The sequence below is a fragment of the Vibrio sp. A11 genome (assembly GCF_013048705.1).
Lineage (GTDB): Bacteria > Pseudomonadota > Gammaproteobacteria > Enterobacterales > Vibrionaceae > Vibrio > Vibrio metschnikovii.
On record NZ_VHSI01000009.1, the window covers coordinates 57,672 to 115,342 of the forward strand.

A 57,671-nucleotide genomic window follows, 5' to 3' on the forward strand; every position below is an offset into this window, starting at 1 on the left:
TCGATAATCGCCACTAGCTTATTGGTGGTTTTACCCGGTGCTGAAAGCACAATGGCCACGTCTTCTTGTTGAGCATTGTTAACGATAATATCGGCCGCTCTCAATAGACGTTCAGCATCCGCTAATGATGAACCTCCAAATTTTAATACTCGCATCCCTTTCTCCAAACTCGTCAAAATAATAGGTATAAAAAAAGGCCTGTATCGGTGGGGATACAGGCCTTTTTCTTGTGAAATTTTACGCTCAGCAGCCCGCCCCAACATGCGTAGTGTCGGTGGTAATAATGGTGGTGGTCATTACTAGGCTGAACAATGTCATCACGATGATAAATCACTTTCTGTGGGCGTTTATCTACGTTTACCTTATTTCTTGTTGCAGAGTCAATAAAAAGTTTAACATTCTATGCATTTTAAATAATCATTCGCTCAATAAAGATAAACAAAACCGAGCTTTATCACCCATCCATTAATCATAGAGATAAATTCAAGATAATTTCTCTCTGCAAAGCGGGGAATTTTATGCTTAAATAGTGTTCAACGTGAAACAAAGCTCGGTAACAAGGAGGATACCATGCGCATACTGATCGCTCTATCTGGCTTATGGCTAGCATTAAGCGCCCACGCGGTAACGCTCCCCTCCTTACCTTCTGAGCCCTCCCGCTCTGCGCACACCGTTTTTCTCTACAGTGACCCCAATAGCCAAACTTTCGATAGTTGGGTAATTGATAGTGGCTACGCTTACAATGTCTTTCGTAACGTTGATCTTTATGTCGGTGCGAGGATTAACTCATCAAGCGCCTCAATCAATGGCGCTAGTAATGGCTTTTTAAGCGGTGTGAGTTACAAAGTTAACGAGCGAATCTCGGTTAAGAGTACCCTTTATTCATCGACAAAATACGATGACCAAAAACGTCGCTATGACGCCTTTTCAGCAGAGCTATCAAGTCGCCTACGTCTATCGGAAAACTTAGATTTACACGCCACCCTTGACTATCAAGAATGGCAACAGGGTATTGAGTTCGGTATCGGCTTTCGGTTTTAAGCCAACGTTAGCGATTGCTCAGAGAGTAAAATACCATTCCAATCGGCATACAGATAATCCCCAGGTTGAACCATTTGGTTGTGCAAAGTTAGAGTCACATTGACCTCTCCTGCACCACGCTTGTCAGTTTTAAAGGGCGAGGTACCTAACGCTTTAATCCCTAAATCCATTTGTGACATCGCCACGACATCGCGGATGGCACCATTAATGATCACACCTTCCCAGCCGTTTTCAATTGCCATGATCGCAACTTGATCGCCCATTAAGGCTTTTTGGCAAGAACCATTACCATCAACAACCAAAACTTTACCTTTACCTGGTTGACTGAGAATCTCTTTGACTTTTGAGTTATCATGATAGCAACGTACAGTGACTATCTCTCCCCAAAATGCACTACGCATGCCAAAATTTTGTAGTGGTAGATTAAGTAGCGTAACTTGTGATGGGTACTTATCACACAGATCCGGTGTTATATCGTTCATTGTTCCTCCATGATTCTAATCGCCCAACGACAAGAAGTGGTAACATCGCGAGTAAGTGTATGTGTCTTAATCAGCGCCAATAATAATCAACTTGCTGATCGAGTACTCACACCCACCGCTACCGTTTCAAATCGCAAGGAATAAGTAAATCTGTTACATGACTCGGTTTAAGGTGATGTGATTTTGCTTGATAATGACCCTAAATCGAATCGTTGATGATCAAGGCAAGATTGCAAAATAAGTTGTCCATCTTGTACGTAATAAAGCGCATTTTGCGCAAACTGGCCAGCTAAAACCACCGCGTCAGCGAGAGGCATCACGACCGCAAAACTCTCTTCATACCAACTAAAATCATCATTACCAACGATAACATCGGTCAAATCATAGCCGATTAAAGTTTGCTGTAAACGTCGATTATTTCGCCGATTCTCATCTTCTGACAAGCGAACACTTCGTGGGTTCCATGCGGTAATAATCGCAAAATTCCCTTCAATACTCCTTGTTGGGAACAGCAGCGTGACTTGAGTGTAAGCGTACCATAGGTTTTCATTGATCATCTCTTTTTACATCTCGTTATTACTATTCATATCTGTTACATTGCAACTCTTGATATAAATCAACAAAGTGATTGGAATTAACATTTGGGCGTTGTTAGCATGCTGTTAACATTATAGAATCCGCTCAAAGGCTGATAGAAGTGAAAGGTGATGGATCTTTATAGCAAATATACCAAGGACGGCGGCAGTTGAGGTGATTTTTCAAGATACTTTGATTTATTATCAACATAAAGTTTCTTGTATGTTATGTTTTTGCCTAGAATAAGTTCTATTAGTACAATTTTTTCACAAGTTTAGGTACCGCCAAATGCAAACCCCGCAGATTCTTATCGTTGAAGACGAGCAAGTCACTCGCAACACATTAAAAAGTATTTTTGAGGCAGAGGGATACGCTGTTTTTGAAGCCAGTAACGGAGAAGAGATGCACCAAATACTGTCGGATAATCCCATTAACTTAGTCATCATGGACATTAACCTACCGGGTAAAAATGGTTTGCTACTCGCCCGTGAACTACGCGAACAGGCAGATGTGGCTCTGATGTTTTTAACGGGTCGTGATAATGAAGTTGATAAAATTTTAGGACTTGAAATAGGTGCCGACGATTACATCACCAAACCTTTTAATCCTCGTGAATTAACCATTCGTGCGCGTAACTTATTGAGCCGTTCAATGAATGCTAACGTTGCTCACGAAGAAAAACGTTCGGTTGAAAAATATCAATTTAATGGCTGGGTATTAGATATTAATAGCCGTTCTTTGATCAGCCCACATGGTGAAGGTTACAAGCTGCCACGCTCAGAATTCCGTGCTCTGCTTCATTTCTGTGAGAATCCGGGGAAAATTCAAACTCGTGCCGATCTATTGAAGAAAATGACCGGTCGTGAACTTAAGCCTCATGATCGCACCGTTGACGTTACCATCCGTCGTATTCGTAAGCATTTTGAATCGATCTCCGGTACACCAGAAATCATCGCGACCATTCATGGTGAAGGCTATCGCTTCTGTGGGGATATCACTGAGTAAGCGGACATGTTATTAAAAAAAGCCTCGACAGATGATCGAGGCTTTTTTATGGTTATCATGCCGAAATCACGGGGCCTGCAGGTGCTCCCGAATTTTTTAGAGCAGCCGCGAAGCGAGACATGAATCAATCGCTATATGCATAGATGACGAGATGTTCGAAGCGAAAGAGCCGCTAGTTTTAAAGTCCACTCTAAAGTCAACAGACCCTAGGTATTCGTTAATAGACTTTATCAATCGATACTTGATGCTCGACTAACCACGTCTTACCTAAACTGTCTTGTACCCCCAGCGCCACACTCACTGGACGGTTAATATCCACCGATAGCGTGCTGTTAAATACCACTTCCCAATTATTTTCGCTTGGTGTACGAAGTTCTAACTCAGAGCCAGCAAGCGACCAGATCTCATCTCCTTGTCTGAACACTAATTGAAACAGGGTTAAATCCGCTGGCAATTGACCTGAAGTTTCTAACACTAGAGTACCGTTTAAATTGTCGGTAAAATCGAGCTCAGTAGCCTCCTCAGTTAATGCTATTTTAGGCATCCTATCGGTCCATAAGTTGCTTTTTAGCTGAATAGCGGTCTGAGAAAATAGTGCCGCATTACTTGCCTGCCAATTGACTTGCGGCGACGTTGCACACGCTGACAATAAAAATGTGAGTATCATTAAGCCATATTTTTTCATATTATCTCCTTTGCTCTAACCACTGTTTTAACACCTGAATATCATTACGGTATTCATTTTTTATTTCATCGACCCAATCGGTAATATTTTCCCACCATGCTGGCGCATCGGGAGACTGAGCTTTTTGTGCAACGTTTTGAATTCGTTTTAAGCCGATGGAGCCTGCTGCACCTTTAATTTTATGAGCCTCAGAGACAATGCCAGCTTGATCTTTCGCCACCATATTAGAATCCAAGACCTCTAAATAACTCGGCATCATTTTTTCAAGCATCTCAACGCTTTCTAACATAGGTTGAGGCCCGACAATATCGAGATAAGAGTTTAACATGTCGAGATCGAGCAAACGGCCACATAACTCTTGATAACAAGGCTCTGCAAGATCAACATCAGGGATATTCGTAGCCTCGGTCTGAAATGGCTGCTGAGCAATGACTTTACTGATCACCGCTTGCACCACTTGCACCGAAAGCGGCTTACTTATCGCATCATCTAATCCTTGGGTTTGATACTGCTGCTTATCCTTCAAGACATTGGCGGTCAGCGCAACGAGCGGCGGTAATGAAGAATAAGTCTCTCGATAAAACTGCGCCACATCAAACCCAGTCATATCCGGCAGTTGAATATCTAAGAAAACCAAATCAAACTGATCGGGCGTAAATCGTTGTTTAGCTTCTTCACCGGTCATGGCGACCGTAACCTGATGGCCTAAGCTCTCTAACAGTGAGCGAGCAACCGTGACATTAAGCTCAATATCTTCCACCATAAAGATACGTAAACTTTTTTGTGGAGTTAGGCTTAATTGCGGCTTATCAGGAGGACTCACTAAAGGCACTCGGATAGTCACCGTAAAGGTACTGCCGAAGCCCTCTTCGCTGCTTACCTCGATATCACCAGCCATTAAATTAATTAATTGGCGCGAAACCGCAAGACCAATGCCCGTTCCTACGGCATGGAGGTTATCTTTGCCAGATTTAACCTGATAATACATGGCAAAAATCTTATCCAATTCATGTTCAGGGATGCCAATGCCTGTATCTTCTATTTCCATGGTGATGTCAGCAGAACCTGGATTAATATCCGCACTGACACTCATCACTACGCCACCTTCTTTGGTGAACTTCATGGCGTTACTCATTAAATTCCACAGCACTTGGCGCAAGCGTGTTGCATCGACTTCAATCCAGGTCGGCAGCTCGGTTAAGCGCTCCAAATCAAAACGCAGTCCTTTTTGCTCTGCCATTAAAGCAGAAAGGCTCTCTAGCTCGGCGACAAATTCGACAAAGTTTAAAGGTGCGGGTAACAGCTCTAACTTACGCCTGTCAAATTTATCCATATCAATAATATCGTTAAAGATATGACCCAATGTAATCGCACTGACTTGAATGGTTTGCATATGCTTACGCTGTTCATCAGTTAGCTGGGTATCAAGTAACATTCGACTTAAACCGACAATACCATTGAGTGGCGTGCGTAATTCATGACTGATGGTCGAAATAAAGGTGGTTTTATCGCGGCTGGCTTTTTCTAGTGATTCTTGATGACGCTTACGTTCAGTAATGTCTCGTCCAAAACCCACTAAACCTAGATGACGGCCCTCTTTACTATAAAAAGGCACTTTGCGCAGTTCAAAGAAGTGTTTACGCCCATCGGGATATTCAAGCCATTGCTCATAGGTAATAGCTTGATTATTCTTAAATACTTGCTGATCGGTTTCAACTATCGATTGAGCAATCTCCTTACGATACACATCCCAAGGTGTCAGACCGACTAATTGACTTTCCCGTTTCCCGGTTAGCTCTTCCATTGCTCGGTTACAGCCGGAAAATTCACCTTTCGCATTACGGTAATAAATTAAGTCCGGTGAGGCATCGATGAACGAGCGTAATAGCGCGGTACGTTCGGCCAATTCCAACTGCGTTTTCTCTCGTTGATACACTTCGTTTTCCAAATCAACCATCGCCTCTTCACGGGCTTCTTCGGCTTTAATTCGCTCTTCTATCTCCTGATTGAGTTTGACAATATTTTGCTGTAACTGTTGGTTAAGTTCTTGATCTCGCGAGCGCATATCTTTGAGCTTGGAGACTAACTTAGAGAGACGTTGTCGAGACTCTTCCAACTGATCGACCACGACTGATAAGAAATATACCGCCCACGGGGTGATCAATAGTCCAAAAAATACCGAACGTACAATATCAATGTCATCGACAAAACCTTTCAAAACCAGCGTAATTCCGACTTGGACTACCACCGCTAAGGCAACCAACGCTAAAGCCAGTAAAATTGAAAAACGTAAAATACCCAATTTAACAAGTAGATCGACATAGTATTGAGCTAAGTTTTTTATCGGTTTCATTGCAGGTTCCGCATAGATAATGGCCGTGACGCTAAGTGAGTTTCAAAACCGCGGCTCAGCGCTAATCCAACAGCGCTTTCAGATAAAAAGCCTGTGATTAAAAAGACTTAAAGGATAAAGATACCAGCTTCTCAAATCAGGATCTGCAACTATTCTAAGAGTTTGCCTAGCGTAACGCAGTAAATTACGTTTAAAAGTGAGCGGCTTATTTTTTGTTGGTCGGATTAATGTATTGGAAAGGACGCCCAATTAATGAACCTTGCGCGCCATCTTTTGCTAATCGCCGGCCAAGCTCAGTCATCGCCAGCCAACGATTCTCACACCAGAGAGGAGCCAACAACGTAGGACGGCGAGCGGCAGAAGAGACGCGATGATAAACCACTTCAGGTGGCGTTAAGCGAATGAGGTGGCTGGCAATCGTGACGTACTCTTCTAATGTTGGCGCAACTAACTTCCCTGCCCGCCACGCTTTGGCCATCGTACTCCCATCAACAATATGCAAACCATGTAACTTGATACCATCTGTTCCCACTTCAACGACTTGCTGTAATGTCGCCACATTATCGCTTGCCGTTTCTTTAGGTAGCCCAACGATTAAATGAGTACAGATTTTAATACCAAGCGCTCTTGCTCTTTGAGCGATCGATTGATAACAATCAAAATCATGACCGCGATTAATGCGCTTTAAAGTACTATTATTTGCGGTCTGCAAACCCAACTCTAACCAAACTTCAAACCCTTGCTGCACATAATCATGCAACAGTTCCAATACCGCATCCGGGACGCAATCAGGGCGAGTGCCCACACACAAACCGACAATATTGGCACTTTGCAACGCTTGTTGATACATGGCTTTTAACACCTGAACTTCGGCATAAGTGCTGGTATAGGCTTGGAAATAAGCTAAGTATTTATTGGCACGCTGAACTTCACCCGCTCTTTCTTTTAGCTGATCAGCAATACTTTGCTTTTGGGTATGTTCATCAACAAAAGAGGCAACATTACAAAATGTGCATCCGCCTCGACCAATGGTGCCATCTCGATTAGGACAACTAAAGCCACCATGCAACGTCAGTTTATGGACTTTCTCACCATAGCGGCGTTGAAGATCTTGCCCTAATGTGTTTACTAATTGATGCAGTTGCATAACGAATACCCAAGCTGTGAATACAAATAACTCTCACTTCGATCTATGTAATTAAATTACATCGAAAGGAATAAATAGTAAGCGTATGAGATAGATACCGCGTGGTGCAAAATCAATAAACATTCATTAAATCTGCATTTAGCTAACTTTGTTTGAAAAATGTTGCGCTGATTATGCAGAGACTGAGAAAAAGGCGCAAAAAAGACCGAGTTTTTCATTGCATTTACGGCTAACAAAATTGTAGGATAGTTACAGTTTCATGATGATTTTTGTTTGTTTTATTACAAATAAGCTCAAGAAACGTCGGCGATATTCCATTCCTACCTATATAAACCACTATAAAATGTGGTTAAACAGAGGAATATCACTAAGGATTGTTTTTCTCACACTATATATTTCCTGTGAGAGACGGAAGGGATGCGAGTCGGTCAGCATAGATCGATTTAAATGGATAACAATAAGGATAGATGCAGTGCTGGGGCTTGCCTTGGCTTGCTTGTGTCCAACTGAACTGGAAGGATGTATCTATGGTTAATAGAGAACAAAGTTCGCAAGGTCTGTATACGCCAGAACTCGAGCATGACGCTTGCGGCATCGGTTTTGTTGCTCACCTCAAAAACCGTAAATCACACCATGTCGTGACTCAAGCCCTAGATATGCTAGCGCGCATGGAACATCGTGGCGGACAAGGTTGTGACCCCTGTAGCGGTGACGGAGCGGGTATTTTACTGCAGAAACCTCACGAATTCCTATTAGAGGAAGCGGTAAAACTGGGGATTAAACTACCGTCATTTGACCAATACGGCGTCGGTGTCGTCTTGTTTCCAAGGGATGAGCACAAACGCGCTCAATGCCGTGATATTTTAGAGCGTAATGCTAAGCGCCTTGATCTTGATGTCCTCGGTTATCGCAAACTGCCAACCGACAACAGCATGCTCGGTGCCGATCCACTCAGTACTGAACCTTATTTTGAACATGTTTTCATCTCAGCCGGTCCAGGAAGTACGCCACAAGAACTGGAACGCAAACTCTACGTTCTGCGTAACTATACCGTTCGCGTTTGTCTCGAAAGCGTTTCTAATATTGGCGATGATTTTTATATCAACTCGCTCTCCTATAAAACGCTGGTTTATAAAGGCCAGCTAACCACTGAGCAAGTTCCGCAATATTTTCTCGATTTACAAAACCCAACCATGGTTACCGCCTTGGCTCTGGTGCATTCACGTTTTTCCACCAATACCTTCCCAAGATGGCGTTTAGCGCAGCCGTTTCGTTACATTGCCCATAACGGCGAAATCAATACCGTACGCGGTAACTTGAACTGGATGAAAGCCCGCGAAGCTATCTTACAATCCAATCTCTTTACCCAAGCAGAAATTGATATGCTGCTGCCGGTTTGTCAGGAAGGCGCGTCAGACTCCGCCAACTTTGATATGGTGTTAGAGTTATTGGTGCTATCAGGCCGCACTTTGCCGCACGCATTGATGATGATGATCCCCGAAGCGTGGCAAGAAAATAAAACCATGGATCCCAAGCGTCGTGCCTTTTATCAATATCATGCCAATATCATGGAACCATGGGATGGCCCAGCCTCAGTGTGCTTTACCGATGGCGTACAAGTAGGCGCAACCTTAGATAGAAACGGCTTGCGTCCCTCTCGTTATACCGTCACTAAAGACGATTTTTTGATCATGGCCTCTGAATCTGGTGTGGTAGAAATCGATCCCGCTAATGTCGAATATCGTGGTCGCTTACAACCCGGACGCATTTTTGTCGCCGACCTTGAACAAGGGCGAATCATCTCTGATGAAGAAGTCAAAGATGGCATCGCTAACGCTCAACCTTATGAAAAATGGGTAGAAGATAACTTACTGAGCCTAAAAAAGCTTCCTGAAGCCGATAACGTTCACAGCCAACCGTCACCGGAGCGTCTGCTCCATCGTCAGCAAGCGTTTGGAGTCAGCAGTGAAGAAGTCAACGACATTATCTTTACCTTGGCTGAAACGGGTTACGAGCCTCTTGGCTCAATGGGAGCCGATTGGCCGGTGGCGGTGCTGTCGCATCAGTCTCAGCACTTATCGAACTACTTTAAACAGTTGTTTGCGCAGGTAACCAACCCGCCGATCGATCCGATCCGCGAGCGGATGGTCATGTCACTCAATACCTATATTGGTCGTGATCAAAACCTACTCGCTGAATCTCCCGTTCACTGTCGAAAAGTCGAGCTAGAATCACCGGTGATTTCTAATGCTGAATTAGAAAAACTGCGCGCGATTGATAATGAGCACCTACAAGCCAAAACACTGGATATTGTTTTTCAAGCCAGTGAAGAGCCCGGCAAACTTGAACGAGCACTCAAACGCATCTGCCAATACGCAGAGGATGCGGTGATCGATGGCTATTCCATCATTCTCCTTACTGACCGCGCGGTAAATTCTAACCATGCCGCGATTCCAGCGATGCTGGCTGTCGGCGCTGTCCATCATCATCTGATCCGTAAAGGACTACGCTCTAAGTGCGGTATTGTGGTTGAAACTGGGGATGCGCGCGAAACTCACCATTTTGCTACCTTAGTCGGCTATGGTGCCAATGCGGTGAACCCGTATTTAGTGGTCGAAACCATTGTCGATTTGCAGCGTCGCAATAAGCTGGATACTGACGTTGAGGTGAATAAATACTTCGAAAACTATCGTAAAGGGATCAATGCTGGCCTATTGAAAATTTTCTCAAAAATGGGCATCTCAACTTTACAGTCCTACCATGGAGCACAAATCTTTGAAGCCTTAGGGATCAGTAAATCGGTGGTAGACAAATACTTTACTGGTACTGTTACTCGTATTCAGGGCCTAACGTTAGACGATATCGCCAAAGAAGTGGTGGTTCGTCACCGTATTGGCTATCCGATTCGTGAAATCCCGTTACAAATGCTCGATGTCGGCGGTGTCTATCAGTGGAAACAGCGTGGTGAAAAACACCTGTTTAACCCAGAAACCATCCATTTACTGCAACACTCTACCCGTAATAAAGATTATCAACAGTTCAAGCAGTATGCGGCTGCTGTCGATAGCCAAGGGGATAAAGCGGTGACCCTGCGTAGTCAGCTAGATTTTATTAAAAATCCAGCGGGTTCAGTTGCGATTGAAGACGTCGAGCCGGTGTCGAGTATTGTGAAACGCTTTGCCACTGGCGCAATGTCGTTCGGTTCGATTTCTCATGAGGCGCACTCAACATTAGCAGTCGCCATGAACCGCCTGGGCGCACGTTCCAATTCTGGTGAAGGGGGTGAAGATCCCGCGCGTTTCGTTCGTAAAGAGAATGGCGATTGGGAACGCTCAGCCATCAAGCAAGTCGCCTCTGGACGCTTTGGGGTTACCTCTTACTATTTGACCAACTGCGACGAAATTCAGATCAAAATGGCACAAGGAGCCAAGCCAGGTGAAGGCGGTCAGCTACCAGGAGATAAAGTCGATGATTGGATTGGCGCAACTCGTCACTCAACGCCAGGGGTCGGCTTAATTTCGCCGCCACCGCATCACGACATCTACTCCATTGAAGATTTGGCGCAGCTGATTTTTGACTTGAAAAACGCCAACCGTAAAGGGCGAGTCAACGTTAAACTGGTCTCTGAAGCCGGCGTGGGCACTATCGCTTCTGGTGTTGCTAAAGCGAAAGCGGATGTAGTGCTGATTGCAGGCCATGACGGCGGCACCGGCGCGTCGCCTATTTCATCGATTCGCCATACCGGCCTACCTTGGGAACTTGGTCTGGCTGAAACTCATCAGACACTACTTAAAAACGGTTTACGTAACCGCATCGTCGTACAAGCGGATGGGCAGATGAAAACCCCACGCGATATCGCTATCGCCACCTTACTTGGTGCAGAAGAATGGGGCGTTGCTACCGCCGCCTTAGTCGTGGAAGGTTGTATCATGATGCGTAAGTGTCATAAAAACACCTGCCCAGTCGGTATCGCAACTCAAAACAAAACATTACGTGAACGCTTTGATGGCCGCGTGGAAGATGTGGTGACCTTCTTCCAATATATGGCACAAGGCCTACGGGAAATCATGGCTGAGCTTGGTTTTCGCACCATTGATGAGATGGTAGGGCAAGCGCAAAAACTCAAATTACGTGATGATGTGGGCCACTGGAAGTATAAGAACCTCGACCTTTCTCCCCTACTCTATCTTGAGCCAGCCCGTGAAGGTGATGGTATTTATTGCCAAAGCGCACAAAACCATAATTTGGAGCATGTCCTCGACCGTCAATTAATCCAGTTAGCGAAACCTGCGCTTGAACAAGGCTTAGCGGTGAATGCCGAACTGCCGATCATCAATACCGATCGCAGTACTGGCACCATGTTGTCGAACGAAATTTGTAAAGTCTATCAAGATCAAGGGTTACCTCAGCCTATGACGGTTAAATTTAACGGTAGTGCTGGGCAATCTTTTGGGGCTTTCTTGACCAAAGGCGTCCATTTTGAAGTTGAGGGCGATGCCAACGACTACTGGGGTAAAGGCTTATCAGGCGGTACGTTAGTACTCTATCCTAACCGCAATGCCAGCTTAATTGCCGAAGATAATATCGTGGTTGGTAACGTCTGTTTCTATGGCGCTACCTCTGGTGAGTCTTACATTCGAGGCTTAGCGGGCGAACGCTTCTGCGTGCGAAATTCTGGCGCTAAAGTGGTCGTAGAAGGTGTCGGCGATCATGGCTGTGAGTACATGACCGGCGGTATTGCGGTGATCCTTGGTTCAACCGGACGTAACTTTGCCGCAGGTATGAGTGGCGGTATCGCTTATGTGTGGGATAAAGCCGGTGATTTTTCACAAAAACTCAATCCTGAGCTGGTCGATCTCGATCCTATCGAAGCGGAAGATAAAGCGCTGTTAAAAGAGATGCTGACTAAACACGTTCAATTCACAGGAAGTGAAGTGGCACAAACATTCCTCAACAATTTTGAGCAAAGCTTAGCGACAATGATGAAAGTCATGCCTCGTGACTATAAAGCCGTGCTTGAAAAACGTAAGGAAGCCGCAGCGGCAATGGAAAAAGCGGAGGCTGTATAATGGGTAAAGCAACTGGATTTTTAGAGTTTGGTCGAGAACTGCCAAAAAAAATCGACCCTGCAGAGCGAATTAAACACAACCATGAGTTTGTGCTCAATAAAGAATTTGGTCACAAAATTAACCAACAAGCAGCTCGCTGTATGGATTGTGGGGTGCCGTTTTGTCATAGCGGCTGCCCGATTGGTAACATCATTCCAGAATTTAATGATGCGGTTTATCGCGATAGTTGGCAAGAAGCATGGCAAATCTTAAGCTCAACCAATAACTTCCCTGAGTTTACTGGTCGAGTATGCCCAGCGCCTTGTGAAACCTCATGCGTGCTTGGTATTAATCAAGATCCCATCACCATTTGTAATATTGAGAAAACCATTGTTGAGCGGGCTTATCAAGAAGGCTATGCCAAGCCCAAAACCCCTCGTGCTCGTACAGGCAAAAAAGTGGCTATTATCGGCTCTGGGCCGGCGGGATTAGCCGCGGCTGAGCAATTAAATAGCGCTGGACATCAGGTGACTGTGTTTGAGCGGGATGAAAAAGTTGGTGGATTACTGCGCTTCGGGATCCCTGATTTTAAACTCAGCATGGCCGTGATTGATCGCAAACTCGATCTTATGGCTCAAGCTGGGGTTGAATTTGTGGTTAATGCTCATGTGGGGGTTGATATTAACGCGCAACAGCTACGCCAAGAGTTCGATGCGATTTTGCTGACTGGCGGCTCCACCGTACCACGTGATTTACCGATCCCCGGACGTGATTTGCAAGGCGTTTACTTTGCGATGCAATTCCTCGGACAAAATAATCGCCGCGCTAACAATATGGATCTTAAAGGTGAAGAGATTCATGCCAAAGGCAAACATGTGGTGGTCATTGGTGGTGGCGATACCGGTTCAGACTGTGTCGGTACGTCCAATCGTCATGGCGCGGCAAGCATTACGCAAGTCGAGATCATGCCGATGCCACCAGAAAAACGTCCAGCCAATATGCCATGGCCACAGTATCCGATGATTTTACGCACGTCGACCTCCCATGAAGAAGGCTGCGAAAGACATTGGAATATTCTGACCAAAGAATTTATTGGCAACGAGCAAGGTCAAGTGACTGGGCTGAGAATTGCCGATATTGTTTGGCAAGAGGCCGCGCCGGGACAACGCCCTGAGTTTCGCGAAATCTCTGGCACTGAGCGAGTGATAGCTTGTGATATGGCGTTTCTCGCGATGGGCTTTTTACATCCAGAACCACATGGTGTACTCGCACAATTAGCGATAAAACTTGATGATCGCGGTAACGTGGCAACGGATAATTTTGCCACCAATCAAAAAGGGGTCTTTGCTGCTGGCGACATGCGCACTGGCCAATCACTGGTTGTACGCTGCATCAATGAAGGTCGTGAATCAGCCAGAGCGATTGATGCTTACTTGATGGGCAACACGCATCTTGAATCGATCAATGATTCTTTAATGTTATCGGCGTAAGCGCTTTATCTATACCCAAACAACTTGGCGTTACAGGTAGGAAAGGGATATCTTAAACGGCTAACACCTTGTGTTAGCCTTTTTTATTGCTAAAAACATCGTCTCATTACTCAACCTTAACGGCCTTAGTCGTCAAACTAGAAAAATCATGACCTTAATAAACCAAAGATCGTCAATCAATCGTATAATTGGTTATCCTCAGCGACAAATATCAGCTATGCTCAAATTTTATTCGCTATAGGAAAATGTCGTGAAGCCATTCATTATTATTGGGTTATCACTCCTTATCATTGCTTGTAGCCGAGGCGTTGCATCGAACATGACCGACCGAACAACCGACCTTTGTGGGAATAAACCCAACTGTGTCTCGACGGAAGAGTCGAGAGAAAAATTTTCTGTGGCACCGTTTATCCTGCGCCCAGGAGTGACCCTTAGCCAAATTGAACGTATTGCATTAACCTTACCCGGCGCTGAAGTCGTTGAAAAAGAAGAGAATTACTTACGAGTGGAATGCACTACACGTGTATTACGCTTTGTCGATGACTTGGAACTTAAACTGCAGCATGATCAGTTAAAAGTTCGTTCAGAGTCTCGAGTTGGCTATAGCGATTTTGGCGTTAATCGCCGTCGAGTTGAAACACTACGTGATAAAATGACGGCTGCTGGTTTGCTACAATAGTCTATTCAGCGGTTTACCTTTCTGCTTCATCTCGATCAAACCTAGCCGAGCATGATAAACTGCAGTGATTTTTATCCAATGAAAAGAGACATGACATGAAAATTGGCATCATCGGCGCGATGCAACAAGAAGTCGCCATCTTAAAAGACGCTCTCGAACAACGCCAAGAAGTCAGTCAAGGTGGCTGCACCTATTACAGCGGTAAGCTGCATGGTGTTGAGGTTATCTTGCTTCAATCTGGGATCGGTAAAGTATCTGCCGCGGTTGGCACCGCATTATTGCTCAATCAATATCAACCAGATGTGGTCATCAACACGGGTTCAGCCGGTGGTTTTGATCCTAGTTTAACCATGGGCGATGTAGTGATCTCTACTGAAGTCCGTCATCATGACGCCGATGTAACCGCTTTTGGTTACGAAATCGGGCAAATGGCTGGTCAGCCCGCTGCATTTCAGGCGGATGAGAAACTCATGTCAATCGCTGAACAAGCACTGCAAACCATGGACAACAAACATGCGGTTCGTGGCCTGATTTGCACTGGTGATGCCTTTGTCTGCAGCGAAGAAAAACAAAACTTTATCCGTCAACATTTCCCAACCGCAGTAGCGGTCGAAATGGAAGCGGCGGCGATTGCCCAAACCTGCCATCAATTTGGTGTACCTTTTGTCGTGGTACGCGCCATCTCTGATGTCGCTGATAAAGCTTCACCGCTCTCTTTTGATGAGTTTTTGCCGCTAGCCGCGCAAAGCTCTTCAGCGATGGTGCTAAAAATGGTTGAACTACTAAAGTAGCCTGTTGTTCATGGATGAATTATTCAAACCCTTTTATACCAATGGTGCCCTACTCGTAATGTGGGGCGCTTTGTTATTTCATTGGCTATTGCCGATACCTCACGCTGCCCATCCGATTACCTTATGGCATAAATTTGCCGAAATATTGGCTGACAAAGTTAATAAACCGAGCAATTACCAACAAAGCTTAATTTCCGGCACGCTGGCTTGGCTGCTGATGATTATCCCTACCATTATGCTGTGCGTTGCTTTGCAGCCTTTGGTTTGGCATCCACAACTGTTTGAATTAGCGCTATTGCTGTTAGCTCTCGATTGGCGCAGTGCAGATAAACTTAGCCAGCAGATGAGTCAAGCACTGGCACAACAGGATAAACCGTTAGCTCGCCGTTTATTGGTGCCGTTTGTTAATCGTGAAACGGCGACGCTTTCCCCGGTCGGTTTAGGTAAAGCCAGTGTCGAAACCATCACTATGGGTATTGGCCGTAACCTGGTTGGGGTTCTATTTTGGTATGGATTACTCGGGGGGATCGGCGCGTTTATTTATCGTTTAATGGTTGAATTGGCCCGTTGTTGGTCTCCTTCTCGTACTCAATTTCAGCCGTTTGGTTTACCGATCATTCGCGCTGTCGCGTTACTCGATCTTATTCCTCTGCGTTTATTTAGTTTACTGATCCTGATGGGCGATAATATTAAATATAATTTGACGCAAACGCTCAACCAAAGTCGCTCTTGGCCGTTACCGGGGCCGGGATGGCTACTGTGTGCAGTCGGTAATAAATTACACTTAGCATTGGGCGGGCCAGCGATCTATGGTCAGCAAAAAGCGGTGCGCGCCAAAATTGGCGGGCGCATAGTGCCAGCAAGCCTTCATTTAGCTCAGTTACGCCAACTACTTACCCGTAGATTATGGCTTTGGCTTATTTTACAAAGCGTTATGTTACTGCTCGTTTATCAAGGCGTATAAACATGCCACACCGATTCTTTCTCTTACTTCTGCTCTCTTGGCCTTTTTGCACTCTTTCTGCTGCGGAAAGGATCATTAGCTTAGCTCCCCATGCCACCGAGCTGGTTTTCGCGGCCGGACTAGGGGATAAGCTGATCGCGGTCAGTGACTATAGTGATTATCCTGAATCCGCCAAAACTCTACCTCGAGTCGCCAATTATCAAGGGATCAATATTGAACGGATTCTGACCTTACAACCTGACTTGGTGATCGTTTGGCCTGAAGGCAATGCCATGCGTGAAGTGGAAAAATTGGCTCGTTTAGGCATTCCTTTGTTTTATTCTCATCCTAAAACACTGACTGATATTGCAGATGATATAGAGAAACTCAGTCAATACGCCAGCGATCCAACAAAAGGTATGCAAACGGCCAATCAGTTTCGTCAGCAGCTCACTCAACTTGAACAGAAATACGCTCATCTCGATGGAGTTCGGTATTTTTACCAATTAAGTGAAAAGCCCATCATCACCTTAGCGCAAGGCAGTTGGCCAAGTGAGATTTTCGCTTTTTGTGGGGGGGTGAATATTTTCCAACATAGCCCGTCCCCCTATCCTCAAGTCAGTATTGAACAGGTGCTACTCGCCAAACCAGAAGTCATCTTTACTTCAGAACAAGCGATGGCTCAAGGCACTATGTGGCAGCGCTGGAAAAACCAAGTCCCTGCGGTAAAAAAAGGACAGATTACTAGCCTTAATGCTGATTGGCTCAACCGCCAAACCCCAAGATCACTGCTCGCGATTGAGCAAGTTTGCAATTATTTTGCCCAAATAGAAAAGTATTAACTAAAACAGCAAAAGTTGCATACAATGTGCTCCCATTCACTCATCCCAAATTAACAGGGAATGTTAAGCGAGCGACTCAACTTTGGATACTTCACTGCTCTACTTGATTGATATGTTTGGCACTGCGGTGTTTGCGATTTCAGGCGCACTACTAGCAGGGCGATTAAAGATGGATCCTTTCGGTGCGGTGGTTCTAGCCAGTGTCACTGCCATTGGTGGTGGAACCATTCGCGATATGGCGCTAGGTGCGACGCCGGTTTTTTGGATCACCGATACCACTTATTTATGGGTGATCTTTGCGACCTGCTTATTAACCATGTTGATTGTCCGTCGCCCTAAACGAGTCGCTTGGTGGATATTACCGGTCTGTGATGCGGTTGGCCTGGCTGTATTTGTCGCTATTGGGGTTGAAAAAGCACTGATCTTCCAAGAATCAGCGTTAATCGCCATCATTATGGGGGTAATCACCGGCTGCGGTGGTGGCATCATCCGTGATGTGCTTGCTCGTGAGATCCCGATGGTATTAAGAAGCGAAGTCTATGCCACCGCGTGTATTGTCGGCGGCATGGTACATACCACCGCACTCGCTTTAGATTATAACAGTTCGAGCGCTTTCCTATGCGGGGTGATTTCAACTCTCGTCATCCGCTTATGCGCCATTCGTTGGCACTTATCACTGCCGACTTTTGCATTGACTAAATAATCCCTCCATCACCAGTCATCATGGCTGGTGATGCTCCATACGCAAGCTTTGTGACTTTAGTAGACGACACCACGATGGTTCAAGGTTACCATTAGCGACATCTATTCCCATTTGTCATCAACCTATGTTACTCGAAGGCATTGAAACCTTACTGGTGCTCAGCAAAGAAAAAACCATGAGCCGTACCGGTAGCCAACTCTATATCAGCCAATCGGCAGTCAGTAAGCGCATTGCTAACTTAGAAAAAAAACTCGGCAAAAAACTGATTGTTCCCGCGGGCCGACACATCGAATTGACTGCAGATGCCGAGCAATTAATTGCCAGCATTGGCCCTACGTTTAATGAGTTGCATGGTTTAATTTTCGAGCAGAAAACATTGGAAGACAATACGCTGCTGCGCATGGATTGCTCAGAGACTTTAGTCGCGGGTTATCTTGGCCAGACTATGGGGCAACATCGAAAACACGACCCACATTGGGTGATCACCACCAACCACACACCGCGAATTGTCGAAAATGTTCAGTCTGGCAAAGCCACCTTGGGCTTTTGTGCGGGGTATCTGCCCGCCAATCACGGTTTGCTGACTTTTCATTTAGGCGATGAGCCATTTACCGTGATTAGCCAAGCACCTCTGTTCTCACTGCCAAGCGAGCTGATCACTAATGATTTAGCCAATCCCGCCAATACCTACCAAGCGGCCATGCTGCACAAACAAGGCATTCGACCCGCGATGGAGATGGACTCTTACACCGCCGCGGCGCAGCTCGCACTCGGCGGTATGTTACCAGCCCTAGTACCACGTTCGATTGTCAGCACCCTAAAAATTGAGCCCCAGCACTGCTTTGATTTCGCTGAACTTGCCGATCTGACTCGGCCAATTCATATTTGTCTGCGCGCCAGCCGCTATCGCAGCATTAGAGTCCAAACATTGATAACAGCGCTGCATAATGCTGTTCCCAAAGCAGTTTTAGCGCCATCAGCATAGACATAGTGATCACCAGCGGGCGGATCCAACGCTGACCTTGGCTGATCACCACTTTTGCCCCCATACGGGCACCGATAAACCCGCCGACCGCCATGGTTAAACCTATCTGCCAAATCGGTAAACCAGCGATTAAGAAGAAGGTCAACGCGGCAATGTTGGAAGTGAAATTGAGTACTTTAGTGCGCGCGGTGGCTTCCACCAATCCAAAATGGCCTAAAGCGACAAAACAGACGGTAAAGATCGAACCGGTACCGGGGCCAAAAAAGCCATCATAAAACCCAACCCCAAACCCGACCGTGAAAGCAAAAGCCGTTTCCGATAAGGGAGCGGAACCGGTATGATTTTTTGTTGCTGGGGCAAGTAGGAAATAGAGCGAGATGGCAATCAATAACACGGGTATTAAACTGGTCAACAAAGAGGCATCAATATATTGCACCGCTTCTGCGCCAAGTGCCGCACCGACAAAAGTACACGCAATCGCCAGGCGCATCGCTTTTAGACTCACTAAGCCTTGGCGGACAAAATAGAAAGTGGCCGAAAAGCTTCCAAAGGAGCTTTGCAGTTTATTGGTCGCCAAGGCTTGAGTCGGAGGAACCCCAGCCGCCAGCAAGGCTGGTAACGTTAGCAAACCACCACCACCAGCCATAGCATCAATAAATCCCGCAACGCCCGCCACTAAAAACAGCAGGCCCAATACTTCCAGTGAAAGTTCCATTTCTAATCAACATCTTGAATGACAAAGCTCAACAGTATCACTGCTCAAAACATCAAAACAGCGAAACGCAAGACGACAATCTATTCCATTTATTCATCGATATAAGCTTGGGAGATCTCTGGGTAATGTAGCTGATAAAAAAGCCCGCTTAATTCAGCGGGCAATGAGGTTGTCTGATAAGCCTTAACGACTTACCTTAATTGTTATTAGGCTAAGCTGGCTTTGACTTGCTCGTGTAACTCTTGCACAGAGATGACCGATGCTTTCGCGTCAGCGGTATGTGACATACAGGTTGCAAATGCCGCATTTAACGTCGTGGTGTAGTTAACTTTTTCGGCTAGAGCACCACGGCGCAATACTTTTGAATCTTCAATCGCTTGACGACCTGCCGCCGTATTGACGATATAGGTGTACTCATTGTTTTTGATTCGATCCAAGATATGCGGACGCCCTTCATGCACCTTATTAACTAGGCGAGGGTTAATCCCAGCTTCACCGAGAATCACCGCCGTACCATGAGTTGCATCTAGCTGATAGCCAAGTTTGATCAACTTAGAAGCTAAATCGACCACGCGCTCTTTATCTTCTTCACGTACCGACAATAACGCACGACCACCATCAGGATACACATTACCACAGCCGAGTTCTGCTTTAGCGTAAGCTTCAGCAAACGTTGCTCCAACACCCATCACTTCGCCAGTGGAGCGCATTTCAGGGCCAAGCAATGGGTCAACACCAGGAAACTTATTAAAGGGCAACACGACTTCTTTGACCGAATAATAAGGAGGAATGATCTCTTTGGTAAAGCCTTGCGACTCAAGTGACTGACCAGCCATAACACGTGCGGCAATTTTTGCCAGCGGTGCGCCGGTAGCTTTGGATACAAACGGAACCGTTCGTGCAGCGCGAGGGTTAACTTCAATCAGGTAAACTTGATTATCTTTCACCGCAAATTGGGTGTTCATCAAACCACGCACGCCCAATTCAAAGGCTAACTTCTCAACTTGTTCACGCATCACATCTTGGATTTCTTGGCTTAGGGTGTAAGCCGGCAGTGAACAAGCAGAATCACCGGAGTGAACACCCGCCTGTTCAATGTGCTCCATGATGCCGCCAATCACGACTCGCTCGCCATCACAAATCGCATCGATATCGACTTCAACCGCATCGTCTAAAAAGCGATCGAGCAGAACCGGTGACTCATTCGATACGCTGACCGCTTCGTTAAAGTAACGACGCAGATCTTGCTCATCATAGACGATTTCCATCGCCCGACCACCAAGCACATAAGAAGGACGCACTACCAACGGGAAGCCAATCTCTCTTGATTTTTCAATCGCCTGTTCCATTGTGGTCACTGTTGCGTTTTCTGGTTGCAGCAACCCTAAACGCTCTACCGCTTGCTGGAAGCGTTCACGATCTTCCGCGCGGTCAATGGCATCTGGGCTAGTACCGATAATCGGCACTCCGGCCGCTTCCAAGGCGCGCGCCAGTTTTAATGGCGTTTGGCCGCCATATTGGACAATAACCCCTTTCGGTTTTTCGACGCGAACAATGGCTAACACATCTTCCAGTGTTACTGGCTCAAAGTAGAGGCGATCTGAGGTATCGTAGTCAGTAGATACAGTTTCAGGGTTACAGTTAACCATGATGGTTTCATAACCATCTTCACGCAGTGCAAGTGAAGCATGAACACAGCAGTAATCAAATTCGATACCTTGACCGATACGGTTTGGACCACCACCGAGCACCATGATTTTTTCTCTGTCGGTCGGCTGCGCTTCACACTCTTCATCATAGGTTGAGTACATGTACGCAGTATCGGATGAGAATTCCGCGGCACAGGTGTCAACTCGTTTGTAGACCGGATGAATGTTGTATTGATCGCGCAAGCGACGAATTTCACTTTCAGCCACGCCTAATAAAGTCGAGAGACGCGCATCTGCAAAACCTTTGCGTTTCATTTTACGCAGTACATCGGCGTTTAGCCCAGCAAAACCGCCCGCTTTGACGTCTTGTTCCATCTTGACCAGTTCTTCAATTTGCACCAAGAACCAGCGGTCGATATTGGTCAAGTTAAACACTCCATCGACCGATAAACCGGCACGAAATGCATCGGCGATATACCAAATACGCTCAGCGCCCGCTTCTTTCAGTTCATGGCGAATTTTGGTCAATGCGTCAGGCGCATCAAGATCGACCATTTCATCTAAGCCATTCACACCAACTTCTAAGCCACGCAATGCTTTTTGCAGCGATTCTTGTTGGTTACGACCAATCGCCATCACTTCGCCCACCGACTTCATTTGCGTGGTTAAGCGATCGTTAGCACCGGCAAATTTTTCGAAGTTAAAGCGAGGAATTTTCGTCACAACATAATCAATAGTTGGTTCAAACGACGCTGGGGTTGCACCACCAGTAATGTCGTTCATCAGCTCATCAAGCGTAAAGCCAACCGCCAATTTAGCCGCTACTTTAGCAATTGGGAAACCCGTCGCTTTCGATGCCAGAGCTGAAGAGCGAGAAACACGTGGGTTCATCTCGATGATCACCATGCGACCATCTTTCGGGTTGATACCAAACTGTACGTTTGAACCACCGGTTTCAACACCGATTTCACGCAGTACGGCTAGCGATGCGTTACGCATGATCTGATATTCTTTGTCAGTTAGCGTTTGCGCTGGTGCTACTGTGATCGAGTCACCCGTGTGAATGCCCATTGGGTCAAAGTTTTCAATCGCACAAACGATGATGCAGTTATCGTTTTTATCACGCACCACTTCCATTTCGTACTCTTTCCAACCGATCAGTGATTCATCAATCAACAGCTCGTTGGTTGGCGATAAGTCGAGGCCACGGCGACAAATTTCTTCAAACTCTTCTTTGTTGTAAGCGATACCGCCGCCGGTTCCACCCATAGTAAATGAAGGGCGAATAATACAAGGGAAACCCACCATTTCTTGAACGCGGTAAGCTTCTTCCATCGTTTTTGCCGTATCAGCGCGAGGACAAGCTAAGCCGATTGATTTCATTGCTTTATCAAAACGAGAGCGGTCTTCGGCTTTATCAATCGCATCAGCGGTTGCGCCAATCATTTCTACGCCGAATTCAGCTAATACGCCGTGTTTTTCTAGCTCCAGCGCACAATTCAATGCAGTTTGACCACCCATGGTCGGTAATACCGCGTCTGGGCGCTCTTTTTCAATGATTTTACGTACCACTTCCCAGTGAATAGGCTCAATGTAAGTCGCATCGGCCATCTCTGGATCAGTCATGATCGTCGCCGGGTTCGAGTTGACGAGAATCACTCGATAGCCTTCTTCACGCAAAGCTTTACAGGCTTGGGCACCAGAGTAGTCAAACTCACAAGCCTGACCAATCACAATCGGGCCTGCACCTAAAATTAGAATACTGTTAATGTCAGTACGTTTTGGCATCGTCTACTACTCCGAATTAGGCTGTGTGCTGTTTAATTAATTCAATGAAATGATCGAAAAGAGGTGCGGCATCGTGGGGACCAGGGCTTGCTTCTGGGTGACCTTGGAAGCTAAACGCAGGTTTATCAATACGATGAATGCCTTGTAAAGAACCATCAAACAGTGATTTGTGTGTTGCGCGCAGCGTATCTGGTAAGCTTGCTTCATCGACAGCAAAGCCATGATTTTGCGCTGTAATCATCACTACGTCACGCTGTAAGTCTTTAACTGGATGGTTGGCACCATGGTGGCCAAATTTCATTTTTACTGTCTGCGCACCAGAAGCCAAGGCTAGAATTTGGTGTCCTAAACAGATCCCAAATACCGGTAATCCCTTCTCTAAGAACACTTTAGTGGCTTCAATTGCATAAGTACACGGAGCTGGGTCACCAGGGCCATTGGATAAGAAAACACCATCAGGCTTCAGTGCCAATACCTCTTCGGCTGAAGTTTGAGCCGGAACAACGGTTAAGCGGCATCCTCGGTCAACCAGCATACGCAGGATGTTACGCTTGGCTCCGAAATCGTAAGCAACGACGTGATAAGGCAGTTCGCTGTGGTCTTTTGCTTCAGGAAGTCCACCTTCCAACGTCCACGAACCTTGTTGCCATGCATACGCTTCTTGTGTTGTAACCTCTTTCGCAAGATCCATTCCTTTTAAGCCAGGGAAATCTTTCGCTTTCGCTAACGCGAACGCTTCATCACAATGCTCACCAGCCATAATACAGCCATTTTGCGCACCTTTTTCACGTAGAATACGTGTCAGTTTACGCGTATCAATATCCGCAATACCGAGAATATTTTGTGATTTAAGATAGTCAGAGAGAGAAAGTTGATTACGGAAGTTAGAAGCGATAAGAGGAAGATCGCGAATCACAAGGCCTTGTGCATGAATAGAAGAGGATTCTTCGTCTTCAGAGTTGGTTCCGGTATTACCAATGTGGGGATAAGTGAGAGTAACAATTTGTTGAGAATAGGAAGGATCAGTGAGAATTTCTTGGTACCCCGTCATCGAAGTATTAAAAACAACTTCACCAACGGAAAAACCCTCTGCCCCAATGGACACTCCGTGGAACACTGTCCCATCTTCTAGGACCAACAGTGCTGGTTTACTCAAGACAACCTCCAGAATAAAAATGCATTAAATATAAATTAAATCGCAAATCTGCCTTCCTGTTCGCAGCGATACGTTGCTTGAGGCTATATTAGACAAATTGGCGGTATTCTAAAGTTCACACTAATCTCTGTCAACAATCGTTGATAAATTAAATTTTTATTTATCAGCTTGCCAACAAAACTAACACCAAAGCCATCAAAACAACACTTTTCTCTCCACTTTACTGCTAATAATGATGAAATAAATAAAAACCCTGGAAAACACGCCGTATAAAAAATCACTAAAAAACCAAAAACAAAAGCAAACGATAAACAAAGGACAAAACAAACAAAAATAGAGCTTACAAAACAAAAGCCCATCAAGACCTTCATTTTAATACACTAAAAATCGATAAAAAGGCTTTTAGAAAAAAGGAAACACGGGAGTTTAACTTGGGTAAAAAAAATGCGCCAACCTAAGTTAGCGCATAATTATGTAATTAAAGCTCATTCAAATTGAGCACATCGGTCATCGAATAAAGTCCAGCGGGCTTATCGGCTAACCAGATAGCCGCTTTGACGGCCCCATTAGCAAAGGTCATGCGATCGGTCGCTTTATGAGTGATTTCTACTCGCTCACCGATATCGGCAAACATTGCTGTATGTTCACCGACAATATCTCCGGCACGAATTGTGGCAAAACCGATTTCATGACGAGCCCTCTCGCCAGTGATCCCTTCACGTGCATAAACCGCAACATCACTGAGATTATTTCCCATCGCGTGAGCAATCGCTTCTCCCATACCAATCGCCGTTCCAGAGGGAGCATCCACTTTATAGCGATGATGAGCTTCAATGATCTCGATATCGCAATAATCCCCCATCACTTGCGCGGCTTTTTCCAATAACTTAAACACCAAGTTAACCCCAACGCTGTAGTTCGGAGCCATGACAATTGAGACCTGTTGCGCGGCAAGCTTAATTTGCGCTAACTGAGACTCATCAAATCCAGTTGTACCAATGACTAATTTTTTATGGTGTTTTTCGCACAGTTCAATATTGGCTAACGTACTAGAGGGAGCAGTAAAATCAATAATTACATCGAAATCATTCACGGCTTGCTCTAAGTTATCAACTAAAGCAACATCAAAGCGTCCTTCTCCACACAACTCTCCAATATCAACACCGACTAGTGAAGATTCTGGACGCTCAGAACCTGCACCGACGATAGTATTGGGGTTATAATAACTTGCCTTGACGAGATTGCGTCCCATACGACCAGCTGCACCTGCAATCGCAATTCTTATCATTGCTTCTTTCTCCATTTCTCATTCCATGGTTCGCGATAGACGATTTATCCATTGCCCTTAAACTAACAACTATCCTCGATGCTGGCTAGCACTTAGAGTAACTCTTTCATTACTCGCTCAACAATCACCACATTAGCCTCTGGGAAGGAATGGCGAGCTAATTCACTGATCGCTACCCATTTACCTTGTTGGCCTTCTTTACCAAAAGGCTGTCCCTCAAAATGGGTCACCAGCATAAAATCGAACATTAAGGCTTTATCAGGGTAATCAAACTCAAGGTGTTCAAACAAGGCCTGCTCGGTAACCGTGATACCAATCTCTTCATGCAATTCACGACCCAAGGCTTGCTCGATACTTTCACCGACTTCAACCTTTCCTCCAGGAAACTCCCATAAACCACCTTGATGTTTATCATCAGGACGTTTCGTTATATAAATCTGTGAGCCTTCAGAATTAACAATAATCCCAGCAACGATATGAATGCGTTTCATGCGTTTTCCCATACGATATAGATTTAAAAAAAGAGTCGCCTAAGCGACTCTTTTTACTGGATTAAATAAAATTAATCAATTTTACCGTGGCACTGTTTGTATTTTTTGCCACTGCCACAAGGACAAGGTTCGTTACGTCCCACTTTACGCTCTTCACGCACCATCGGATGATGCCCATCGTCTTTGTTTTGGTTATCGCTACTTGCATGTTGCGCTTGAGCACGACGAGCAACTTCTTCTGCTTGAGCAATACGTTGAGCTTCCATACGTTCCACTTCATCTTGCTGCTGCACGCGAACTTTCGACAAAATAGCAATCACATCGGATTTTAGCGAATCAAGCAAACCTTCAAACAGTTCAAACGATTCACGCTTATATTCCTGTTTTGGGTTTTTCTGCGCATAACCACGTAAATGGATCCCTTGACGTAGATGGTCCATGGCTGCAAGATGCTCTTTCCATAACGTGTCCAGTGTTTGCAACATGACTGATTTTTCAAAGTTACGCATGACTGAAACGCCAACCGCTTGCTCTTTCTCTTTGTACACGGTAGCCGCTTGTTCCAGAATCCGTTCACGCAACGCTTCTTCATAAAGCTTGTCATCTTCATCTAACCAAGTTTGAATCGGTAGAGAAAGATCAAAGTCATTTTTCAAGCGCTCTTGCAAACCTTCGATATCCCACATCTCTTCTAACGATTGTGGTGGGATGTAGGTATCAATCACCGAGTTAAACACATCAACACGATTGTGTTCAATCATGTCACTGATATCATCGACTTTCATTAGCTCATCACGAAGCTCATAAACCACTTTACGTTGATCATTGGCTACGTCATCGTATTCCAGTAGCTGTTTACGTATATCAAAGTTACGACCTTCAACTTTACGTTGTGCCTTTTCAATTGAGCGAGAGAGCATTTTGCTTTCAATCGCTTCGCCTTCATCCATACCACTCTGAATTAAACTCGCCATACGATCTGAGGTAAAGATGCGCAGCAAACTGTCTTCCATTGAGAGATAGAAACGCGAAGAACCCGCATCACCTTGACGCCCAGAACGACCACGCAACTGGTTATCAATGCGACGAGATTCATGACGCTCGGTACCAATAATATGCAAACCACCGGAGGCCAAGACTTGATCATGCACTTTTTTCCACTCAGCCTTGATTTGATCAATCTGCTCTTGAGTTGGGTTATCTAACATCTCAATGTGTGCTTGCCAGCTCCCACCGAGGACAATATCCGTACCTCGACCCGCCATGTTGGTTGCAATGGTGACCGCGCCAGGTTTACCTGCATCGGCAACAATTTCTGCTTCTTTCTCATGAAACTTCGCATTCAGCACGTTGTGCTTGATCTTAGCTTTTTTCAGCGCATTAGAAAGTAGCTCTGATTTTTCAATCGAGACCGTACCAACCAGTACTGGCTGACCTTTTTCTACTCGATATTTAATATCTTCAATGATCGCGGCAAACTTCTCTGCTTCGGTGCGATACACGACATCCGGCATATCGTCACGAACCATTGGTTTATTGGTTGGAATAACCACCGTTTCCAAACCATAAATCGACTGAAACTCGAAAGCTTCTGTGTCAGCGGTTCCCGTCATACCAGATAATTTTTCATAGAGGCGGAAGTAATTCTGGAAGGTAATAGAGGCTAAGGTTTGGTTCTCATTTTGAATTTTGACCCCTTCTTTCGCTTCAACCGCTTGATGTAAGCCATCAGACCAACGACGTCCTGGCATCGTTCGTCCGGTATGCTCATCAACAATAACTACTTCACCATCATCGGTAACAATATAATCGACGTTTTTCTCAAATAAGACATGTGCGCGCAGTGCCGCATTCACATGATGCAATAAGCTAATATTGGTCGGAGAATATAAGGTATCCCCTTCTTCCATCAAACCATTACGAATTAACAACTCCTCAACAAACTCCTGCCCAGTTTCGGTCAGGTAAACCTGCTTGGATTTTTCATCCACGGTATAGTGACCATCACCACGATAATCTTCAGAGTCTTCTTTATCTTGCTGTTGGAGATTGGGAATCAGTGTATTGATTCGTGTATATAATTCAGAGCTATCTTCAGCAGGGCCAGAGATAATCAATGGCGTACGCGCTTCATCGATTAAGATCGAGTCCACCTCATCCACTACCGCAAAAAAGCGTTCACGTTGAACTCGGTCTTCCATACGGAAAGCCATGTTATCGCGCAAGTAGTCAAAACCGAATTCGTTGTTGGTGCCGTAAAGAATATCAGCAAGATAGGCTTGTTTTTTCTCATGAGGTGGCATATTCGGAACGTTAATCCCAACGGTCATGCCCAAAAACTCGAATAAGGCACGGTTGGTTTCCGCATCACGTTTAGCTAAGTAGTCATTGACGGTAACGATATGTACGCCCTTACCCGCTAACGCATTAAGATAAGCGGGTAATGTTGCGGTGAGTGTTTTACCTTCACCAGTACGCATTTCGGCGATTTGCCCAGCATTGAGTACCATACCACCAATTAATTGCACATCGAAATGACGCATGCCAAACACACGCTTAGAGGCTTCACGTACCGTGGCAAAGGCTTCGGGTAACAGTTGATCCAACGATTCTCCCTGCTCAATACGCTGACGAAACTCGATAGTTTTCGCTTTTAGCTCATCATCAGAAAGCGCCGTAAATGCAGGTTCAAAGTTATTGATCTCTTTAACAATTTTTCTTAAACGGCGCAAGGTTCGGTCGTTGCGACTGCCAACCACCTTTGTCAGTAGCTTAGTTATCATTTTTTATATATCTCTCTTTACTTGGATCGTCCCGATCTGCTTTAAATATTTCCAGTCTCTCTCTATCTTCAACTAAGGATACTGAGATAAATCATGTTCCTTCGATATTGTGCTGAAGATGTTTATTTTCAAGACACTAAGCCAATTAAGTCATGCTCAGTGTAAGGATTTTTCTCGATAATCATCAATGGTCATAGCACCAAAGGCGTAAGATACCATTTTACTTAATCAGAACGAAGTCTGTTATGGCAACTAAACGCCATTAACATGGTCATCGCGATTCCAATCTCAAGCGGCAAAATGTGATTAAGTACCCTAAGAGGCAACTTATTACCGCCGTTCTTCTAATAGATTGCCGCTTTAGATAACCATAAAATAGGTAGGATGCTGTTCAAGATGAGTAATAAATAAAAAAGCCAGACTGAGTCTGGCTTTTTTATTTATTCGTCGTTCATGCGATAACCATATTCGGCTCAGCGAAAGCAACCGGAGATCCTGCTTCTTCTTCGAATGTTGCCCATTCCCACGCTTCTTGGTCAGCCAATAGCGCACGAAGTAACTGGTTATTTAGACCATGTCCTGATTTGTAAGCTCTGAACTCACCGACAATCGCATGGCCACACATGTAAAGATCACCAATAGCATCCAACACTTTGTGAGTGACAAATTCGTTAGCAAAACGCAAACCTTCTTCGTTCAGAATACGGTAATCATCAAGCACGATAGCACAATCAAAACTCCCACCGAGGCAGAGGTTTTGAGATTGTAAATATTCAATGTCACGCATAAAACCAAACGTTCGAGCGCGAGAAATCTCTTTTACAAAACCTTGCGAAGAGAAATCAAACACCAGATGTTGCTCGTCACCATCAATCGCTGGATGATTAAACTCGATCTCAAAATCCATTTTAAAGCCATTGTGGGGACGTAACTCTGCCCATTTGTCTTCATCTTGGAAACGTATTGGTTTTTTGATACGAATGAAACGCTTAGGCGCATTCAGTTTTTCAATACCAGCCTGCTGCAGTAAATATACAAATGGGCTAGCACTGCCGTCCATAATAGGAATTTCCGGAGCATCTACTTCAACAATAACATTGTCGATTCCCATGCCAGCCAAAGCCGCATTGAGATGCTCAACGGTTGAGATACGAATACCATCGTCATTCACTAATGCTGTACATAGCATAGTATCTCGGACTGATGCCGGATCAGCAGGAAAATCAACAGGTGGATTAATATCAGTACGGCGATAAATAATACCCGTGTTTGCAGCAGCAGGGCGAAGAGTAAGCGTGACTTTACGACCAGAGTGAAGGCCCACTCCAGTTGTTTTCACTATTTCTTTCAGAGTACGTTGTCTGATCATCTACTTGCCTCTATTTCGATGCCACAAAGCTCGACCGATAAAAACCGACCGACATCTTACCAAAATTTTGAACGGTGTCAAATTGTGGCGCTATTTTAATCAGCCTGACGACGTAAAAAAGCCGGAATATCCAAATAACCGCTCTCTTTTTCTGGCTTAGGTGCCGTACTTTGGCCTGCAGAAGAAGCACTACTCGTCGTTGATGCTGACTGAGTTTTCACTTCTACCTTTTCCTGCAAAGGCTGTGCCATTCTCTCTTCCACTTTAGCCGCCGAAACAACGTTCTGTGGTTGAGCAATGGCGGTGGTTTTCGGTTTGCTACCACCAGCAACTAATGTGATATCTGGCTTTCTCTCGTTACCAATACCGGTTGCTACGACTGTTACACGAATTTCATCGGCCATATCTGGATCAAGTGAAGTACCAATCACGACTGTCGCATTGTCTGATGCAAAAGCTTTAACCGTGTTACCCACCGTTTCAAACTCATCAAGACGCATATCCAAGCCAGCCGTAATATTAACCAGTACGCCACGAGCTCCTGCTAGATCGATGTCTTCTAGAAGCGGACTTGAGATGGCCATTTCTGCCGCCTCTTCTGCTCTATCTTCACCTCTAGCCACACCGCTACCCATCATGGCATGACCCATTTCAGACATTACTGTTCTTACATCAGCAAAGTCGACGTTAATCATACCTGGACGAGTAATTAACTCAGCGATGCCTTGTACGGCATTTTTAAGTACGTCGTTCGCGCTGGCAAAGGCTTCAAGTAGGGTAATACCACGACCCAATACTTTGAGCAGCTTCTCGTTAGGGATGGTAATTAAAGAATCAACATGTTTCGATAGTTCTTCAATCCCTTGCTCCGCAAACGCGAGGCGCTTTTTACCTTCAAAGCTAAATGGCTTGGTCACTACAGCAACCGTTAGAATGCCGAGTTCTTTTGCCACTTCTGCAATCACCGGAGCAGCACCAGTTCCAGTACCACCACCCATACCAGCGGCGACAAATACCATATCGGCGCCAGAGAGAATTTCTTTAATTCTTTCTCGATCTTCAAGAGCAGCATCACGCCCCACCTGCGGGTTAGCACCCGCGCCGAGTCCTTTAGTAATGTCACCACCAATTTGGATAACCGTACTGACATTGCTTTTACGAAGTGCTTGCGCATCTGTATTGATACTGATGAATTCCACGCCTTCGATGGACTCACGCACCATGTGTTCTACAGCGTTACCGCCACCACCACCCACTCCAACGACTTTGATTACCGCATCGTCAGACATTTCCATCATCGGTTCAAACATGTGTTATCTCCGTTTTTCCTGCTTATCAGGTTAAAACTCTTTTTGTATCCAATTACGCAAGCGGCTGAATAAACTCGATACTGATTGGCGCTTAGGCTCTTGATAATCAGTATCATCACTTATTTGGCTATCTCTTGCGTAATGAAGTAAACCCACCGCCGTAGAATGATACGGCTCTTTTACATAATCGGTTAGACCACTCACTTCGAGCGGTTTCCCCACCCTAACTTGATTACGGAATACTCGCTCTGCACAGTCGACTAATCCTTCAATTTGCGCAGCACCGCCAGTCAATACCACTCCGGCAGCGAGATGGTGTTTAATACCATCTTTGCGCAACTTATCTTGCACCGTGTCGATGATCTGATTCACTAACCCCATTAACTCAGTGTAGCGAGGCTCTATCACTTCCGACAAGGTTTGTCTTTGTAAACTTCGTGAGGGACGTCCACCAACACTCGGAACGTTAACCGTATCATCCTTGCTCACCAGTTCACTTAATGCGCAACCATATTTTACTTTGATCTCTTCAGCATCGCTCACAGGCGTACCAAAAGCAAACGCAATGTCACTCGTCACCGCATTACCAGCATAAGAGAGCACTTCAGTATGTCGTAACGCCCCCCCCGTCCAGATAGCAATATCCATGGTACCGGCGCCAATATCGATCACACAGACACCAAGTTCACGCTCATCTTCGGTGATCACCGCATGACTAGCGGCTAATCCTGAATACACTAACTGTTCAACTTTCAGCCCACAACGTTCCACGGCTTTAATAATGTTTCGAGCCATATCGTTGTGACAGGTGATCAGGTGGACGCTCACTTCCATACGAACCCCTGATAATCCTAGTGGATTTTTAATCCCTTCTTGATAATCAATGGTAAATTCTTGAGGAATAACATGTAAAATCCGTTGTTCTTCGCCAATTTTAATCGATTTGGCAGTATGGATTGCTCGATCCATATCGTCTTGGGAGACTTCTTCATCAGAGATGGTTCCCATGCCTTTCTCTATACGGCTTGCAATATGTCGGCCAGATATAGATAAAAAAACGTGACTTATTTGGCATTCTGCCATTAATTCAGCTTGATCGACGGCGCGTTGTACCGATTTGACGACAGATTCCAGATCGTTAACGCCGCCTTTATCCATACCTCGTGATGGGCTACTGCCCGCACCGATGATATTAATTTGACCGTCAGGTAGGATCTCACCGACCAACGCGGACACCGTTGCGGTACCAATATCTAATCCAACTACAATGCTATCATTGGCCGATTTCGTCATTTAAACTCTCTTTGTCACTCTTGCTCTGAGAACCAACCTACTGCGGCACCTGTATCGTATCTGAGATCGATATAACTGACTCGCTCAGCATCTTGCCCTAATCGCTTATAAAGTAGGAAAAAACGGGCAATACGCTCATCTAATGACTCTTTACCTAATTCTAAGCGGATACCATTATCCAAAATAATTTGCCAAGCACGGCGCTCATTCAATAGTAGGGAAGAAATATTTAACCCTAACGCTTGAAACTGTGGATTATATTGTCGCCACACAGCGAGTACTTGCGGACCACTGTCATCGGGGCCATACAATTTAACATACTCTTGTTTTACCGCGGCGATATCGCCATTGAAAACCTTACCTTTATCGTTGAGCAGTGCATTACCATTCCAAATCGCAGCCACTTGATGTTCGGTTAAAAAAACCTTAATGGTGTCTGGCCATTGTTTACGAATAGAAGCATGCGCAACCCAAGGGATCGCTTGTGCTCGGCTCTGTAAAACATCAATATCTTGCGACATAAATGTGCCAATATGGTCTAACTCAGCAAAGGCGCGCTGGACATCGAGTGTCGAAACATAATGTAAATCGCCCTGCAAGACTAATTGGGAAAGGGGCAGACGATGCTCATCCCACATCCAACTGATCGTTGAGTACAACAAAGCGCCTATCAACAGCAGCACCATCAGGAAAAAGCACCCTGAAGCGGTATGCTGTTTCACTTGAGATGAAGTGGATAAGCGACGACTTTCGGTTAACACATGGTTAATCAAAGTCCGATGATCCTGATGTCGACTAGCAATGTGATTCCCTATATCGTTGCTCAATAAAGGTAAAAGCACTGACGTTAACCCTCGAATTATACTGAGCCGATGAAAAGTATCAAATACTCAAGTAAAGAAATCGGTGCTTAATGGTCATTTATTTGCCATAAGTGCTCAGTTATGCAACTTATAGACACTGTTGCATCTGCTCAATATCCAATTTCAGTGCAGCAAGTTGTTTGGCTATTTTACCAATATCACCCGCACCTTGCGTCAATACTAAGTCACCATCTTGCAGAATATTGGCTAAAACTGCAGGTAATGCTGCACTATCTGGAATAAAGATCGGATCTATTTTTCCACGGCGGCGAATCGTTCGGCACAATGAGCGTCCATCAGCTCCAGCGATCGGCTTCTCTCCTGCAGAATAGACATCCAACATCAGTAAAACATCGACCTGCTCAAGTACATGAGCAAAGTCATCGTACAGATCACGCGTACGGGTGTAACGATGAGGTTGGAAAATCATCACTAAACGTTTTTCTGTCCAACCATTACGAGCAGCCTTAATGGTTACATCAACTTCAGTAGGGTGATGACCATAATCATCCACTAACATAACATGGCCATTACCTGTGGCAAACTCACCTAAGTGGTCAAAACGACGCCCAGTGCCTTGAGTACTCGCCATCGCACGTAAAATCGCATCATCGTCAATATCATCTTCACTGGCAACGGCAATCGCGGCAGCCGCATTTAATGCATTATGTCGACCAGGAATATTTAAGGTAATCGCCAGATCCGCCTTATCTTGGCGCAGCACGGTAAAATGACCTTGCTGACCTTGTTGGTGGTAATCGGCAATCCGCACATCGGCATCCTCCGAAAATCCATAAGTAATCACATGGCGACTGATACGAGGGATAAGCTCTCTGACTACCGGATCGTCAATGCATAATACCGCTTGACCATAAAAGGGCAGATTATGTAAAAAATCGACAAACGTCTGCTTAAGGGTTTCAAAATCACCACCATAGGTATCCATATGGTCAGCTTCAATATTAGTAACAATCGTCACCATCGGTTGCAGATGTAAAAACGAAGCATCACTTTCATCCGCTTCAGCAATTAATATCCTGCTTGACCCCAAACGTGCATTAGTTCCTGCACTTTTTACCAATCCACCGTTGACAAAAGTCGGGTCCAGACCCGCTTCAGAGTAGATTTGCGTGACTAAAGCCGTCGTCGTGGTTTTGCCATGCGTTCCAGCCACAGCAATACCGTGTCGAAAACGCATTAATTCAGCGAGCATTTCTGCGCGTCGTACGACAGGAATTCGCTTTTCTCGAGCAGCAATGATTTCAGGGTTTTGCTCATTAATTGCCGTTGACACGACAACCACACTTGCTTGCGATACATGTTGTGCTTGATGACCAAGATAAATCGTTGCCCCTTTGTTGGCTAAACGCTCAGTCACCGCATTACTCGATAAATCAGAACCAGTTATATGATAGCCTTCATTGAGTAGCACTTCTGCGATGCCACTCATTCCCGCGCCGCCAATGCCAATAAAATGAATACACTTTACTCGACGCATTTCTGGAACAAGGGCACGAATTTGCGCCAAGTCTTGAGTATGTTTAATTGTCATTGATCATTTCTCATGTTTATCTGCAGTGATGGCGATAATCGCCTCGGCAACCACTTTATCCGCATTCAGCTTAGCCGCTTGTCTGGCTTGCTTAGCCATCGTCAACAATTGTGATCGGTCGAGATTGGCGATGGTACTCGCTAATCGTTCGCTGGTCAGTTCAGGTTGTTCGATCATTAACGCCGCGCCACTTGAAACAAGATGATCCGCATTAAGCGCTTGCTGACGATCTTTATGCATAAAAGGAATAAAAATAGCCGCCACTCCCGCGGCTGACACTTCGGAAACGGTTAACGCACCAGAGCGACAAACGACTAAATCAGCCCATTGATAGGCATCTGCGACATCATCAATAAATTCCGTCACCTCAAACTGAGTACAACCTAAATCTGTGTAAGCTTGCTCGACTTCAGAATGATGATGTTTACCCGCTTGATGGCGTATGTGGTAACCGTCACCCAAGATTGCCATGACCTCTGGCAGGGTTTGATTTAAGACCTGTGCACCTTGACTTCCACCCATGACCAAAATCCGAATCGGACCTTGTCGTTCCGCTAAGCGCTCTGTTGGTTCAGCAATTTGAGTGACATCCGTTCGCACAGGGTTACCCACTACCGAAGCATCACTGAACGCACCAGGAAAAGCTTGGAATACCTTAGTGGCTATTTTCGCTAGCCATTGATTGGTTAAGCCTGCGACAGCATTTTGTTCATGGAGAATCACCGGAATACCCAGCAACCAAGCAGCAATCCCACCAGGTCCACTGACGTAGCCTCCCATTCCCAATACCGCATCAGGCTGCCACGCTTGCAAATGACGGCGCGCTTGGCAAACAGCATTTAAGATTTGCCATGGCGCTTTTAGTAAACGCAATACACCTTGGCCGCGTAACCCTTTAACGCGAATAAAGTCAATCGCAATGCCATGCTTGGGAACCAGTTCAGCTTCCATGCGATCAGCAGTACCTAACCAACGAATCTCCCAACCTTGTTGTTGGAGCTGTTTTGCCACCGCCAAGCCGGGGAACACATGTCCCCCAGTGCCACCAGCCATGACCATTAAACGTTTATTTTTCTTCATGATGTCTATCTTTTCTTCTATCTTGCAAACGACATTCGTGATCAATTCTTAATAAAATCGATACCGCGACGGACATAACAATCAAGCTTGAACCGCCGTAACTGATCAATGGTAGCGTTAGCCCTTTGGTAGGCACCATGCCTGAAGCGGCGCCGACGTTAACTAAGGTTTGAAAAGCAAACCAAATACCAATCCCAAACGCCAAATAACCACCAAATTGCTGATCATGTTCAAAGGCTTTTCGACCAATCAACATCGCCTTAAGTACCAAACTAAAAATCAACATCAGTACTAAACTAACGCCAACAAATCCTAACTCTTCGCCCATTACCGCAAAAACAAAGTCGGTATGGGCTTCCGGTAAATATTCTAATTTTTGAATCGAGTTACCCAGACCTTGGCCCCACCATTCGCCACGACCAAAGGCCATTAAGGATTGAGTGAGCTGATAGCCACTGCCAAAAGGGTCTTCCCACGGGTCAAGAAACGAGGTAACACGACGAATACGATAAGGCTCTGCCGCAATCAAACCAACCACGACTAACACGCCTGCGACGACTAATGCCAAAAATTGAGATAATTTAGCGCCAGCAATAAACAACATGCCAAATAACGTAACCAGCATGACAATCACTGTACCTAAATCTGGTTGCAACAGCAGCAGCACCGCTAACGCTGCAAAGACCATGATCGGTTTCATGAAGCCACCAAAAAAAGTGGCGCGTACTTCATCTTGTTTACGAACCAAATAGCTAGACATAAAAATAAATAGCGCTAGCTTAGCCACCTCTGCAGGCTGGAGATTAAACAAACCAAGTGGGATCCAACGTGAGGCCCCATTAACCGATTTACCCGCGACCAAAACCACAATCAGCAATACAAAGGCGAGGGCAAGAAACACCGAGCTATAACGCATCCAACGCTCAACCGGGATCTGCAAAATAATCGCCGATGTCCCCAGAGCTAAAATCAAAAAAATCCCATGCCGAAACATAAAGTGAAAGGGTTGATCGGTTAGACGAGAGCTGATCGGAAAAGAAGCCGACGTTACCATGACAAGACCAATCAACATCAATCCTAACGCAAGCCAAACTAACTGCCGATCAAACAGCGCTGTCGGTGACGGTGTTTTTAGCCAATGAACGAAAGCGCTTAGCGTGCTTGAGATGGACACAGAGATTACCTTTTTGTATAGGCGTAGTGTTTAGCTAGCGCCGCGAAAGCGTCTCCCCTAGCCATAAAGTTGTTAAACTGATCAAAGCTGGCACAAGCCGGAGAGAGTAAGACCATATCCCCCGCTTTCAATTGCGGATGAATCTCTTCAAGGATCGCGGATAAACTTGGGTAGTACCGCGCTGAAGGGTGTAATGGCATAAATTGTTGCCCATCAACACCAAAACAGCATAATTTAACGGGTAACGTCGCCAAAATAGGCTTCAAAGGAGTGAAGTCAGCACCTTTTCCTACGCCACCAACCAGCAAATAAAGATCACCGTCTACCGTAAGGCCCGATAAGGCGGCCAAGGTACTGGCTAAATTAGTCGCTTTAGAATCATTGACCCAGCGAATGCCATCATACTCTACAACCAGTTGGCAACGGTGTGTCAATCCAGTGTAAGACTTTAACGCCTCTAATGCGTGGGTATACTCTATATTTAGGGCGTCTAAGAGTGCGAGAGCCGTTAAGGCATTAGCGATATTATGTCGCCCAACAAGGCTCAGTTGAGAAACCGCCAGCACAGGCGTACCTTTAACCGATAAATATTCCTCACCCTGATGTATCTCTAGCGAGTAATCGGCAGAATTTGCTAAACCAACACTGAGTATTGGCCCTGAAAAGTCATCCGGTGACGTTTGTCGATCATCAGCATTAATCACCGCGGTTTTGGCATGATTAAAAATACGTAGCTTGGCTTGGCGATACTCTGCCATTCCAGAGTAGCGATCCATATGATCTTCGGACAAATTTAAAAATGCCGCCGCAGCTATTGATAAATGATCTGTCGTTTCCAACTGAAAGCTCGATAACTCTAAAACATAGAGATCAGCCGCTTCCGCTAATAGATCGAGTGCGGGCACACCAATGTTGCCCCCTACCGCCGTTTTCACGCCCGCCGCTTTCGCCATTACTCCAGTTAAGTCGGTCACCGTACTTTTACCGTTCGATCCAGTAATGGCAATCACTGGCTTATCAACATGCCAAGCAAATAGCTCAATATCACCAACAACAGGAATGCCAGCAGCAAGCGCTTGCTGTATTTCAGGCGTCGCCAATGCAATACCCGGATTGGTGACAATCAAATCCGCGTCGAGTAGCCAGTCCATATGCCAGCCACCACAGTGCAAAGCGACGTCCGGTTGCAAAGACTCTTGACCTGGAGGCGAGAGTCGAGTGTCAATAACCTTAACCTGAAGCGCGGGGTGATAGCGACGTAAATAATTGACCACTGAAAGGCCAGTAATGCCTAGCCCAACCACCACAACTTGCTGAATGTCTTGCCAACGATCCATGACTCTTGCCTCTACGGATTAGCGTACTTTTAAGGTCGCTAGACCAATCAAAACTAGCACAATAGAAATAATCCAAAAACGCACAATCACTCGCGGCTCTGGCCAGCCTTTCAATTCATAGTGATGGTGAATGGGTGCCATTCTAAAAATACGCTGACCACGCAATTTATAGGAACCGACCTGCAAGATAACCGAGATGGTTTCCATCACAAATACCCCGCCCATGATCACCAATAACAGCTCTTGTCTGACCAAAACTGCGATAATACCGAGGGCCCCACCCAAAGCTAATGAGCCGACATCGCCCATAAAAACTTGCGCTGGATAAGTGTTAAACCATAAAAAGCCAAGGCCTGCGCCAACAATGGCGGTACAAACGACAACCAGCTCTGAGGTATAAGGAATATGGGGGATATGCAAATAATTGGCAAAATTGACATTACCGGTTGCCCAAGCAATGACCGCAAAAGCAGCAGCGACTAAGATGGTCGGCATAATCGCTAATCCATCTAATCCATCCGTTAAATTTACCGCGTTACTGGTACCGACAATCACAAAGTAAGTTAATACGATATACAGTAAGCCAAGCTGTGGCATCACATCTTTGAAGAAAGGCACAACTAACTGAGTGGCTGCGGTATCGTGACCATGGGCATAAAGAGCAAAAGCGACCACGAGAGCAATAACCGATTGCCAAAAATACTTCCAACGCGCAATCAAACCATCGCTATTTTTACGTACCACCTTACGATAATCATCAATAAAGCCAATGACTCCAAAACCTAACAGTACCGCCAATACGGCCCAGACATAAGGATTACTTAAATTGGCCCACAGTAACACCGTGATACTGATCGAGGCTAGAATCATCACACCGCCCATGGTTGGCGTACCACGTTTGCTAAAATGCGACTCAGGACCATCATTACGAACCACTTGACCAATTTGCAGCACCTGAAGACGCTTAATTAATCTTGGTCCCATCCAAAGAGATAAACTCAATGCGGTCAAAATACTTACAATGGCCCGAAAGGATAAATATTCAAACAAACGAAAGAATGAAAAATAGGGCTGGAGTAACTCCGCAAGCCAAATAATCATGAGAATTTCTCCTTAAGTGCAGCAACAATCTTACTCATACCTGAACTGTTCGCTCCTTTCACTAACAACACATGAGATTGAGAGGCGCGAACTTCGAGTTGCTGCTCAATAAACGTCAGCATGTCTTGATGCGTTGAGAAGTGCTGTCCCTGACACTGTTGGCTGATCACTCGCGCATCCTCTCCATACGTCAAAACATAGTCAAATTGGAATGGGGCAGCATGTTCACCGACTTGTTGGTGAAGTGCAAGACTTTCTGTACCTAATTCCGCCATATTACCTAAAATTAACCAACGGCAACCGGAGAAAGAGGCCAGCAGTTCAATCGCCGCTTTCATGGCCGGAACGCTTGCGTTATAGCTGTCGTCAATCAGGCGAATCATCGGTGTTAACAGGCTAACGTCAACTCGCCCCTTCACAGCAGATAACTGGGCAAGTCCAACGGCTACCTCTTGTATACTCGCGCCCATCTCCATCGCTAATGCGCTAGCAGCTAGCGCATTACTAACATTATGTTGACCTATAATGCCTAATGTTACGGGCTGTTCACCTTGCGGAGTATGCAAGGTGAAACTGGCTTCTCCCGCTTGATTTAACGCTATTTGCGAGGCAAAAAAGTCAGCGTTCTGCTGGTTAACGGAAAAGGTTTTGACTTGTTTATCGGCCAGTACCTTACTCCATAGCTCACCGCCATGGCTATCCAAGTTAACCAGTGCTGTTTTCCCTGGAGCGAGACCTTGATAAATCTCTCCTTTGGCTTGTTTCACGCCATCAATCGAGCCAAAACCTTCCAAATGAGCTGCAGCAACATTATTAACTAACGCGACATCTGGCTTAACCAACTGGGTCGTATAGGCAATTTCACCAATATGATTGGCACCCAATTCAATCACTGCAAAATCATCTTCTCGGCTCGAACGAAGTAAGGTGAGTGGCACACCGATATCATTGTTAAAATTACCGGCGGTATACAACACCTGACCTTTAGCACTTAAAATACTAGCGACCATCTCTTTGACTGTGGTTTTTCCACAGCTTCCAGTAATCGCGATGGTTGGCGTTTGGCACTGTTGATGAACCCAACACCCCAGTTGACCTAACGCTTGTTTGGTATTGCTGACGACAATTTGCGCAACGTCCACCGCGAGAGCACGCTCAACCAGCAATGCTTTAGCGCCCGCATCTATCGCTTGCTGCGCAAACTGATGAGCATCAAAACGTTCACCGACTAAAGCGATGAAAAGCCCTTCAGGCTCAATCCGACGCGTGTCGGTTGAAACAGACGAAATAATGCTATCCGCGCCCAGTAATTGACCTTGTACTACGTGGCTGATCGTCGATAATTGAGTGCTGATCATACGGTTAACCCTAAAAGTTGTTGAGCTGACTCTCTGTCAGAATAATGAACGGTTTGATCGGCCAGTACTTGGTAATCCTCATGCCCTTTGCCCGCTAACAAAATAATATCATCGGCATTGGCATGAGTCAGAGCATACTGCAGGGCCTGATAACGATTATGCTCAATGTGCGCTTGAGCATGGCTTAATCCTGCGAGCATATCCTGTACGATAGCGTGCGCAGACTCACTCCGCGGATTATCGTCAGTAAAAATGATTTCATCGGCAAATTGTTCGGCGATCGCGGCCATCATTGGCCGCTTACCGGTATCACGATCACCACCACAACCAAAAATAACCCACAGTTGCCCCAAACAATGAACACGCAAAGCGCAAAGCGCTTTCTCTAACGCATCAGGCGTATGTGCATAATCGACAACCACTTTCGCTTTGCCCGGTGCGCTAAATAGCTCCATCCGTCCTAAGACAGGCGTTAACTGCGGCGCAGTATCCAGCAAAGCTGGCTTGCTAAACCCTAAACTTAATAACGTGGCCAACGAAAGTAGCAGATTACTGGCATTAAACTCACCGATTAAAGGGGCGTGTAAGTGGCCTACTCCCCAACTGCCATCAAAGGCTAAGTGAATACCTTGCTCGGAATAGCTGACCGACGTCGCCCATAAGCAACGTTCTGTCTCCGGCTGTTGATACAATGATACCCCAACTAGCCCGGGCCATTGATGAGTCGCCCATTGTGCACCGACCGGATCATCAACATTCAAGATCGCTTGCTGACAATCATGTTCAGTAAATAATGATTGCTTCGCGTTGGCGTACTCTTGCATCGTACCGTGGTAATCAAGATGGTCGCGACTTAGGTTTGAAAAAACCCCTGCGATAAAGGGGAGAGCTTTGACTCTTCCTTGAACCAAACCATGAGAAGAGACTTCCATGGCGGTATACTCGGCCCCTTGCTCCGCCAGTTGACGTAACGTAGCCTGTACTTCCAATGCATTGCCAGTGGTATTGAGCGCTGGCTGTAATTGATTTAAAAAACCATTGCCTGTCGTGCCCATCACGGCGGCACGCTCTCCCATCAATTCGAGCCATTGAGTGATTAATTGACTGATGGTCGTCTTACCATTGGTTCCGGTTACGGCGATCACTCGGTTAGTATGATCGGCATAGAAACGACCCGCTAATGCCGATAAATGCTCATCCAACGACGCTAAATAGATGATCGGTTTGCTATCGATATCGCTCACCGTACCATGAGGATGCTTTTCATCGGCTTGGGCTAATACGAGATTAGCGCCACGAGCCAACGCATCGGCGATGAACTGTCGCCCATCAACAGCATGTCCGGCAACCGCCACAAACGTATCGCCTGGTTGTATTTTCCGACTATCGAGCTGCAAGTGCTGAATGGTTAACGAATTGAGTTGCGGATCATCAATCTTCATCCATGGTGCAAGCAATGTGGGTAAACCTTGAGTTATCTTCATGTCGATTTCATTTTTTCATTTTGATTTGAATAAACATTAGCGTTGAAAACGATTCTCATCAGGTGCGACATTTAAGATTTGTAACGCCCCTTTGATTATTTCAGCAAACACTGGACCAGCAACAGCGCCACCATAGTAAGTATCCCCTTGCGGCTCATTAACCATGACCACTAGAGCAATACGAGGGTTACTGACCGGAGCGACCCCAGCGGTGTAAGCGAAATACTCGTCACTGTATCCTCCAGCGACGGCTTTACGTGATGTCCCCGATTTAGCGGCAATCCGATATCCCGGAACGGCAGAACGAACCGCGGTTCCTCCCGGTTGAGTGACGGTTTCAAGCATCTCTAATACTTGTCTGGCGTATTTTTCGTCTACGACTCGCTGAGATAAGTCTTGACGATTACTATCAATCAGATAAATCGGCTGATAGACACCAAGATTGCCTAATGTCGCATAGGCATGCGCCAATTGGATCGGCGTCACCGATAAACCATAACCATAAGCTAATGTGGCAATTTCAAAAGGAGACCAGCGGCGGCGATTAGGGAAAATACCACTGCTTTCTCCGACAAGATTGAGCCCAGAAACCTCACCAAGCCCAACCGCACGATACATATCTAAGGTATCTTCTAAAGGCATATCCAACGCCAGTTTAGCCACACCGATATTACTCGACTTTTGTAAAATCACCTGCAAACTGGCTTTTCCAACCCGAGAAACATCTCGCACTCGGCTCCCACCGACTTGCATGATGCCATTACCCGTATCGATAATGGTATTTTCATCGGCCGTTCCATTCGCTAACGCTGCAAGGACGACAAACGGTTTAACGGTTGACCCTGGCTCAAACGCATCAGTAATCACTCGATTGCGCATTTGAAAACTTTGCCAATCGCTACGATTATTCGGGTTATAAGAGGGTGCATTCACCATCGCTAGCACCGCTCCGGTTTTTACATCAAGCATCACCGCGGAAGCGGAAGTGGCACGATAATCGGCCATTGCTTGTTTTACCGCACGAAACGCAATAGCTTGCAAACGCTGATCAATGGTCAATTGCAGGGGTTTACCTTCTTCCCGCTGTTCGAGGGCAATATTTTCAACCACGCGACCATAACGATCTCTGCGGATAATGCTCTTGCCTGCCTCACCGGTCAGCCATTTATCATAGCTACGTTCAACCCCTTCCAAACCATGACCATCAATCCCGGTCACGCCGATCAGATGTGCACTGACTTCTCCTGCCGGATAGTAACGACGTGATTCTGATTTGAGGCCAACCCCAACCAGTTTAAGCTCGCGAATGTACTTAGCCATTGCCGGACTGACTTGGCGCTGCAAGTAAACAAAACGTCGCGTGCTGTTATCTTGAATTTTTTGCAGCATGGCTTGCCTATCTAGGCCCAACACATCGGCTAATGCGTGCCAACGTTCAAGTTCGTTAAAGCCACCCTCTCTAAAAATCACTAACGGATCCGCCCAGACCGCTTCGACCGGTACGCTCACCGCGAGCGCCTCACCATTTCGATCAGAAATAATCCCACGTGCTGAATGTAAGGTCAGCGCACGAATCGAGCGTAAATCACCTTGTCGGATCAAATTGTCCGGTTCAATCACTTGAATAAATGCGAGCCGAGCAATCAATAAACCAAATATCAGCACCACAAACGAGAGTAATAAATATAAACGCCAGTGGATCAAAACTGGCGGAGTTGACTTGGTCGGTGAGCTAGCGGCTAGCGCTTTTTTGGTCGGCTGTTTACTCATTTAAGCTTAATCACTACTTCTTTATCAGCATCTGGACGCTTCATCTCTAATTCACGGCTGGCGACATCTTGCACTCGACTATGCTCAGACAGCGCTGTCTCTTCTAAAATCAAATTACGCCACTCATTATCCAGATAGTCACGTTGCTGCATGGCCTCATTTTTTTCGGCAATCGCTTGACGAGTATGATGAGTGGTAAATACCACGCCCATCGCAGTGGCAAAAATCATTAATAACAAACACAGAGGCCATCGACCGACGGTAAACAGGTCAATCACAATTAACTTGGCAAGGTTTGGCTTAGAGACAGACATAGTGAATGATTACAACTTTTCTGCAATCCGTAGCACTGAGCTACGAGAACGCGGATTAAGCGCCACTTCGTGATCGCTTGGCTTAATCGCTTTACCGATCGCTTTTAACTTCGCACTACCTAAGGCTTTAATTTGATCTTGCGTGAGTGGTAAACCATGTGGGACATCGGGCCCTTTACTCTCTTTGCGGATAAAGCGCTTAACCATACGATCTTCTAATGAATGGAAACTGATCACCGATAAACGTCCTTGCGGCGCTAAAATCGAAGCGGCTCCTTGCAAAGCAATATCAATTTCTTCTAATTCACTGTTAATGTAAATACGGAAAGCTTGAAAAGTCCGGGTCGCGGGGTGTTTTTTTTCTTTAAAACTTTTTGGTGCCGCTTCCGAAATTAACTTCGCTAACTGACTGGTTCGAGTCAGTGGCTCGTTGTCTGGATTGTCACGATGAGCAACGATCGCTTTAGCTATCCGTCTTGCATGCTTATCTTCGCCAAATTCACGAATCACCCAAGTAATATCATCCAATTCTGCGGTTAATAGCCATTGCGCGACCGAAACTCCTGAATTGGGGTCCATTCGCATATCCAACGGACCATCTTTCATAAAACTGAATCCGCGTTCAGCATCATCGAGTTGTGGTGATGACACCCCTAAATCAAATAACACGCCATCAACCTGACCCTGCAGGTTATAACGCTGTGCGTATTCTGCAATACCAGAAAAAGGGCCATGAATAATCGTAAACCGTGGATCATCAATTTTACTCGCCTCAGCGATGGCCTGAGGATCACGATCAATACTGTATAAGCGCCCTTCTGGACCTAATTGAGCTAATATAGTGCGGCTATGACCACCGCGGCCAAAAGTCCCATCGATATAAATACCATCCGGTTTGATCGCTAACCCATCGATGGATTCATGAAGCAGTACAGATACGTGTTGGAAAGATTCAGTCATAATATTCTCGTTTCGCTGAACAAAGCGCGATTGATGCTTAGTTAGTGTACCGTTTTCACACTCGACCGCTACCCATAAGCATAGACAGGACGTGACATTGCGCTAAGTTTAATGGTTTTGCTATCAGCTAAGTCAATAAAAAGCAAAAAACCCATCATAACCGCGAAGCTATGATGGGCCTGAAAAGGTGGAGTCGACATATAAGCCGGGTTCTGTTCCGCTTGCGCGGCGGTAGCCATTCCTCTAGGCCAGCAATCGCTCACTGGCTCAAGCAACCTACCCGCCTCCTAACGCGAGCAACGTTATGTGGAAGCCTATTTGGTCTTGCTCCGGGTGGAGTTTACCTTGCTACGAACTGTTGCCAGACGCACGGTGCGCTCTTACCGCACCCTTTCACCCTTACCTGATCCCCAAAGGGCCATCGGCGGTCTTCTCTCTGTTGCACTTGTCGTAGGCTTGCGCCCCCCAGGCATTACCTGGCACCCTGCTCTATGGAGCCCGGACTTTCCTCCCCCTTATCAGTCTCCCTAACACAAGGTTAAGGGACGTCAATAAGGCAGCGGCTACCCAGTCAACTCCGGTCACGGATTCTATAGATAAGCGTAGAGGCTGTCTAGCAACAATCTCTAACCCGTCTATAATTCGACGCAACCGCTCAAAAAGCCAGCATTAACTTAAGTTTTCAAGGCCCCATTTGTACAAGGCATTTTTCTTGACGTTATAGATTTCAGCCGCCAAGGCCGCCGCTTTCTTTAAGGGTAACTCTTTACTTAAAATAGCTAAGCTTCTTAATGCCTCTTCCGGTAACGCTTGATTCGATGTTTCCCTCACACCATGAATCAATAGAACCATCTCTCCGCGTTTGCGGTTTTCATCTTGATTAATCCATTCAATTAACTCACCAAGTGGTAACCCTTGGATGGTTTCAAAGGTTTTGGTCAGTTCACGAGCCAAAACCACCTGGCGATCCGGACCTAAAATTTCCAGCATGTCCTGCAACGATTCGTTGATTCGATGCGGTGATTCATAAAAAATACACGTTCGCTCAACTTTGGCTATTTCTAAAAATTTATCTTTACGCCCTTTGCTTTTCGCCGGTAAAAAACCTTCAAAACTAAACCGATCTGAAGGTAAACCAGAAGCACTCAGTGCCGTAATAACCGCACAAGCACCAGGAAGAGGGACAACTTTAACACCCGCTTGACGACATTGATTGACTAAATGGTAACCTGGATCACTGATCAGCGGTGTGCCCGCATCTGAAACGAGCGCTATCGACTGACCCGATAATAATTTATCAACTAATGCTTGAGCTTTGTGCTGTTCATTGTGATCATGCAAAGCGAACGTTTTAGTTTGGATATTGAAGTGAGCAAGCAGTTTACCTGTGTGGCGTGTATCTTCAGCGGCGATAACATCGACCTGAGCAAGCACATCAAGGGCACGTTGGGTGATATCACCTAGATTGCCAATTGGCGTCGGGACAATATAGAGGGTTGCTCCCTCTGCGGACACGGTTTTGTTATCTGTCATTTGTTTACCATCACTTCAACGATTAATATAGAGACAATTTTACACGGAATAATGAAAGAACCCATGGCTATGAAAAACCATCAGAGATGCAGTGTAACACGCTTACTCACTCCCGTTGCATTGGCAATCATGCTAGCGGCTTGTTCAACCACACCGTCAGTACCAACGTCTGTACAGATCACCGATAAACCACAGCTATCGGCACAAACCTATTTAATGCGTGCAGATAGCAGCCAAGGCAGCTTACAAAATGATTGGCTCATTATGGCACTCAAAGCCGCCGTGGCTGAAAATGACCGTCCACAGGCAGAATTATTGATTCGCCGTCTCTCGAAACAAACCTTGAGTGACGCTCAACAAGCAGAGTGGCAACTCGCTCGCGCTCAGTTATCTTTTAATCAACAGCAATATCAAGCGGTCTTATCACGGCTCAGTTTCCCTACGGATTGGCGGTTAGACCCGCGACAATGGCAGAAGTACTATCAGCTGAGAGCGGACAGTTTGCTAGAGCTGGATCGTGCTTTTGACGCGAATCGCGAACTCGTTGGGTTGTATGAACATTCGACCTCTCAACAGCAATCGATCATCGCGCAACAAATTTGGCAGAATTTTGATGAGTACTCTAGCTCAGCCATTACAACGCTAACCACTGCATCAGACGAAGAGATTCTCGATGGTTGGCTACAACTGGCTATCTATGTCAAAACGCTCGGTAGCGATTTACCGCAATTGAAAAACACCTTAGAACAATGGTTGAAAGAGAACGCTTCACACCCTGCGGCTCGTTATACCCCTCAAACGATCAGTGATATTTTAGCGTTAGATCTCGTTAAACCGACTCACACCGCCTTACTACTGCCACTCAGTGGTCGTTTTGCTAAGCAAGCAGAGCTGATTCGTGACGGTTTTATCATGGCAATGATGAACGATCCTCAGCGCGATCCTAACGCCACACTCACCATTTTGGACACCAACACTGAAAGCTTGGAAAGTGTCGATGCTACTTTGGCAGAAAAACAGGTCGATTTTGTTGTAGGTCCACTGGTTAAGAGCGATATCGAAAAGTTACAAACTTTTCAGAAAAAACGCGGCCAAGCGATCCCAACCTTAGCGCTGAATATTCCGGACAAGATTGAGCCATCCAGTACAACTTGCTATCTCACTCTCTCTCCTGAGCAAGAGGTCGCGCAAGCGGCGAAATATTTGTTCAGTCAAGGCTATCGATACCCATTAATTTTAGCGCCACAAGGTAGCTACGGTGATCGCGTGGTAGAGGCCTTCAATCAAGAATGGCGTCAATACAGTACCAATAAAGTTGCGGTGAACTTATTTGGTGACAAACGACAGTTACAACGCAATATCAACAACGTTTTCGGTCTTCAAGCAAGCCAACAGAATATTGCCCAAATGAACTCATTATTGGGTATCAGCTTAGAGAGCCAGCCTCGTAGCCGACGCGACATTGATGCGGTATACATTACAGCGGGTATTGCCGATCTCACGTTGATCAAACCTTTTATTGAAGTCGCTATTAATCCAGATACCCGTCCGCCTAAGCTGTTTTCTAATTCAAATAGCAATAGCGGAGGCCGCCAATTTGAAGATCTTTCTGGGATCACCTATAGCGACATTCCGCTATTGATTGAACCTAACAACCCGATTGCCACTCAAGCGGCTGAACTTTGGCCGCGAACGTCCAATGCTGATCGTCGTTTGCAAGCGCTCGGAATGGATGCCTATCAACTGATGTTGGAACTCCCACAAATGAAAGCCGTCAAAGGATATACAATTTCTGGCCAAACGGGTGTGCTTGGTATTGATCAAAACTGTATAGTACAGCGTGAAATTAGCTGGGCAGAGCATGGGGCTCTTTAGTCGCCGAAGTACAGGACAGCATTATGAACAAGTGGCGGCAGATTACCTCAGCCGCCACGCACTACGCTTACTAGAAAAAAACTTTACCACTCGCGTTGGCGAAATTGATCTGGTGATGCGCGATGGCTCTTGCTTAGTCTTTGTTGAAGTAAAATATCGTAAAAATCAATCTTACGGCCATGCCGCCGAGATGGTCACTTCACATAAAAAAACGCGCTTGATCAAAGCTGCGAATTGGTGGATGCTCAAGCACGGACTCAGTGTCGATAATACCGACTTTCGTTTCGATGTCGTGGCCATTCATGACAACGGTCAACACATTGAGTGGATAAAAAACGCAATAACCCAAGGATAATCAATCAATGCTCGATAGCATTAAAGATAGCTTTACTGAAAGTATTCAAATTCAAATCGCCGCCGCCGAGGCCTTGCCAGATGCGATTATGCATGCAGCGCAAGCGATGGTCGTCACGCTACTGAATGGGCAGAAAATCCTCTGCTGTGGTAATGGTGGATCGGCCGCTAATGCTCAGCAGTTTGTCTCTTGTTTACTGAATCGTTTTGAAACTGAGCGCCCCAGCTTACCCGCGATGGCACTCACAGCCGACAATACGACATTGACCGCTGTCGCCAATGACTACCATTACCAAGAGATTTTCTCTAAACAAGTCCGAGCATTTGGTCAAGCGGGTGATGTACTGCTAGCCATATCTACCAGTGGTAATAGTAAAAACATCATCAAAGCGATGGAGGCCGCGGTTACGCGCGATATGACCATTATTGCTTTAACGGGTAAAGATGGTGGAGAAATGGCAGGGTTGCTTGGGGAGAATGATGTCGAGATTCGCATTCCTTCCCATCGCACCGCCCGTATTCACGAAGTGCACATGGTCACTTTACACTGTTTATGTGACTTAATTGACCAAGTGTTGTTTCCAGCTCACGAAGAGTAACCCATGAAAAACGCCCGGTTCAACTTATTCGCTCTACTTGCCCTACTGTTTATCTTACCGCTCTCTGGCTGTGCTGGTTTTTTAGTCGCAGGTGCGGCAGCAACGGTTAATATTGCGACAGATCCTCGTTCAACGACTGAACAATGGCAAGATAAAAACCTTGAATTAGAAATCACAGGGTTAAGTAATAAACCGCCTTTTCGTAGTCAAATGCGTATCACGGCCAGCTCATTTCGAGGTACGGTCGTCTTGATTGGTCAATCGCAAACCAATGAATTACTTGAGCAATTTATTGGCCAAATCGAGCAACTTAAAGGGGTGAACCACTTACACAATCAAGTCAAAATACAAACGCCGTTAACCGTCGGTCAAGTGAGCAATGACAGTTGGATCACCACTAAAGTCAAATCAGCCTTGTTGGCTAAGTCAGAGCTGCGCGGCGTGAAAGTCTCAGTAATCACTGAAAATAGAGAAGTGTTTTTACTCGGTTACGTCACTCAAGAGCATGCAGAAATAGCGACTGATGTTGCACGTCATGTATCAGGGGTTAAGCAAGTCATCAAAGCGTTTGAATACGCAGATTAACACTTAATTAATCAAGCCATCGTATCAATAAAAAAAGCAGCGTCATCGCTGCTTTTTTTATTATAGAGGATTATTTGACCACTCGAAGGCTTGGTCTACCTTGAGGTTTTGATGGCTCAGTATCGGTAGGTTGTTCATCAGCACCACTGTCTTGAGCAGCAATAGCACTCTCAGTCACCTGCGTCAGCGTTTGCTGATAAGCCGGCTCTGGTTCAAACATGGTACCGGCCCCATTCTCACGAGCATAAATGGCTTGCACCGCATAGAGAGGGACAATCACTAAGTGAGGACGTCCGCCAAAGCGAGCACTGAACGTGACCTCATCATCACCTAACTCTAAATTACCCACTGCACGAGGAGCGACATTGAGGATGATTTGTCCATCTTGGACGAACTCCATCGGTACTCGTACCCCTTGCAGAGTCGCATCAACCACAAGGTGTGGTGTTAATTCATTGTCTAACAACCAATCATAAAACGCACGCAGCATGAAAGGTCGACGAGGTGTCATTTTTTCAATATCCATAACACACCGATTAACGCGACAGACGCATCTCACGCTCAGCTTCTGTCAAAGAGGCTAAGAATGAATCACGCTCAAATACACGATTCATGTAGACTTTTAATTCTTTAGAACCTGGGCCAATTAATTCAATACCTAAGACTGGTAAACGCCATAGTAATGGCGCGAGATAGCAGTCAATTAAGCTGAACTCTTCGCTCATGAAGTATTCGTATTCGGCAAATACTGGCGCGAGCGTTAATAAGTCGTTACGCAGTTTATTACGAGCCGCTTCCGCTTCGCTAGCATTACCACGAATCACTTTATCCGCTAATGAATACCAGTTTCTTTCGATACGATAGATCATTAAACGACTATTACCACGAGCGACCGGATAAACTGGCATCAAAGGTGGATGAGGAAAACGCTCATCTAGGTATTCCATAATGATTTTTGAATCGTACAGCGCAAGCTCACGATCAATCAGCGTTGGGACCGACTTATAGGGATTCAGTTCGATAAGTTCAGCAGGCAGATTATCTTCATCAACCAGTTCAACTTCAACACTGACACCTTTTTCAGCCAGCACAATACGTACCTGATGGCTATACATATCAGACGCACTCGAAAATAGAGTCATCACAGAACGTTTATTGGCAGCGACAGCCATGGAGCCCTCCAGCACACACTTACAAGTATAAAAACAATGGAGGCTTAGCCTCCATTGATGATTCGAATAATCAAAAATTAGCATGGCATAATAGCATATTTCGTGCTCATCACGCTAATGTTCTTTCTTAAGCGTAATAACACCCGCCATGCAACCCGTTATTACCGATACAAAAAAGCCCAGCAAATGCTGAGCTTTTTGAACCACAATCCAGCCGAAGCTGAAGGATAATCTTTGAAAAAGATTAACGCTTAGAGAATTGAGGTTTACGACGTGCTTTACGTAGACCAACTTTCTTACGCTCAACGCAACGAGCGTCGCGAGTAACGTAGCCAGCCGCACGTAGTGCAGGACGTAGTGATTCATCGTACTCCATAAGAGCGCGAGTGATACCGTGACGGATAGCACCAGCTTGACCAGAAATACCACCACCTTTAACAGTGATGTATAGGTCAAATTTCTCTGTCATTTCAACAAGCTCAAGTGGTTGCTTAACCACCATGCGCGAAGTTGGACGACCGAAGTATTCATCAAGACTGCGCTTGTTGATTACGATGTTGCCGCTGCCTGGTTTAATAAAAACACGTGCAGCTGAGCTTTTGCGACGGCCAGTGCCGTAGTATTGATTCTCTGCCATTTCCGAAATCCCCAATTAGATGTCTAGTACTTTTGGTTGTTGAGCAGCATGGTTGTGCTCAGCGCCAGCGTAAACTTTCAGCTTACGGTACATAGCACGGCCTAGAGGACCACGTGGAAGCATACCTTTAACCGCTAGTTCAAGAACCATTTCTGGCTTACGATCGATCAGCTTTTCAAAGCTGATTGATTTCAGGCCGCCAGGGAACTCAGTGTGACGGTGGTAGATTTTACCTTTAGCCTTGTTACCAGTTACAGTAACTTTCTCCGCGTTTACAACGATGATGTAATCACCAGTGTCAACGTGTGGAGTATATTCAGCTTTATGTTTGCCACGTAGGCGAGATGCAATTTCACTTGCAAGACGGCCAAGAGTTTTACCTTCAGCGTCTACAACGTACCAGTCGCGTTTTACAGTTTCTGGTTTAGCAACGAAAGTTTTCATGCTAACAATAACCCGTTAATTAAAATTTACACTTAAAGGAGCATTTGCTCCCACTGTCTAAGAGCCCAGACATCACCCCTTCGAGTGGATGGCACTCTGGCCTAAAAGGCCGCAGTAACGGTGGGTTGCAGGATTATAGAGAAGAGAGCGGAAAAAATCACCTTTTTTTGCTTAAAATCACAAAAAACTCTGCCAATCACTATCTCGCTTCGAAAATCAGTCAATAAACAACAAATAGCATTACATAAAGTGAATTAATGAAGGTTCATCCGCATCGAGAATAGTCACCATCAATTTCAATCAACATAGTCGCGCAGCGTTTTGGGCTCTTTTTAAGGTAAATGTGCTTTCGCCAAATACTCATGGCTTTGCATTTCAATCAATCTTGACTGACAGCGTTTAAACTCAAAACTTAACCGATCTCCAACATAGAGCTCTTCTAACTTCACCTGCGCCGAAATAATCAGTTTGACATGACGCTCATAAAACTCATCCACTAAAGCAATAAATCGACGAGCAGCATCCTCAGTGAGTGGCCCCATCTGAATTACCTCAGCCAGTAAGACGGTATGATAAACACGAGACAGTTCAATATAGTCATTTTGACTACGAGCCGTTTGGCACAATTGAGCAAACGTCGCATACAATACGCCATCACTGGCTTTGACCACTGTTAATTGGCGATGATTGATGGCAATTTGCGTCTGGAACTCTTTATCACTACTCACCAACTGAGCGTAATACTTGTCTAAATTATGCTGCGCTTGTTCATCTAATGGCGAATGATAAATTTCGGCTTGCTGTAGCGTTCGCAAGCGATAATCCACACCACTATCAACATTCAAAATGTGGCAATGCTGCTCAATCAGTGCAATAGCGGGTAAGAAACGAGCCCGCTGCAAACCATTACGATAGAGCTCTGCTGGCGGAATATTCGAGGTTGCAACCAAAACCACACCGCGAGCGAATAGTCCTTGCAATAAAGTGGCTAAGATCATCGCATCGGTAATGTCCGAGACAAAAAATTCATCAAAGCAGATCACGACGGCTTCTTGGCTAAATTTTTCAGCGACCGATTCAAGAGGATCGCTGATTTCGCCCAATTGCTTTAATTCATCATGCACACGATACATAAAACGATGAAAATGAACGCGCATTTTCTTTTCGGTCGGTAAGGCATCAAAGAAAGTATCCATAAGATAGGTTTTCCCTCGCCCAACACCACCCCAAAAATAGAGCCCTTGAGGCACGGTCATCGTCGGTGATGTAATACCCAACCATTTTTTCCAAAGCTGAGGTCGAACCACCGGTTGATTAATAAAATCACATAACTGATGATAGAGCAGATCCAGCGCGTCGACGGCGAGAGCTTGCGCGGCATCGTATTGAAAACCTGAGCGTTTTAAATCTTGTTCGTATCGCTGTTTCGGTGTCATGATGGTTTACTGTGTCTCTAGAGAATAAAAACTGCCTTCAGGCGTACATGCATTTTGCTTTATCGAATTTCGCTCTCATAGTAACATGTCACTACAGCATGTGTAACTAACCCGTAAAAAACATGTTAAATAACAACAATAAGGAGTCGTTATGCCTTGGATTTATGCCGTAGTAGGCCTAATAGTAGGGATGGTTGTCGGAGTCGTTATTGCACGTTTGACTGCTGACAACTACAAAAACCAAAAGTCATTGCAAAAAGAGCTGGATAACGCAAAATTTGCTATGGATCAACAGCGCCAAGAATTGGCCGATCATTTTGCTCAAACGGCAGAAATGCTCGATGCACTTGGTAAAGACTATACCAAGCTCTATCAACATATGGCAAAAACTGCGACAGACCTGCAACCTAACCTACCAGAACAAGATAATCCGTTTATAAAAAAAATGGCTCAACATAAAGACAATGAGCCAAAACAAGAACTCGTTGAACAACCGCCTAAAGATTATGCTCAAGGAGCAACTGGGTTATTAAAAAATGAACCAAAAACGATCCTACGTTCATCCGATGTGATTCACAGTAAAGTCAATTAACCGTTTTGCTGCCAAACCGATTCATCAGGAGAATTCGCTTAGTATTGAAGATTAAATTCGCAACACAATGATGAACTTTGTAAAGGTTTTTAAGTCATAACTTTCACTCAGCCTATTGAAGTTTTTTTGTTCAAGACAAATATTACTTTCATGAGGCATTCATTTATGAGGATTGTTACGATGAAAAAACCTTTGCTTGTTTTAACGGCTCTCTCTTTAAGCTTAAGTTCCCTCATCACACCAGTGCAGGTTAGTGCAGCTTTGCCCATCGCCGTTCAAGGGCAAACATTACCTAGCCTTGCCCCTATGTTAGAAGCAGTGACGCCCGCCGTAGTCAGTATCGCAGTAGAAGGCACCCAAGTTGCCCGCCAGCGAATTCCAGATCAATTTCGTTTCTTTTTTGGGCCGAATTTTCCCACCGAACAATTTCAAGAGCGCCCTTTTCGAGGACTCGGTTCTGGGGTAATTATTAACGCCAGTAAAGGGTATATTGTTACCAACTATCACGTAATTAACGATGCAGAAAAAATTCGCGTCAAGTTGTATGACGGTAGAGAATTTAACGCAGAATTGGTTGGCGGTGATCAGATGTCTGATATTGCCCTGCTCAAAATCAACAACACCACGAACCTTACTGAGATGGCCATCGCCGATTCCGATCAATTGCGCGTCGGTGACTTTGCGGTCGCGATTGGTAATCCATTTGGTTTGGGACAAACCGTCACCTCAGGCATCATTTCTGCCCTCGGTCGCAGCGGCTTAAATTTAGAAAATTTTGAAAACTTTATCCAGACTGATGCCGCGATCAACAGTGGTAACTCTGGTGGAGCATTAGTCAATCTCAATGGCGAACTGATTGGTATTAATACCGCAATTTTAGGCCCTAATGGGGGTAATGTGGGCATTGGTTTTGCCATTCCATCAAATATGATGAAAAACCTCACCGATCAAATCATTGAGTTTGGAGAAGTCAAACGCGGCATGCTTGGTGTTCAAGGGGGAGAAATCTCTTCTGAACTGGCGGAAGCTTTAGGCTATACCTCAAGTAAAGGAGCATTTGTTAGTCAAGTCGTCGCTGACAGTGCTGCTGATAAAGCCGGAATTAAAGCGGGTGATATTATCGTTTCACTCAATGGTCGAAGAATCGATACCTTCTCTGAACTGCGAGCCAATGTCGCCACACTGGGACCGGGTAAAAAAGTGAAGCTAGGTGTGGTTCGTGATGGTAAAGACAAAACCTTCACCGTGACCTTAGAAGAGCAAGTGGTTAATAAAACCAAAGCGGATAATCTGCATCAAGGATTGACCGGTGCAGAGCTGTCCAACACAACCGCAAGTGATAGTATTCAAGGGGTTAAAATCACTCAGGTAGAAAAAGGCTCGACCGCTGAAGCTTATCAACTACAACAAGATGACATCATCATTGGGGTTAACCGTAAGCGAGTCAGAAATATCGCCGAGTTCAGAGCAGTATTAGAGCAATCACCAGCGATACTGGCGCTGAATATACAGCGCGGTGATAGAACACTCTATCTTGTTATACGTTAATCACTCAACAACGAGCATCTATCTTTCAAAGGCAGCGATCACTACGCTGCCTTTTGTTATTTCGGCTGGTGATGGTATCCTTGAAACACGCCTCTCATTACACCTCAACCCACATTACTGGAAGGTACCAATCAGCGGCAAATACTGTCAGCCTCCTGAGACTATCTCATTAGGTCTGATGAAGTTAATCAAGATAGTGCATCATTAATGCCGCATTGTCAGGTTTCTTAGTTAGCGACATCGTATCCATGTTAAGTTCAGTGGCATGAATATATTTGGGGAAAACATGCTGATTTATCTGATTCGCTCTATTGGGCTTGGGTTGGTTATCGCACTCGCGGTGATTGTAGTCACGCCTTCATTACGAGCTCATCTGGTCGTTAAACCGAGCGCTCAACCCGCTCATATTGCCTCGTTACAAATTTCATTTAATGACGCGGTACGCCGAGCAGCTCCAGCCGTAGTCAATATCTACAGTCGAAAATATTCAGAAAACGATCGCAGCAAATTATCAACACAAGGCCTCGGCTCCGGCGTTATTGTCAGTGAAAAAGGTTATATCATCACCAATTACCATGTGATCGCTCAGGCCGATCAAATCATTGTCGCCTTGCAAGATGGTCGAGTGGCGGCGGCACAATTGGTGGGCCAAGATCGACGCACCGATATCGCTATTTTACAAATTGAAGGCAATAACTTACCCGTCATTCCTCAAAATCCTAACTATCATGCCAAAGTGGGAGATGTGGTACTCGCTATTGGCAATCCCTATAACTTAGGCCAAACCACTACCTTCGGCATTATCTCTGCAACCGGCCGTTCATCGATCAGTGCTGATGGTCGACAAGCCTTTATTCAGACTGATGCGGCAATTAATGAAGGTAATTCAGGGGGGGCTTTAGTCAACACGCAAGGTGAGTTAGTCGGCATTAATACCGCCTCTTTTCAACAGGCGACTGAATTAGAGACCTATGGAATTTCTTTTGCGATTCCGTTTGTTCTGGCTAATAAAATCATGGAAAAAATCATCGCCGATGGGCGAGTAATTCGGGGCTATATCGGCGTTGATGGACAAGATATTAATGCCGTGACTTCCCGTCTACTGGGTAGTGATCATATCGGTGGTATTGTGGTTCTCGGGGTTGATCCCAATGGGCCTGCCGCCCAAGCCGGATTTATGGTTCGTGACATTATTTTAAAAATCGATGGGCAAAAAATTAACGGTCGGCAGAGCGTCATGGATATGGTTACCGATCTGCGCCCTGGCAGTGTGATTGAGTTTACCCTGCTA

49 protein-coding genes, 1 other RNA gene and 1 other annotated feature (2 of these 51 cut by a window edge) are annotated in these 57,671 nt (G+C 45.5%); of the genes, 17 read left to right on the plus strand and 33 right to left on the minus strand.

The window, feature by feature from the left end:
• A protein-coding gene (gene thrA / locus FKQ60_RS10810; protein ID WP_170906508.1) for a bifunctional aspartate kinase/homoserine dehydrogenase I crosses the window boundary here: on the minus strand, nucleotides 1–155 show its 5' end (the start). Its footprint begins 2,305 nt before the window's first position; the window shows 155 of its 2,460 coding nt (coding positions 1–155); it begins with the start codon at nucleotides 153–155; the stop codon falls past the left edge of the window.
• 32 nt (nucleotides 156–187) lie between these two features.
• Nucleotides 188–309, minus strand: a sequence feature (Thr leader region).
• A 261-nt stretch (nucleotides 310–570) separates the two neighbouring features.
• Between thrA and FKQ60_RS10815 the strand changes: the two genes are divergently transcribed.
• The gene (locus FKQ60_RS10815) at nucleotides 571–1,041 is read left to right on the plus strand and encodes a hypothetical protein (protein WP_154169079.1); all 471 of its coding nucleotides are present in this window, start codon (nucleotides 571–573) and stop codon (nucleotides 1,039–1,041) included.
• Here FKQ60_RS10815 and FKQ60_RS10820 read toward each other — a convergent pair.
• Nucleotides 1,038–1,523: a putative 4-hydroxy-4-methyl-2-oxoglutarate aldolase gene (locus FKQ60_RS10820; protein WP_040904670.1), complete on the minus strand. Its 486-nt coding sequence runs from the start codon at nucleotides 1,521–1,523 to the stop codon at nucleotides 1,038–1,040. The genes FKQ60_RS10815 and FKQ60_RS10820 overlap by 4 nt on opposite strands.
• 167 nt (nucleotides 1,524–1,690) lie before the next feature.
• On the minus strand, nucleotides 1,691–2,080 hold the full coding sequence (locus FKQ60_RS10825; protein WP_154169081.1) for a DUF3293 domain-containing protein: 390 nt from the start codon (nucleotides 2,078–2,080) through the stop codon (nucleotides 1,691–1,693).
• Nucleotides 2,081–2,387: 307 nt separating this feature from the next.
• On the opposite strand from FKQ60_RS10825, the gene arcA reads away from it, so the two are divergent.
• Entirely contained in the window at nucleotides 2,388–3,104 is a 717-nt protein-coding gene (gene arcA / locus FKQ60_RS10830; RefSeq protein ID WP_004395926.1) for a two-component system response regulator ArcA, read from the plus strand.
• Nucleotides 3,105–3,321: 217 nt separating this feature from the next.
• On the opposite strand, the gene FKQ60_RS10835 is transcribed toward arcA, so the two are convergent.
• The 3 genes from FKQ60_RS10835 to FKQ60_RS10845 all read right to left on the minus strand — a co-directional run bounded on the left by FKQ60_RS10835 (nucleotide 3,322) and on the right by FKQ60_RS10845 (nucleotide 7,289).
• On the minus strand, nucleotides 3,322–3,789 hold the full coding sequence (locus FKQ60_RS10835) for a hypothetical protein (protein WP_040904672.1): 468 nt from the start codon (nucleotides 3,787–3,789) through the stop codon (nucleotides 3,322–3,324).
• 1 nt (nucleotide 3,790) lies between these two features.
• Nucleotides 3,791–6,142: an aerobic respiration two-component sensor histidine kinase ArcB gene (arcB, locus tag FKQ60_RS10840; RefSeq protein WP_004395928.1), complete on the minus strand. Its 2,352-nt coding sequence runs from the start codon at nucleotides 6,140–6,142 to the stop codon at nucleotides 3,791–3,793.
• A 205-nt stretch (nucleotides 6,143–6,347) separates the two neighbouring features.
• Nucleotides 6,348–7,289, minus strand: a complete 942-nt coding sequence (locus FKQ60_RS10845; protein WP_004395929.1) for a TIGR01212 family radical SAM protein — start codon at nucleotides 7,287–7,289, stop codon at nucleotides 6,348–6,350.
• A gap of 527 nt (nucleotides 7,290–7,816) precedes the next feature.
• Here FKQ60_RS10845 and gltB point away from each other — a divergent pair.
• The 8 genes from gltB to FKQ60_RS10885 all read left to right on the plus strand — a co-directional run bounded on the left by gltB (nucleotide 7,817) and on the right by FKQ60_RS10885 (nucleotide 18,770).
• Complete coding sequence (gene gltB, locus FKQ60_RS10850) at nucleotides 7,817–12,358, plus strand: glutamate synthase large subunit (RefSeq protein ID WP_004395930.1); 4,542 nt, start codon at nucleotides 7,817–7,819, stop codon at nucleotides 12,356–12,358.
• Nucleotides 12,358–13,827 carry a glutamate synthase subunit beta gene (locus tag FKQ60_RS10855; RefSeq protein WP_004395931.1) on the plus strand — a complete coding sequence of 490 codons (1,470 nt, stop codon included), beginning with the start codon at nucleotides 12,358–12,360 and terminating at the stop codon, nucleotides 13,825–13,827. Before gltB ends, FKQ60_RS10855 begins: the two co-directional genes overlap by 1 nt.
• Nucleotides 13,828–14,146: 319 nt before the next feature.
• A complete protein-coding gene (locus tag FKQ60_RS10860) occupies nucleotides 14,147–14,506 on the plus strand; it encodes a DUF1499 domain-containing protein (protein WP_040904910.1) in 360 nt (119 codons plus the stop codon).
• Between the two features lie 95 nt (nucleotides 14,507–14,601).
• Nucleotides 14,602–15,297, plus strand: a complete 696-nt coding sequence (mtnN, locus tag FKQ60_RS10865) for a 5'-methylthioadenosine/S-adenosylhomocysteine nucleosidase (protein WP_004395933.1) — start codon at nucleotides 14,602–14,604, stop codon at nucleotides 15,295–15,297.
• Nucleotides 15,298–15,307: 10 nt separating this feature from the next.
• Nucleotides 15,308–16,261 carry a cobalamin biosynthesis family protein gene (locus tag FKQ60_RS10870; RefSeq protein WP_170904551.1) on the plus strand — a complete coding sequence of 318 codons (954 nt, stop codon included), beginning with the start codon at nucleotides 15,308–15,310 and terminating at the stop codon, nucleotides 16,259–16,261.
• Nucleotides 16,262–16,263: 2 nt separating this feature from the next.
• Nucleotides 16,264–17,082, plus strand: coding sequence for a vitamin B12 ABC transporter substrate-binding protein BtuF (btuF, locus tag FKQ60_RS10875; RefSeq protein WP_170904552.1), 819 nt, complete (start codon nucleotides 16,264–16,266; stop codon nucleotides 17,080–17,082).
• An 82-nt stretch (nucleotides 17,083–17,164) separates the two neighbouring features.
• Nucleotides 17,165–17,785, plus strand: coding sequence for a TRIC cation channel family protein (locus FKQ60_RS10880; protein ID WP_170904553.1), 621 nt, complete (start codon nucleotides 17,165–17,167; stop codon nucleotides 17,783–17,785).
• A 124-nt stretch (nucleotides 17,786–17,909) separates the two neighbouring features.
• Nucleotides 17,910–18,770: a LysR family transcriptional regulator gene (locus FKQ60_RS10885; protein WP_170906509.1), complete on the plus strand. Its 861-nt coding sequence runs from the start codon at nucleotides 17,910–17,912 to the stop codon at nucleotides 18,768–18,770.
• On the opposite strand, the gene FKQ60_RS10890 is transcribed toward FKQ60_RS10885, so the two are convergent.
• From FKQ60_RS10890 to rsmI, 22 genes are all read right to left on the minus strand, one after another.
• Nucleotides 18,700–19,485: a TSUP family transporter gene (locus tag FKQ60_RS10890; protein WP_170906510.1), complete on the minus strand. Its 786-nt coding sequence runs from the start codon at nucleotides 19,483–19,485 to the stop codon at nucleotides 18,700–18,702. The two genes, FKQ60_RS10885 and FKQ60_RS10890, sit on opposite strands and share 71 nt — an antisense overlap.
• 206 nt (nucleotides 19,486–19,691) lie before the next feature.
• On the minus strand, nucleotides 19,692–22,922 hold the full coding sequence (carB, locus tag FKQ60_RS10895; protein ID WP_170904554.1) for a carbamoyl-phosphate synthase large subunit: 3,231 nt from the start codon (nucleotides 22,920–22,922) through the stop codon (nucleotides 19,692–19,694).
• Between the two features lie 16 nt (nucleotides 22,923–22,938).
• Complete coding sequence (gene carA / locus FKQ60_RS10900) at nucleotides 22,939–24,078, minus strand: glutamine-hydrolyzing carbamoyl-phosphate synthase small subunit (RefSeq protein ID WP_040904677.1); 1,140 nt, start codon at nucleotides 24,076–24,078, stop codon at nucleotides 22,939–22,941.
• A 478-nt stretch (nucleotides 24,079–24,556) separates the two neighbouring features.
• Entirely contained in the window at nucleotides 24,557–25,366 is an 810-nt protein-coding gene (gene dapB / locus FKQ60_RS10905; protein WP_040904912.1) for a 4-hydroxy-tetrahydrodipicolinate reductase, read from the minus strand.
• A 92-nt stretch (nucleotides 25,367–25,458) separates the two neighbouring features.
• Nucleotides 25,459–25,857: an 8-oxo-dGTP diphosphatase MutT gene (mutT, locus tag FKQ60_RS10910; protein WP_004395942.1), complete on the minus strand. Its 399-nt coding sequence runs from the start codon at nucleotides 25,855–25,857 to the stop codon at nucleotides 25,459–25,461.
• Between the two features lie 71 nt (nucleotides 25,858–25,928).
• Nucleotides 25,929–28,640, minus strand: coding sequence for a preprotein translocase subunit SecA (gene secA / locus FKQ60_RS10915; protein ID WP_040904679.1), 2,712 nt, complete (start codon nucleotides 28,638–28,640; stop codon nucleotides 25,929–25,931).
• Nucleotides 28,641–29,091: 451 nt separating this feature from the next.
• Nucleotides 29,092–30,009 (minus strand): UDP-3-O-acyl-N-acetylglucosamine deacetylase, encoded by a 918-nt coding sequence (gene lpxC, locus FKQ60_RS10920; RefSeq protein WP_004395944.1) that lies wholly within the window; start codon nucleotides 30,007–30,009, stop codon nucleotides 29,092–29,094.
• Nucleotides 30,010–30,104: 95 nt separating this feature from the next.
• A complete protein-coding gene (ftsZ, locus tag FKQ60_RS10925; RefSeq protein ID WP_004395945.1) occupies nucleotides 30,105–31,319 on the minus strand; it encodes a cell division protein FtsZ in 1,215 nt (404 codons plus the stop codon).
• A 30-nt stretch (nucleotides 31,320–31,349) separates the two neighbouring features.
• The gene (gene ftsA, locus FKQ60_RS10930; RefSeq protein WP_004395946.1) at nucleotides 31,350–32,612 is read right to left on the minus strand and encodes a cell division protein FtsA; all 1,263 of its coding nucleotides are present in this window, start codon (nucleotides 32,610–32,612) and stop codon (nucleotides 31,350–31,352) included.
• 14 nt (nucleotides 32,613–32,626) lie between these two features.
• The gene (locus tag FKQ60_RS10935; RefSeq protein WP_040904680.1) at nucleotides 32,627–33,385 is read right to left on the minus strand and encodes a cell division protein FtsQ/DivIB; all 759 of its coding nucleotides are present in this window, start codon (nucleotides 33,383–33,385) and stop codon (nucleotides 32,627–32,629) included.
• A gap of 178 nt (nucleotides 33,386–33,563) precedes the next feature.
• The gene (gene murC, locus FKQ60_RS10940) at nucleotides 33,564–35,027 is read right to left on the minus strand and encodes a UDP-N-acetylmuramate--L-alanine ligase (protein ID WP_004395948.1); all 1,464 of its coding nucleotides are present in this window, start codon (nucleotides 35,025–35,027) and stop codon (nucleotides 33,564–33,566) included.
• A 3-nt stretch (nucleotides 35,028–35,030) separates the two neighbouring features.
• A complete protein-coding gene (gene murG, locus FKQ60_RS10945; protein WP_170904555.1) occupies nucleotides 35,031–36,107 on the minus strand; it encodes an undecaprenyldiphospho-muramoylpentapeptide beta-N-acetylglucosaminyltransferase in 1,077 nt (358 codons plus the stop codon).
• Nucleotides 36,094–37,281: a cell division protein FtsW gene (gene ftsW / locus FKQ60_RS10950; protein WP_158144257.1), complete on the minus strand. Its 1,188-nt coding sequence runs from the start codon at nucleotides 37,279–37,281 to the stop codon at nucleotides 36,094–36,096. The genes murG and ftsW overlap by 14 nt, the downstream gene beginning before the upstream one ends.
• 5 nt (nucleotides 37,282–37,286) lie before the next feature.
• Nucleotides 37,287–38,618: a UDP-N-acetylmuramoyl-L-alanine--D-glutamate ligase gene (gene murD, locus FKQ60_RS10955; RefSeq protein ID WP_154169109.1), complete on the minus strand. Its 1,332-nt coding sequence runs from the start codon at nucleotides 38,616–38,618 to the stop codon at nucleotides 37,287–37,289.
• An 18-nt stretch (nucleotides 38,619–38,636) separates the two neighbouring features.
• Entirely contained in the window at nucleotides 38,637–39,719 is a 1,083-nt protein-coding gene (gene mraY / locus FKQ60_RS10960; protein ID WP_004395952.1) for a phospho-N-acetylmuramoyl-pentapeptide-transferase, read from the minus strand.
• Nucleotides 39,716–41,077: a UDP-N-acetylmuramoyl-tripeptide--D-alanyl-D-alanine ligase gene (gene murF, locus FKQ60_RS10965; protein ID WP_158137843.1), complete on the minus strand. Its 1,362-nt coding sequence runs from the start codon at nucleotides 41,075–41,077 to the stop codon at nucleotides 39,716–39,718. The genes mraY and murF overlap by 4 nt, the downstream gene beginning before the upstream one ends.
• Nucleotides 41,074–42,561 carry a UDP-N-acetylmuramoyl-L-alanyl-D-glutamate--2,6-diaminopimelate ligase gene (gene murE, locus FKQ60_RS10970; protein ID WP_170904556.1) on the minus strand — a complete coding sequence of 496 codons (1,488 nt, stop codon included), beginning with the start codon at nucleotides 42,559–42,561 and terminating at the stop codon, nucleotides 41,074–41,076. Before murE ends, murF begins: the two co-directional genes overlap by 4 nt.
• Nucleotides 42,562–42,597: 36 nt before the next feature.
• Nucleotides 42,598–44,331: a penicillin-binding transpeptidase domain-containing protein gene (locus tag FKQ60_RS10975; protein ID WP_154169115.1), complete on the minus strand. Its 1,734-nt coding sequence runs from the start codon at nucleotides 44,329–44,331 to the stop codon at nucleotides 42,598–42,600.
• A complete protein-coding gene (ftsL, locus tag FKQ60_RS10980) occupies nucleotides 44,328–44,645 on the minus strand; it encodes a cell division protein FtsL (protein ID WP_154169117.1) in 318 nt (105 codons plus the stop codon). Before ftsL ends, FKQ60_RS10975 begins: the two co-directional genes overlap by 4 nt.
• Nucleotides 44,646–44,654: 9 nt before the next feature.
• Nucleotides 44,655–45,605 carry a 16S rRNA (cytosine(1402)-N(4))-methyltransferase RsmH gene (gene rsmH / locus FKQ60_RS10985; protein WP_004395957.1) on the minus strand — a complete coding sequence of 317 codons (951 nt, stop codon included), beginning with the start codon at nucleotides 45,603–45,605 and terminating at the stop codon, nucleotides 44,655–44,657.
• 185 nt (nucleotides 45,606–45,790) lie between these two features.
• Nucleotides 45,791–46,184, minus strand: an RNA gene (gene rnpB / locus FKQ60_RS10990) — RNase P RNA component class A.
• A gap of 90 nt (nucleotides 46,185–46,274) precedes the next feature.
• On the minus strand, nucleotides 46,275–47,138 hold the full coding sequence (gene rsmI / locus FKQ60_RS10995) for a 16S rRNA (cytidine(1402)-2'-O)-methyltransferase (protein WP_004395959.1): 864 nt from the start codon (nucleotides 47,136–47,138) through the stop codon (nucleotides 46,275–46,277).
• A gap of 69 nt (nucleotides 47,139–47,207) precedes the next feature.
• Here rsmI and FKQ60_RS11000 point away from each other — a divergent pair, with 69 nt between their 5' ends.
• The 4 genes from FKQ60_RS11000 to FKQ60_RS11015 are packed head-to-tail and all read left to right on the plus strand — an operon-like array spanning nucleotide 47,208 to nucleotide 50,551.
• Nucleotides 47,208–49,013 (plus strand): penicillin-binding protein activator, encoded by a 1,806-nt coding sequence (locus FKQ60_RS11000; RefSeq protein ID WP_170906532.1) that lies wholly within the window; start codon nucleotides 47,208–47,210, stop codon nucleotides 49,011–49,013.
• Nucleotides 49,000–49,368, plus strand: a complete 369-nt coding sequence (locus FKQ60_RS11005) for a YraN family protein (protein WP_170906511.1) — start codon at nucleotides 49,000–49,002, stop codon at nucleotides 49,366–49,368. The genes FKQ60_RS11000 and FKQ60_RS11005 overlap by 14 nt, the downstream gene beginning before the upstream one ends.
• A gap of 7 nt (nucleotides 49,369–49,375) precedes the next feature.
• The gene (locus FKQ60_RS11010; protein ID WP_004395962.1) at nucleotides 49,376–49,966 is read left to right on the plus strand and encodes a phosphoheptose isomerase; all 591 of its coding nucleotides are present in this window, start codon (nucleotides 49,376–49,378) and stop codon (nucleotides 49,964–49,966) included.
• 3 nt (nucleotides 49,967–49,969) lie between these two features.
• Nucleotides 49,970–50,551 carry a BON domain-containing protein gene (locus FKQ60_RS11015; protein WP_170906512.1) on the plus strand — a complete coding sequence of 194 codons (582 nt, stop codon included), beginning with the start codon at nucleotides 49,970–49,972 and terminating at the stop codon, nucleotides 50,549–50,551.
• Nucleotides 50,552–50,621: 70 nt separating this feature from the next.
• Here FKQ60_RS11015 and sspB read toward each other — a convergent pair whose 3' ends face one another.
• The 5 genes from sspB to zapE all read right to left on the minus strand — a co-directional run bounded on the left by sspB (nucleotide 50,622) and on the right by zapE (nucleotide 54,240).
• Entirely contained in the window at nucleotides 50,622–51,077 is a 456-nt protein-coding gene (gene sspB / locus FKQ60_RS11020; RefSeq protein WP_170906513.1) for a ClpXP protease specificity-enhancing factor, read from the minus strand.
• Nucleotides 51,078–51,087: 10 nt separating this feature from the next.
• Nucleotides 51,088–51,723 carry a stringent starvation protein SspA gene (gene sspA, locus FKQ60_RS11025; RefSeq protein WP_004395965.1) on the minus strand — a complete coding sequence of 212 codons (636 nt, stop codon included), beginning with the start codon at nucleotides 51,721–51,723 and terminating at the stop codon, nucleotides 51,088–51,090.
• A 244-nt stretch (nucleotides 51,724–51,967) separates the two neighbouring features.
• A complete protein-coding gene (gene rpsI, locus FKQ60_RS11030) occupies nucleotides 51,968–52,360 on the minus strand; it encodes a 30S ribosomal protein S9 (protein WP_004395968.1) in 393 nt (130 codons plus the stop codon).
• 15 nt (nucleotides 52,361–52,375) lie between these two features.
• A complete protein-coding gene (gene rplM, locus FKQ60_RS11035) occupies nucleotides 52,376–52,804 on the minus strand; it encodes a 50S ribosomal protein L13 (protein ID WP_004395969.1) in 429 nt (142 codons plus the stop codon).
• Between the two features lie 332 nt (nucleotides 52,805–53,136).
• A complete protein-coding gene (gene zapE / locus FKQ60_RS11040; protein ID WP_170906514.1) occupies nucleotides 53,137–54,240 on the minus strand; it encodes a cell division protein ZapE in 1,104 nt (367 codons plus the stop codon).
• Nucleotides 54,241–54,391: 151 nt separating this feature from the next.
• On the opposite strand from zapE, the gene zapG reads away from it, so the two are divergent.
• From zapG to degS, 3 genes are all read left to right on the plus strand, one after another.
• Entirely contained in the window at nucleotides 54,392–54,832 is a 441-nt protein-coding gene (gene zapG / locus FKQ60_RS11045) for a Z-ring associated protein ZapG (protein ID WP_072668889.1), read from the plus strand.
• Nucleotides 54,833–55,012: 180 nt separating this feature from the next.
• On the plus strand, nucleotides 55,013–56,380 hold the full coding sequence (locus tag FKQ60_RS11050; RefSeq protein WP_170906515.1) for a DegQ family serine endoprotease: 1,368 nt from the start codon (nucleotides 55,013–55,015) through the stop codon (nucleotides 56,378–56,380).
• A 286-nt stretch (nucleotides 56,381–56,666) separates the two neighbouring features.
• A protein-coding gene (gene degS / locus FKQ60_RS11055) for an outer membrane-stress sensor serine endopeptidase DegS (protein ID WP_161425087.1) crosses the window boundary here: on the plus strand, nucleotides 56,667–57,671 show its 5' portion. It continues 57 nt past the right edge of the window; the window shows 1,005 of its 1,062 coding nt (coding positions 1–1,005); it begins with the start codon at nucleotides 56,667–56,669; its stop codon lies beyond the right edge, outside the window.

Excerpts from the sequence above, each read along its gene's own strand:
- FKQ60_RS10825 (WP_154169081.1), bottom strand. The coding sequence starts at position 2,080 with ATGATCAATGAAAACCTATGGTACGCTTACACTCAAGTCACGCTGCTG.
- FKQ60_RS10815 (WP_154169079.1), top strand. The coding sequence starts at position 571 with ATGCGCATACTGATCGCTCTATCTGGCTTATGGCTAGCATTAAGCGCC.
- FKQ60_RS10870 (WP_170904551.1), top strand. The coding sequence starts at position 15,308 with ATGGATGAATTATTCAAACCCTTTTATACCAATGGTGCCCTACTCGTA.
- rplM (WP_004395969.1), bottom strand. The coding sequence starts at position 52,804 with ATGAAAACTTTCGTTGCTAAACCAGAAACTGTAAAACGCGACTGGTAC.
- dapB (WP_040904912.1), bottom strand. The coding sequence starts at position 25,366 with ATGATAAGAATTGCGATTGCAGGTGCAGCTGGTCGTATGGGACGCAAT.
- ftsZ (WP_004395945.1), bottom strand. The coding sequence starts at position 31,319 with ATGTTTGAACCGATGATGGAAATGTCTGACGATGCGGTAATCAAAGTC.
- FKQ60_RS10860 (WP_040904910.1), top strand. The coding sequence starts at position 14,147 with ATGACCGACCGAACAACCGACCTTTGTGGGAATAAACCCAACTGTGTC.
- ftsL (WP_154169117.1), bottom strand. The coding sequence starts at position 44,645 with ATGTCTGTCTCTAAGCCAAACCTTGCCAAGTTAATTGTGATTGACCTG.
- gltB (WP_004395930.1), top strand. The coding sequence starts at position 7,817 with ATGGTTAATAGAGAACAAAGTTCGCAAGGTCTGTATACGCCAGAACTC.
- ftsA (WP_004395946.1), bottom strand. The coding sequence starts at position 32,612 with ATGACGAAATCGGCCAATGATAGCATTGTAGTTGGATTAGATATTGGT.
- btuF (WP_170904552.1), top strand. The coding sequence starts at position 16,264 with ATGCCACACCGATTCTTTCTCTTACTTCTGCTCTCTTGGCCTTTTTGC.
- murC (WP_004395948.1), bottom strand. The coding sequence starts at position 35,027 with ATGACAATTAAACATACTCAAGACTTGGCGCAAATTCGTGCCCTTGTT.
- murD (WP_154169109.1), bottom strand. The coding sequence starts at position 38,618 with ATGGATCGTTGGCAAGACATTCAGCAAGTTGTGGTGGTTGGGCTAGGC.
- carB (WP_170904554.1), bottom strand. The coding sequence starts at position 22,922 with ATGCCAAAACGTACTGACATTAACAGTATTCTAATTTTAGGTGCAGGC.
- FKQ60_RS10845 (WP_004395929.1), bottom strand. The coding sequence starts at position 7,289 with ATGCAACTGCATCAATTAGTAAACACATTAGGGCAAGATCTTCAACGC.
- murF (WP_158137843.1), bottom strand. The coding sequence starts at position 41,077 with ATGATCAGCACTCAATTATCGACGATCAGCCACGTAGTACAAGGTCAA.
- rsmH (WP_004395957.1), bottom strand. The coding sequence starts at position 45,605 with ATGACTGAATCTTTCCAACACGTATCTGTACTGCTTCATGAATCCATC.
- zapG (WP_072668889.1), top strand. The coding sequence starts at position 54,392 with ATGCCTTGGATTTATGCCGTAGTAGGCCTAATAGTAGGGATGGTTGTC.
- FKQ60_RS10890 (WP_170906510.1), bottom strand. The coding sequence starts at position 19,485 with ATGGAACTTTCACTGGAAGTATTGGGCCTGCTGTTTTTAGTGGCGGGC.
- FKQ60_RS11005 (WP_170906511.1), top strand. The coding sequence starts at position 49,000 with ATGGGGCTCTTTAGTCGCCGAAGTACAGGACAGCATTATGAACAAGTG.
- mtnN (WP_004395933.1), top strand. The coding sequence starts at position 14,602 with ATGAAAATTGGCATCATCGGCGCGATGCAACAAGAAGTCGCCATCTTA.
- sspB (WP_170906513.1), bottom strand. The coding sequence starts at position 51,077 with ATGGATATTGAAAAAATGACACCTCGTCGACCTTTCATGCTGCGTGCG.
- rpsI (WP_004395968.1), bottom strand. The coding sequence starts at position 52,360 with ATGGCAGAGAATCAATACTACGGCACTGGCCGTCGCAAAAGCTCAGCT.
- mraY (WP_004395952.1), bottom strand. The coding sequence starts at position 39,719 with ATGATTATTTGGCTTGCGGAGTTACTCCAGCCCTATTTTTCATTCTTT.
- FKQ60_RS10855 (WP_004395931.1), top strand. The coding sequence starts at position 12,358 with ATGGGTAAAGCAACTGGATTTTTAGAGTTTGGTCGAGAACTGCCAAAA.
- rsmI (WP_004395959.1), bottom strand. The coding sequence starts at position 47,138 with ATGACAGATAACAAAACCGTGTCCGCAGAGGGAGCAACCCTCTATATT.
- arcB (WP_004395928.1), bottom strand. The coding sequence starts at position 6,142 with ATGAAACCGATAAAAAACTTAGCTCAATACTATGTCGATCTACTTGTT.
- FKQ60_RS11000 (WP_170906532.1), top strand. The coding sequence starts at position 47,208 with ATGAAAAACCATCAGAGATGCAGTGTAACACGCTTACTCACTCCCGTT.
- lpxC (WP_004395944.1), bottom strand. The coding sequence starts at position 30,009 with ATGATCAGACAACGTACTCTGAAAGAAATAGTGAAAACAACTGGAGTG.
- murE (WP_170904556.1), bottom strand. The coding sequence starts at position 42,561 with ATGAAGATAACTCAAGGTTTACCCACATTGCTTGCACCATGGATGAAG.
- FKQ60_RS11015 (WP_170906512.1), top strand. The coding sequence starts at position 49,970 with ATGAAAAACGCCCGGTTCAACTTATTCGCTCTACTTGCCCTACTGTTT.
- FKQ60_RS10885 (WP_170906509.1), top strand. The coding sequence starts at position 17,910 with ATGTTACTCGAAGGCATTGAAACCTTACTGGTGCTCAGCAAAGAAAAA.
- FKQ60_RS11050 (WP_170906515.1), top strand. The coding sequence starts at position 55,013 with ATGAAAAAACCTTTGCTTGTTTTAACGGCTCTCTCTTTAAGCTTAAGT.
- FKQ60_RS10820 (WP_040904670.1), bottom strand. The coding sequence starts at position 1,523 with ATGAACGATATAACACCGGATCTGTGTGATAAGTACCCATCACAAGTT.
- secA (WP_040904679.1), bottom strand. The coding sequence starts at position 28,640 with ATGATAACTAAGCTACTGACAAAGGTGGTTGGCAGTCGCAACGACCGA.
- mutT (WP_004395942.1), bottom strand. The coding sequence starts at position 25,857 with ATGAAACGCATTCATATCGTTGCTGGGATTATTGTTAATTCTGAAGGC.
- zapE (WP_170906514.1), bottom strand. The coding sequence starts at position 54,240 with ATGACACCGAAACAGCGATACGAACAAGATTTAAAACGCTCAGGTTTT.
- arcA (WP_004395926.1), top strand. The coding sequence starts at position 2,388 with ATGCAAACCCCGCAGATTCTTATCGTTGAAGACGAGCAAGTCACTCGC.
- FKQ60_RS10835 (WP_040904672.1), bottom strand. The coding sequence starts at position 3,789 with ATGAAAAAATATGGCTTAATGATACTCACATTTTTATTGTCAGCGTGT.
- FKQ60_RS10975 (WP_154169115.1), bottom strand. The coding sequence starts at position 44,331 with ATGAGTAAACAGCCGACCAAAAAAGCGCTAGCCGCTAGCTCACCGACC.
- murG (WP_170904555.1), bottom strand. The coding sequence starts at position 36,107 with ATGAAGAAAAATAAACGTTTAATGGTCATGGCTGGTGGCACTGGGGGA.
- FKQ60_RS11010 (WP_004395962.1), top strand. The coding sequence starts at position 49,376 with ATGCTCGATAGCATTAAAGATAGCTTTACTGAAAGTATTCAAATTCAA.
- sspA (WP_004395965.1), bottom strand. The coding sequence starts at position 51,723 with ATGGCTGTCGCTGCCAATAAACGTTCTGTGATGACTCTATTTTCGAGT.